Genomic DNA, 57,671 nt, shown 5'->3' on the forward strand with positions numbered 1-57,671 from the left:
TCGAACAATGGCAAAATTTTGTACGCTTAATTGAGTGAGCATTTCAATACCTGTTTATTCATACAGTAACTGTGTAAATATATAGTGCAAGTTTTATTCAAGCAAGCGACATTTTTAAAGATTTTGCTAAATTATGAGAAAGCTATTGTTTTTTTTGCCTTAGTTTACTGAGCTAGTTCAGCATTTATTCAGCTACTAGATAGCTGCAGCTTTTTGTCTAGGTAAGGAACAAGAGGTAGAGCTTACTTAGTTGGTAAACTAGTTGAAGCCGCTGCTTATGCTGTCTATTTTGGCTGGTTTGTGCTTTTCATATACTTTCTAATAAAAAAATATTTCAACTCACTACACTCTCTCGGAATTAGCTACTACGCTTTTAGCTGTCACATTAGTGTCATTAAATTCGTGCATGTTTATCAAACAGTTGTTGTATCTGTGCCGCATAAGTCGGTAGACCAATTCACCTTGAACCACATGGAAGAGATTATGTTGAATAAACGTTTAACACTGAGTGCTTTGGTACTTAGTATGGGCGCAATGGTTAGTGCGCAAACGAGTGCTGAAACGCTTCGCTTATTAACGTGGGGTGGCTATGCGCCTCAGGAAGTGATTGATATGTTCGAAAAGGAAACGGGCATTGAAGTAAAAGTGACTAAATCAAATAACGAAGACATGATTTCAAAGCTTCGAGCCACTGGTGGTTCGGGGTTTGATTTAGCTCAACCTAGCCAAGATCGTATTACTGGCGTACAGCAACAGTTTGGCATCTATCAGCCGATTGATTTGAGCCGTATTGAGCATCAACAAATGATTACCTCTATGCTTGACGCTACCAAGAAAAATACTGCGGTAGGCGACCAGGTATTTGGAGTTCCTCATGTATGGGGTACCAGTGGTTTAGTGGTTAATGGTGAAATGGCCAAAGATGTGGCCGATTACACCGACCTTTGCCAAAAGCAATATGAAGGCAAAATTTCTTACCGCTTGAAGCGCCCAACCTTAATTGGTTTTGCTTTTGCATTGGGTGAAGACCCATTTGCTGCTTATGCTGACCCTGTTAAATACCAGCAAATACTTAATAAAGTTGAAACTGCTTTGGTTGACTGTAAGCCACTGGTAAAAACGTATTGGTCGGGTGGCGATGAATTAATGAACTTGATGCGTTCTCACGAAGTGGTAGCTGCTATGGCTTGGGATGCTGGCGGTTGGAAACTCAATCGTGAGCAGCAAAACATTCAGTTTGTAGCGCCTAAATCTGGAGCATTAGGTTGGATTGATACCTTTGCTATTCCTAAAAAGTCGAAAGCGATTGATGCAGCCTACAAGTGGATCAACTTTGTTATGCGCCCTGAAGTCGCCGCTAAAATTACTGAATCAGCAGGCAATTTTACTGCGTCTAAAGGCTCTGATGCTTACGTAAATGAGTTGGCTAAAGCCCAATTTAATACCAGCTTTAGCAGTGACGATATCGATAATATTAAGTGGTATCCAGCTGTTCCAGCCGGCCTAGAAGCCATGGAAGGCAAAGTACTCGACCGCGTTCAAGCGGCCAAATAGCTAAGATGGGGCCTTGTGCCCCAAATCTTGTTACCTCTTCGTAAAATCTTGGACCCTATATGGCGGCTAACGCTAACTTTGATCTTGAATGTGAACAACTCTCAAAGCACTTTGCAGACTTTACTGCGGTAGACCAACTTAACTTTTCGGTAGAAGCTGGCTCGTTTTTCTCTATTCTTGGCCCATCTGGCTGTGGCAAAACCACGTTGTTGCGCATGTTGGCTGGCTTTGAATCGCCCTCAGAGGGAGAAATAAGAATTCATCAAAAGCGAGTGAATGAATTAGCGCCGAATAAACGCCCGGTGAACATGGTGTTTCAGCACCTAGCCTTATTCCCTAATATGAATGTGGCTGAAAACATTGCTTATGGCTTAAAGCGCCGTGGTATAAAAGGGCCAGAGCGTGCCAGTAAAATTAAAGATGTATTAGAGCGGGTAGGGTTAGATGGCAGCCAAACTAAGCAAATTGCTCAGCTTTCTGGTGGGCAAAAACAACGAATTGCGATTGCCCGCAGTTTAGTATTAGAACCTAGATTATTGTTGTTAGATGAACCATTGGGCGCATTAGACTTAAAGCTTCGCGAGAAAATGAAAGTGGAGCTAAAACACCTGCAGCGGGAGTTTGGCACCACATTTATTTACATCACTCACGATCAATCTGAAGCCTTGGTAATGTCAGATAAAGTGGCGGTGATGAATCATGGTCGCTTTGAACAACTTGCCAGCCCCCAGCAACTTTACTACCAGCCAAGTAGTGCTTTTGTGGCTAAGTTTGTTGGCCAAACAAATGCTTTATCGGCAGTGGTATGCGAACAACGCCAAGATGTAGCCTTGGTAAAAACGGCCCATGGTAGGCATTTGATTGTGGCAACAAGTATTAATCAGTCGGCCAAGTCTACAGTAGATGTATTTGTTCGACCGGAGGCTATTGGTATTGCCGAGGTCGGCCAAGAGCTAAAAGCCGACAACCAATTTGACGTAAAAGTAGAGGAGTGTTTGTTTGACGGCGCAAGCTCTACCTTAGTCGTTCGTGATATTCACCATAATGACCTATACCGAGTAGCCCCGGGAGCGAGCTTCTCGCTGCACAATGTTCTGGTAGGAAGCACCTTAAGGATTTTTTGGGACGCTAAGCAAGCTATGTGCATACACAGCGAGGTAAGTAGTGAAAGCTAAAGGCTTAGGTTTCTATCTGTTATTGCTACCATTTGTTTTGTGGTTTGTATTGCTGATTGTATTACCTCATTTGCAAATGTTTGAGCTGTCGCTGATTAAGCGTGATTACGCCGCTGGCGACAGTATTGGAATGTATCAATATCAGCAGTTTTTTGAAGAACCGTTGTACTGGCGAACCTTGGTGCGAACGGTGTGGATGTCGTTATTGGCGACCTTTATTACCCTGTTGGTGAGTTTTCCTGTTGCGTTCTTTATTGCCAAAGTCGCTAAAGGTAAAAGTAAACGCTTGCTACTGCTCAGTTGTTTATTGCCATTTTGGGTCAGTGAGTTAGTACGTACTTACGGTTGGATGATATTGCTACGCGAATCGGGAGTGATTAGCCAAGGCTTATTAGCCTTAGGCCTTACCGACCAGCCGATAGAGTTTTTGTATAACGATGTCAGTATGCTAATTGGACTGGTGTATACCTCAATGCTGTTTATGGTTGTACCTCTGGTGAGCACATTAGAAGGGCTTGATCAAAGTTTAATTGAGGCGGGTTATGATCTTGGTGGCAATGGTTGGAATGTGACTCATTCTATTATTGTGCCTTATGCCATGCCAGGCATTGTTTCCGGTTGCATCATGGTATTTATGCTGTGCTTGGGCAACTACCTTACGCCGCGATTGTTAGGTGGTAAAGACAGCTTATGGTTTACCGAACAAATCTTTACCCAGTTTATTACCCGTTTTAATTGGGAGCTTGGTGCAGCGTTTGGGGGGGTGTTACTGGTGGTGTCTTCACTGGTCGTGTCATTAGGCTTAAAACTCAGCGGGCAGTCTTTTAGCCGCACGCTTGGTCGTTAACGGAGCCGAATAATGTTGCATCAACTACGTGGACCGGCCAAATCACTGTATCAATTTTATATGGTGGGCTTTTTAGTCTTTTTAGCTCTGCCGCTAAGTATTGTTGCGGTGTTTGCCTTTAACGATAGCTTATTTGCGGCCTTGCCTTGGCAGGGGTTCACTTTGGATTGGTTTGTTGGCCAAACCGAGCCAAAGCTAGGTATTTTTTATGATGAAGGGCTGCTTTCGAGTATTGGAGTGAGCGCCTCAATTGCTTGCTTGGTCACACTACTTTCTTTGGTATTAGCAACTGCCAACGCATGGCTGTTTATTCGTTTTGATTTCCCCGGGAAAAACTGGTTATACATTGGTTTGTTATTACCTTTAGTCATCCCCGGCGTCATTTTGGGTGTGGCAATTTTGGTCGCAAGCAGCAGCTTAGCTAATAGTGTTGAGGATGTGTGGGGCTGGGAGTTGGAGTGGTTACGTCCTGGCTTTATTTTGGTGGTTATTGGTCAAGTTGCATTTATTACAACGATATCTACCTTGGTGGTATTAGCTCGCTTAAGAAAGTTTGATTTTAGTTTAGAAGAAGCCGCGCTAAATTTAGGTGCCGGGCCATGGGTGGCCTTTGTTACTGTAGTGTTGCCTTTTCTCATGCCAGCTTTGATTGGCGCAGCAGTAGTGAGTTTTCTAATGTCTTTTGAGAACTTCAATACCACCTTAATGTTAGTGGGTTCTGATGCCCCCTTAACCATTGCCATGTACGACCGCTTACGTGAAGGCTCCACGCCAGTGCTAAATGCTGTTTCATTATTATTGATGCTTGGTTCTGCAGTGATTGCTCTCACCTCCATGTTATTTAGTGGTGATAAAGATGTTTCCAGTAAATAGTATCTTCTAAGTACAAGCGTTTACTTAGTGTTAACCGCTATCTAAGTTACTGTTATTAGGTGCTATGTAGGATACATGGGCAGAACTTAGTTACTTATCGCTATTGCTGGGAACGCGTGTTATAAGGCTTTGTTGTCTGTAGAATTAAGGAGTAACAGGTGAACAAAGTGAACACGGAAACTAAAGCTTTTATTCTGCTGTTGGCTGGCATGATGTCTTTAGTTGCTCTCTCAGTAGATGCTATGTTGCCAGCACTAGTTACCATTGCTAACGACTTCGACCTAGCGCAAACCGCGCAAGCTCAATGGACAATCACCTCTTTGTTTATCGGCCTATCTATTGGCCAGCTTATTTATGGCCCGTGGTCAGACGCTGTAGGGCGTAAACCTCCTATCTACTGGGGCTATTCGCTGTTTATAGTTGGCACCTTAATATGCGTGTTTTCTGAATCATTTAGTTGGTTAATTGCTGGCCGTGTTTTACAAGGAATGGGAGCAGCGGCACCACGAATCATTACCATGGCGTTAGTACGCGACAAGCTAAAGGGTGCAGAAATGGCGCGCATTATGTCGGTGGTTTTTTCGGTGTTTATTGTGGTGCCGATTTTAGCGCCAGCCATTGGTCAGTTGATTATTAGTGTTGCTCACTGGCGGTGGATCTTTGGCATGTTGCTGATTATGGCGGTATCAACTGGGTTTTGGTTTTGGCGTTACCAAGAAGAAACCTTACAAGAAGAACAGCGTCGCCCACTAACAGTGAAAAGCTTTATTGAAGGCTTAAGGTTTTTATTGGCAGAAAAAGCAGCACTGGTTTATACGGTTATTTCCGGGCTAGTGTTTGGCAGTTTTCTGGGCTATTTGAACAGTGCGCCTTTGGTGTTTATTCAGCTTTATGACCAACAAGATAACTTTGCATTATTGTTTGCCGCTGCAGCCTGTGCAGTGGGTGTAGCGTCCTTAGTGAATGGACGAATGGTGTTAAAAATGGGAATGCGTAAAATGATTATTTACGCTCTGCTGGGGCTCGTTGTTTTAACTAGCTTGTTTTGTGTGGTTTTGCTCGCTAGTAATGGTGTGCCCCATCTATTGATGTTGATGTTGTATTTGGTACCAGCGTTTTTTTGTATCGGTATTTTATTTGGCAACCTCAACTCACTCGCCATGGAGCCTCTTGGTGCTATTGCAGGTATGGGTTCAGCTTTTGTCGCCTGCCTTTCTACCTTAATTGCCATTCCGATTGGTAGCCTAATTGGCTTAAGTTTTAACGATACTTGTTATCCCATTGTGTTGGGCTTTTTGTTTGTTGGCTTAAGTAGCTTAACGCTGATTAAAGTATTCGATCCTTTAGCACAGACCAAGGCTTAAGTGCTAGCACCTCACTGAGTGAGATAAGTACCGACATTTTTGCTTACAGTATAAAATATCGAAATTAATTTTTATTAAATCAACAGCTTATAGATAAGTTGGTTGAGCTTACTTAAAATGGTCTTTAGCTTGTTAATTTTTGGTACTAACGATCTTCTTTGATTATATAAATTGGTATTTAACTCTTAATTTTTAGTTAGGGTTGAATCATCCGGCTGTTTTTCTTGGTTTTTATAGTGCTTCAGTATTAAGGTTGTTGTTATCACTTTGTTAACTAGGCCTTAGTTATGAATACCCACGCTGATTGTTTACTACAACTTAATCATCTTAGCGGCTCTGCCGTGCATGATTTGTCCTCTTCTTTTGATAACTTGCCGCATACTCAACATGCTGATGGCCAGTATCGCCTGCGTCGTTACTCCGTGGTTAGGCTTGCCAAAGGAGGCGTGCAGCGTTTAGCGGGAAGGGCCTTTGTACAAAGTGAGCAAGTGAACCATTTTCAAGGGGATGTTGTTCGCCAATTTGAAGATATTGAAGATGCGATTATTGCGTCAAAAGGCATGCATGAAATGTGTTCCTTATTCCTTGAGGCTAACGCCCTAGATGAGCAACAAGATATCGAGATCCACCAAATTCGTATAGCTGCTCAGCAGAATGACACTCCCGTTGCGCCTGAAGGTGTCCATCAAGATGGTTTTAATCACATTGCGGTGGTGGGGATCCGCCGGCATAACATTGATGGTGGTGACTTTATGGTGTTTAAAGATAAACATCAGGCTCCGATTATGACGTTAGCCTTAGACAGTGGTGAAGTAGCTTTGTTAGATGACAGTAAACTTTGGCATTACGCGCGGCCTATTCGCGCCCATCGCCCCAGTGAGCCCGGCTTTATGGATGTATTTGTATTAACCGCGAAGGATCAGTAATGAGTTTTTCTGTTGAACAAGCGCGCCAACTCTTCCCTGTTTTAGCAGCTAATAGGGTAGGGAACACACCGGTATTTCTAGACGGCCCTGGTGGCTCACAAGTCCCTAGTTCTGTGATTCAAGCTATGGCTAACTATTTATTGGGTGGCAACTCCAATTTAGGCGGCGCATTTAGTGCGAGTAAACGCACAGAGCAAGTTTTGCAAACTGGCAGAGAATCAGCTCAAGCCTTGTTAAATGCTCCTAGTGCAAACAATATTGTGTTTGACGCCAATATGACTTCACTGACTTTCAAACTGAGTCGCGTTATTAGCCGCGATTGGAAAAGTGATGACGAAGTGATTGTTAGCCGTCTCGATCATTATTCAAATGTATCTAGCTGGCAACATGCAGCCGCAGATAAGGGCGTTCGGGTTCATAATGTGAATATTGATCCGCAAAACTGTAACCTTGATTACCAGCATTTTGAATCACTGATTAACCCAAATACCCGACTCGTTGCCATCACTTACGCCTCAAATACCAGTGGCAGTATTGTTGATTTACAACGGGTTATAGAAAAGGCCAAATCTGTAGGCGCAATGGTGTATGTTGATGCTGTGCATTATGTGCCCCATGGCTTAGTAGATGTACAAGCGCTTGGTTGTGATTTTCTAGTGTGTTCGGCTTACAAGTTTTTTGGCCCGCACCTAGGCATCGCTTATGTAGCGGATCTTTGGTTAGAGCATCTAGCGCCCTATAAAGTCGAGCCTGCCACCAATATTGGCCCAGGGCGTTTTGAAACTGGCACTCAAAGTTTTGAAGCTATTGCCGGAATGACTGCTGCCGTTGAGTACTTAGCCCATTGGAATAGCGATACTGGCGATTTACGCAGCGCCTTGGTGAAAAGCTATCAACAGTTTAATGCTCATGAGCAAGCACTTAGTCACCACTTTTTAGAGCGTTTATCAAAACACTCGCATGCACAGCTTTATGGGGAAAGCAGTATTCAGCATTTAGCTAATCGTACCGCTACGTTTTCGTTGCGTTGGCCAAATCATGCTCCAGAGCAAATTGCGGGCATGCTAGCCGATCATAATATCGCGACTTGGCACGGTCACTTTTATGCCCAAGGTATGATGCAGCAGCTAGATATATTGGATAAGGGCGGGGTATTGCGTATTGGTTTTATGCACTACAACACCCATCAAGAAATTGACCAATTGTGGGATTTATTAGATCAATATTGTTTGTAGCTAGGTGCTATTTATTTAAACGTCGAGAGCTAGATGGGCCAGTAGCTGGTCTAGCTCGCTTTGGCCATCAAACTTAATGCCAATCGCTAGCTGATCGTGGCCGTCTTTGCTTTGGCTTTTTACTGTGCCTTCTATAATGGTGTCGCTTTCTGGTTTACCAGCAACACGAATATGTACAAATACATCGTTAAGTAAAAATTTACCGTAACTCTCGGGCCAGGCTAATTTAAAGCGACAGCCGCCGGCTGATAAATCAAGAATGACCCCGTCGAAGCTTAAGTCATTCTCTATTTGTTGGTCGCTAACCGATGAACGGTGAGTCACTGTTGCAGGAATACGGGTGGTTGCTCGCTGTTGTTTACGTAAGCTAAACCGTTCTATTTCAGTAGGGTATTTTACAAACAATAAGTGTTTAGGGCTTTTGAATATGTCGGTGATGATGCTACGAAAGGCGATGCATTGACCGGCTTCACCTTCAATAATTGAGCGTACAATACAGGCCATACCTTCAATTAATACATCGTGATGACCTTGCTGAGCAGATTTAGGCACTGCAAAAATAAGGAAGTTTGCGTCATCTACACCAATTAGTTTGCACTTAATCCGTACATTACCTTCTTTGATAAATTGTACGTCTAGTACATCGCCAAAGCGCATTTGGCGCATAATATCTACCACTTCTTTACGCTGTTTTACGAGTGGGCTTGGCGTTGTTGTCAATGTAGGCGTCCTTGTTATTGTTTGCTTGAGACTTAAAACAAACGGCTTCCCCAGCCTAACTTTGTTCGTAAAATCTTAAAGTAATCATAGCTCTTTGGATGAACTAAGCGCAATGGATGTTGTTGCTTACGAATAATCACTTCGTCACCTGGCAATACAGGCAGTGATACATGGCTGTCGCAACTAATGTGCATGTGGTCGCTGTTTTCATGAGATAGCTTAAGCTTAATCTCACTTTGGCTATCAACCACTATCGGCCGAGAGCTCAAGGTATGTGGAAACATTGGGACTAAAGCTATCGCATCTAAATTTGGGGTTAAAATAGGGCCGCCAGCAGATAAAGAATAGGCGGTAGAGCCTGTGGGAGTGGTAACGATCAGGCCATCGGCGCGTTGGCTTAGCATGAAGTGATCATCTATATACACTTCAAACTCAAGCATGGTAGCGACTTTATCGAGGTGAAGTACAACTTCATTCACCGCGCTGTTATGGCTTTTTACCGCGTTATGACGCATCACCTTGGCTTCTAGTAGACCGCGTTTCTCAGTCACGTAGTGGCCTTGTAATACTTCTTTTAGTGGGTGCTCAAAGTTAAACGGGTCTAAGTCGGTCAAAAAACCCAAATTACCACGGTTGACTCCCAGCACCGCAATGTCGTAACGCGACAATACTCGCGCTGCGCCCAACATATTGCCATCACCACCCACAACAATAGCTAAATCAGCCTGCTCACCTAAATCGTTAATGCTCACCAAGTTGAGATTATCAATCTGCAGTTGTTGGCCGGTGAGTTCTTCTACCAATACGGTATAAGATTGATCCGCCAGCCAATGAAATAGGGCAGTAAGTGTGTTGTTGGCACCTTCATGATGAGGTTTGCCAATTAAACCAATGGTAGAGAAAACTTGAGTCATAATGTGTTGATTTAACATTGTGTTACCGATGATTATAACGTGTGCTTTTAGTACTCAGCCAGTTTTATCGTGAGTATCACTTGAAAGCGGCTGTTTGATCCCCATAATATGCAACAGATTAGAGTTATTTGTGAAGAATTACGGAGACCCTGCATGAGCAGTGAGCAAAATAAAGCGCAGCCTGAAGAAGTTGTAGTAGAAAATGAAGTAGAACAGCAAGTTGACGCGATTGAAGCTGAGTTAGAGGCGGCCGCTGAGCAAGCTGAACCTGCAGCTGAAGAAATTAGCGTGGCGGAGCTATTAGAGCGCCTAGCCACTGCAGAGCAAACAGTTGCAGACCAAAAAGACAGTGTAGTACGCGCTAAAGCTGAAATGGAAAATATTCGTCGTCGTTCAGCACAAGAAGTAGAAAAAGCGCGCAAGTTCGCTTTAGAGAAGTTTGCAAACGAGTTGCTACCGGTTATCGACAACATGGAAATGGCTTTGCAACATGCTAACCGTGAAGATGAAGCACTAGCATCAATGATTGAAGGTGTTGAGTTAACCCTCAAAACACTGATCGATGCAGTGAAAAAGTTCGGCATCGAGGTTGTTGCACCACAAGACCAAGCCTTTGACCCAGAAAAGCATCAAGCAATGGGCATGCAAGAAGTTGAAGGTGTTGCGCCAAATACGGTAGTTGCAGTGTTACAAAAAGGCTACGAATTAAATGGTCGCTTATTGCGTCCAGCAATGGTGATGATTTCTAAAGCGGCATCAATAGATACCAGCGCTTAGTTAACACATTATTCTTAAAGGGCCAATTGGCCCTTTTTTTTGTGCCTCAAATTTGGTTTGCAATGTACAGCTTGCCAGACAGGCTTAAGGCGCAGAATTGTTGCTGTTTTGTTTGAAATCTTTGACCTAGTTAGTTTGCTTATGCCATTGTTAAGTTATGGATAAAAATTATTCGTATTGACCAAAGGGTGAGCAAAGCGGGCAAATGGAACAGTTAGAGATTTTCGATATTCCCAATCCGTGTCGCGGAATTTGCCAAACCAATAGCCGCGGTTTGTGCATGGGATGTTTTCGAAATCGCGACGAACGCTTTGCTTGGCAAACGCTTCAGCCTGCCCAACAACAAAACATATTACGCTTAACGAAACAGCGTCGAATGCGTTTTATTAGGTTACAACGTAAGAAACTGGCCGAGCAACAACAGCAAACTCCCCCGCAAACCGAACTGCCTTTTTAGTAAGTTATTACTGCGTTAAACAGTGGCAGATGCCTTTCACATCGGGCAATATATGCATCCAGAGATATGGATGTGTTGTTATTTAGAGGTCCTATGAGTGATTTAAATCAGCTAATCAGCAATAACCGTAGCTGGGCGAAAAATATAAAAGAGCAAAACCCTACCTTTTTCTGTGATTTGTCTGAACAGCAAAATCCTGAATTCTTGTGGATTGGCTGCAGCGATAGCCGAGTACCCGCTAATCAGATCGCTGGCCTACCACCCGGTGAAGTATTTGTTCATCGTAATATTGCCAATGTTGTTGTACATACCGATTTAAACTGTTTGTCGGTCATTCAATACGCGGTAGACGTACTTAAAGTTAAGCACATTATTGTTACCGGCCATTACGGTTGTGGGGGCGTGCTAGCGTCTATGGAAGATAAACAGTTTGGCCTTATTGATAACTGGTTACGCCATCTTAAAGATGTTTATCGCTATCACGAGCAAGAACTGGAGGCCATAGCAGACAAACAGCAGCGTGCTGATCGTTTGTGTGAGCTTAATGTGATGGAGCAGGTTAAAAACGTATCGCAAACCTCTATCGTGCAAAATGCGTGGCGTAATGGCCAAGAGCTATCGGTACATGGTTGCATCTACTCGATTCAAAACGGCATTCTTAACACTCTGGACATTTCACGAACCGGACTAGAATAAATGCTGTAATGACATATTGCAGACATAAAAAACGCGGCCAATGCCGCGTTTTTTATTGCGAGTTAACTTAAGCTTTTTCGGCCTTAGTTAACGGCGTTTCTACTTCGAACGGTAAGTGAACTTCTTCTTCCGACAAACCTGCTTTAGGGTTGTTGTAAGTCTCTAAGTTCAAATCGCCTTCAGATTTAGCCACAGCCACTGTCACCATACTGTCGCCAGTAATGTTTACTGCAGTACGCACCATATCTAATAAACGATCCACACCAATGATTAAGGCAATACCTTCAACTGGCAGGCCTACTTGCTGCAATACCATGGCGAGGGTAATTAAACCTACGCCAGGTACACCGGCTGTGCCTACAGAGGCTAAGGTGGCAGTTACAATCACCATTAAGAAGTTTCCGGCAGTTAAATCGATGCCGTAAACCGTTGCAATGAAGATAGTCGCCACACCTTGCATAATAGAGGTGCCGTCCATATTAATGGTAGCGCCTAATGGCACGGTGAAAGAAGCGGTAGAGTTACGTACACCTAATTTATGGGTCGCTGTTTCCATGGTCACAGGAATAGTGGCATTTGAAGAGGCTGTACTAAATGCAAAAACAATGGCTTCACGCATTTTCTTGATGAACAAGATAGGGTTTAAACCAGTTAATGCTTTTAACAAGGTTGGATAAACCACTAGGGCATGTAGCAACAGTACCACTAACACCACCATAAAGTAGCTCAGCAAGCTCGCAATCGCGTCAAAGCCAATCTCAAAGAACAGTTTTGCCAAAAGCGCAAATACGCCGTAAGGGGCAAGGTTCATTAAAATGGTCACTAACTTCATGATGACGACATTAAAGTCTTCAAAGTGTTTACCAATGCGTTTTCCTGGCTCACCAGAAATAGCGATGGCGATACCAAATAGCAATGCAAATACAATAATTTGTAGCATGTTGCCCTGCGCCATTGAGGCAATAGGGTTATCTGGGAACATGTCGATAATTACTTGGCTAATGCTTGGTGCTTCTTTAGCAACAAAAGCCGCTTCTGTGGTTAACTCAATGCCTGTTCCTGGGCGAACCAGCAGCGCAACTGCCATAGCTAAAGAAATTGCAATGGCAGTCGTCGCCAAATACAACAATACGGTTTTACCACCAAGGCGGCCTAAGCGAGCAGTATCTTTCATCGACGATACGCCGCACACTAAAGATACAAATACCAGTGGAACCACTAGCATTTTTAAGCTGGCTACAAAGATAGAGCCTGTGATGTTTAGGATACCATCAACGATGTAATCTTTGACTAAGATAGACTCAGCAAAAAAGGTTTGTAAGAAAACCCCTAAGCCAATACCGGCAACCATGCCGATAAGTATTTTGTGAGTAAGACTCAGTTTTGAATCGTTTTTCATTTCCCTTCTCTCTATTTTTTACACAGAGTATTCATCTGCATATAACTTAAAGTTGGGCGCATAGTATCACAGGTTATAAAAATAGCCATTTATAGCACTGCCAGCTTGGTTGTTGGTGAATTTGTGTGCTGAATCTGTGATCTTCTGCTCAGTCAGTAATCAAATGTAATTTTATTTTCCTTGTTCATCTTTAGTCATTTTTTTTTAGCTTTTCCCTTGAAAAGTTTTTTGCTGCCCCCACTTACTTTCTCAACAACGAAATATTAGTTACAACAGAATTTGGAGAACACCATCATGGGTAGAATTATTGGTATCGATTTAGGAACCACTAACTCTTGTGTTGCAGTACTAGACGGCGATACCCCTAAAGTAATTGAGAACGCAGAAGGCGATCGTACAACACCGTCGATCATTGCGTTCACAGACGACGGCGAAACATTAGTAGGCCAGCCTGCTAAGCGCCAAGCAGTGACTAACCCTAAAAACACCGTTTTTGCTATTAAGCGTTTAATCGGTCGTCGTTTTACTGATGACGAAGTTCAACGTGATATCGAAATCATGCCATTCAACATTGTTAATGCTGACAATGGTGACGCATGGGTTGAAGCAAAAGGTGAGAAGAAAGCACCGCCACAAATCTCTGCAGAAGTTTTGAAAAAAATGAAGAAAACTGCAGAAGACTATTTAGGTGAAGCGGTAACTGAAGCAGTAATTACTGTTCCTGCTTATTTCAACGATTCACAGCGTCAAGCAACTAAAGATGCTGGTCGTATTGCGGGCTTAGACGTTAAACGTATTATTAACGAGCCAACTGCTGCAGCATTTGCTTACGGCGTTAACTCAGTTAAAGGCGACAACGTTGTTGCTGTATACGACTTAGGTGGTGGTACATTTGATATCTCTATCATTGAGATTGACGAAGTAGATGGCGAGAAAACCTTCGAAGTATTAGCAACCAACGGTGATACTCACCTAGGTGGTGAAGACTTTGATAACCGCTTAATCAACTACTTAGTAGAAGAGTTTAAGAAAGACCAAGGTTTTGATCTTAAGCAAGATCCATTAGCGATGCAGCGCCTAAAAGAAGCGGCTGAGAAAGCAAAATGTGAACTTTCTTCTGCACAGCAAACAGATGTAAACCTACCTTACATTACTGCTGATGCTTCTGGTCCTAAGCACCTTAACATCAAAGTAACTCGCGCTAAGCTTGAGTCTTTGGTTGAAGAACTAGTACAACGTTCTTTAGAGCCGTTACGCATTGCTCTACAAGATGCTGATCTTTCAGTTGGTGACATCAACGATGTAATTCTTGTTGGTGGTCAGACTCGTATGCCTCTAGTACAGAGCGCAGTAACAGAGTTCTTCGGTAAAGAGCCACGTAAAGACGTTAACCCTGATGAAGCAGTAGCCATGGGCGCAGCTATTCAAGGTGCGGTACTTTCTGGTGACAAAACTGACGTACTACTACTAGACGTTACTCCACTGTCTCTAGGTATTGAAACCATGGGCGGCGTGATGACTCGCGTTGTTGATAAGAATACTACCATCCCAACTAAGGGTTCACAGGTATTCTCTACCGCTGACGACAACCAAAGTGCTGTAACAGTTCATGTTATTCAAGGTGAGCGTAAGCGTGCTGCAGACAACAAATCTTTAGGTCAATTTAACCTAGAAGGTATTCGTCCTGCACAACGTGGCGTGCCACAAATTGAAGTAACCTTCGATTTGGATGCCGACGGTATCTTACACGTATCTGCTAAAGACAAAGATACGGCTAAAGAGCAGAAAATTACCATTCAAGCGTCTTCTGGTTTGTCTGACGACGAAATCAACAAGATGGTAAATGAAGCTGAAGCCAACGCTGAAGAAGACAAGAAGTTTGAAGAATTAGTTCAAGCTAAAAACCAAGCTGATGCACTTGTACACGGTACCCGTAAGCAAGTTGAAGAAGCTGGTGAAGCCCTTCCTGCTGAAGACAAAGAGAAAATTGACGCTGCAGTAACCGAGTTAGAAGCAGCGAGCAAAGGTGAAGATAAAGCTGAGATTGAAGCGAAAACTCAAGCCCTTATCGAAGCTTCTCAAAAGCTGATGGAAGTGGCTCAACAACAAGCCCAAGCTAATGCAGGCGAAGCTGATGCTGAGCAAGCTGCACCAGCTCAAGATGACGTTGTTGATGCTGAGTTCGAAGAAGTGAAAGACGACAAAAAATAATTTGTCTTAAACACTTTTAGTAAGTTAATAACGGGCGTTGTGAGAACAACGCCCGTACGTCTATCAAAGCCAATACTTTCAACGAGTTTCGTTGTAAGAAAGTAGAACACCCATTATGTCAAAACGCGATTATTATGAAGTTCTTGGTCTAGGCAAAGATGCCGGCGAGCGAGAAATTAAAAAAGCCTACAAACGTTTGGCGATGAAATTTCACCCCGATAGAACCAAGGGTGATAAAGCTTCTGAAGAAAAATTTAAAGAAGTAAAAGAAGCCTACGAGGTTCTGAATAACCCTCAGAAGAAAGAAGCTTACGATCATTACGGCCACGCAGGGGTTGATCCTAACCGCGGAGCCGGTGGTTTTGGTGGCGGACAGGGCGACTTTGGTGATGCGTTTGGCGACATCTTTGGTGATATCTTCGGCGGTGGACGTGGAGGCGGCGGTCGACGCCAACCTCAACGTGGTTCTGATCTTCGTTACAACCTAGAGTTGAGCTTAGAGCAAGCCGTTAAAGGCGTTAAAAAAGAAATTCGCGTTCCTACTTTAGTGCACTGTGAGCAGTGTAATGGTAGTGGCGCTAAAAAAGGCTCAACGCCAAAAACTTGTGGAACTTGTCATGGCCAAGGCCAAGTACAAATGCGCCAAGGGTTCTTTGCGGTTCAGCAAGCTTGTCCTACCTGTAAAGGTAAAGGTTCAATCATTTCAGACCCTTGTCATAAATGTCATGGCGAAGGTCGTTACGAGCGCGCTAAAACCTTATCGGTTAGCATTCCAGCTGGCGTAGATACTGGTGATCGTGTTCGCTTATCGGGTGAAGGTGAAGCTGGCGAGAGCGGGGCTCCTGCCGGTGATTTATATGTACAAGTACATGTAAAAGAACACCCAATCTTCAAACGTGAAGAAAACAATCTTTACTGTGAAGTGCCAATTAGCTTTACCTTAGCAGCATTAGGTGGCGAGATTGAAGTGCCTACCTTAGATGGTCGAGTGAGCTTAAAAGTGCCGAACGAAACCCAAACTGGCCGCATGTTTAGAATGCGCGGCAAAGGCGTTAAGTCAGTACGTGGCGGTCCAATTGGTGACTTAATCTGTAAAGTGATTGTTGAAACACCGATTAAGCTCAACGAAACTCAGAAGCAATTGCTTAAAGATTTCGAAGAAAGCTGTGGTGGTTCTGCTGGTAGCAAACATAAACCTAAAGCCGAAGGATTCTTCGACGGGGTTAAAAAGTTTTTTGATGACTTAACCAGTTAATCGATTAACTAAAGAAAAAGCGGCATTAGCCGCTTTTTTTATGCCTATTGGTTGGCGTATTGCACTGAGCGTAACCATATCAAAACCCAGTTTAGCTATGTTATTATTCGGTAAAACAATAGGGTAGCTAAATGATAAGCCTAGTATTGGGTGGTATTAGAAGCGGCAAAAGTTCGTGGGCCGAAAAGCAGTTTAGTTCGCTCAATAATAGCAAGCCGGTGTACATCGCTACAGCGATGGCCAGTGATACCGAAATGGCTCAGCGCATTCAGCACCATCAATCCTTAAGAAAAGCGGCTTTTGATACTCATGAGCTTGATTTTTCATCCGAGAACTTAAGTGATGTACTGAGCCAGTACGCCATGCAGAATAAACCTGTGCTGTTGGAATGCATGTCGACTTGGCTGGGTTGGTGGTTATGCACAGATAAAAGTCCGAATGATCAATTACAGGACATAAAGCTGCAAACCTCGATGTTGCTGGCTTGTCTTGAGCAGTTTTCTAGTGACTTAGTGATTGTGAGTAACGAAGTCGGCCTAGGTTTAGTTTCTGATAACCCCATGGCGAGAATGTTTGCTGATGAATTAGGGCGTTTAAATCAAGCTTTAGCTGCAAAAGCCCACAAGGTTGTATTAATTAGCGCTGGATTGCCGCTAATATTAAAGGATACGCAGGCCTAAAGGTTTGCTTAGAATGGAAGTCATACATGAATAAAACGCTAAAAACAGCAGTAGTCACCGTTTCGCTAGCAGCTTTACTGAGTTGCTCTGCTTCTCCAACGGGGCGTAAGCGAGTATTACTTTATGATGATTCGAAGATGAGTGCGTTAGGCGCTCAGTCTTTTGATGAAATTAAAAAGCAAGAAAAGATCTATAACGACAAAGCAACCAACGACTACGTAGCGTGTGTATCTAATGCAGTAACCGCAGAAATTCCTGGTCACTATGGTGATGAAGACTGGGAAGTGGTGGTATTTGATTCAGAACAAGTGAACGCATTTGCTTTGCCAGGAGCTCATATTGGTGTATATACCGGGTTGATCCAAGTGGCAGAAACACCGGATCAGCTGGCCACAGTAATTGGTCACGAAATTGCCCACGTATTGGCTGAACACAGCAATGAGCGATTATCACAAAACCAAATTGCCGGTATTGGCACCGCCGTGGCTGCTGTAGCCATTGGGGTGAGCGATGACGTTAAACACAAAGGCGCAGCCATGGCAGCTTTGGGCCTAGGTGTTCAATATGGCGTATTATTGCCTTATGGCCGAACTCAAGAAAGTGAAGCCGACGTAATGGGTTTAGACTTAATGGCTAGTGCAGGATTTGATCCGCAAGCCAGTGTGACCTTATGGCAGAACATGGCGAAAGCCGGTGGTGGTTCGATTCCCGAGTTTTTGTCTACCCACCCTTCAAATAAAACCCGTATCGCCGACTTAGAAGCACGAATGTCGCGTGCCACGCAATTAGAAAAGCAAGCTATCGCCCAGGGGAAAGTGCCCCAATGTAAACGCCCGGCAAGTTTTGATATAGACAGCGAAAAGTCAGATGCCGATAAAACTAGCAACGCAGAGTGATATTGAAAACATCTGCCTGGTTCAGCGGAAAAGCTGGCAGCATGTTTACTCACCGTACTTAGTAAAAAAAATGTTCAAGGTGTTGCCCTCCAGTTTGCACCAAAAGCTTTGGCAGCAACGAGTAAGCAATGACAATAACCAAGTGTGGGTGCTAAAAAACCCCCAACTAGAAGGGCTGTTAATGCTAGAGAAACAAGCTGACGAGATAGAGCTAGCCGCGCTATATCTTTTGCCTAAAACCATTGGTAAGGGGTGGGGGCGCGCAATGCTTAAACACGCTTGTCAGCAGGCGAATGTGAAGCAGTTACATTGTTGGGTGATGCAAGATAACGAGCATGCCGAGGGCTTTTACCGCCATTTAGGTTTTACCTTTGACGGAGAGCTTCGTAAAGTGGCGTTTTCTGGTAGTGACTTTGTGCAAAAAAAGGCGCATTTAGCCACTGATTCGCGGTTTTTCTAGCCACTTTATGTTAACCTTTTGGCTCTTTTTATTGATTAGATTTAAGAGTTGAAATGAGCGATAAATATCAAGGCGCAGCAGCGCAAGCAAGTTACGGTTACGGCCTTCAAATTGGCGAGCAAATTGAGCGCGCAGCATTCGACGGATTAGAGCTAAATGCCATGTTAGATGGTATTCGTGATGTGATGAGTGGTGCTCAACCACAACTTGACGAAGCAGTAATTGGTGCGGCTTTCCAAGAAATCACTAAAGATATCGAAGCTAAAAAAGCTGAGCAGCATAAAGAAGCAATGGCTGAAGGCGAAACTTTTCTAGCTGAAAACGGTTCACGTCCTGAAATCAACAAAACTGAAACGGGTCTTCAGTACGAAGTACTTGTTGAAGGCGAAGGCGAAACTCCAAGCGCTAGCAGCAAAGTACAAGTTCATTATGAAGGTACTTTAATTTCTGGTGAAGTATTTGATAGCTCAGTTCAGCGCGGCCAACCTGCAGAGTTCCCTGTGAACGGCGTAATTAAAGGCTGGACCGAAGCACTACAACGCATGAAAGTGGGTGACAAGTGGAAACTTTACATCCCTCAAGAGCTAGCATATGGCTCTCAAGGTGCTGGCGCGGCAATTCCTCCGTTTGCAGCATTGGTATTTGAAGTTGAGTTATTAGCTATTCTTGGCTAATAGCTAAAAACCTTCTTAAAGAACCGGCTATTGGCCGGTTTTTTTGTATAGAATGATCCACCTGAATTACTCTACATTTTTCAATACACTCTCAATGATTGATTGAGCGCTGCCATCTTTAAGCATTTGTTTAAATGCCTCATCGAGTTTTACTGCTAGTTCGGCATGATCTTTATGTACATAATGATAGAGCTTTAATTGGTCAACAGGTGGTTCAACTAAGCTAACACTGTTGAGCTTAAGCGCCTTTATACGCTTTAGGCCTAACTAACGCTCTTCTACTACTAGGTCTGCTCTATCTATACTCATAAATTTGAAGGCTGAATCTAAGTCTTAAAGTTGGTTAGTCTTGGGGAAATTTAAGGTGGCTATTTCAGCTGCCTTTAAGCTGCTGCGATAAGCAATGCTATAGGGTTTTAAGCTCTCATACCCTTCCACTATTAGTTCACTTAAACGAGTAAAAACCACATTCTCTGAGCTTAAGTAGCTGGTAGGAATTTGAATTAAATTGGCGTATTTAGTCTATAAATTGTCGATACGAAACATCTCCGCATCGTACACGCCGCTATTGGTTGCGTCCAAGGCGTTTGCGCTGGGTAATAACTCAAATACAACGCGTTCTCCCGCGCGGTAATATGCTTCAATTAATAAAGCTTGCCCCATTTCTGCGAGCGGCCCGCTAATCACTTGGGTTGTACGGTACGTTTTAGCGGATAGGGTGGGTGATAATATCAAGCAAAACAACAAATAGAATACAAGCTTCTTCATGTTTCTTAACTTGTTTTAATACAATTCGTAGATTGTAGAGACGAAAAACTAAATAGTCGAACACCTAAATAGCGGGTTATTTCCTTATGAATCGTTATGACTTGGGTCTTGTTCCTCAATCGAAAACACTGATAACTAGCGGTATAGCTTTATGTACTTTCACTATTCTTGTGCGCCAAAGTTGTGCGACGGTGGTCTAAGTTAGTGAATTCATTGAAAAAATCCAAGTACTACTTAAGGGGTATAAATAATTTTAAGTTGATGATTTATAGCGTTAAAAAAATGTGATCTAGATCTTGGCACGTGATTGGCTACCTACTAAGTATTAACACCTTATGATTACTTCAAACTAGGTACTTAGGAGCAGGGATGCAAAAATTAATCACCGTTAACTTACAACAAATTATTAAAACAACCATTGCTACAGCTGTGCTCTCGGCCAGTGTTATTGGCTTTACTCATGCTGAAGTGGGAGAGCCTGAAAAAGAAGATTTAAAATTTGGTTTTATTAAGTTAACCGACATGGCGCCGTTGGCGGTAGCTTATGAGAAAGGCTATTTCGAAGATGAAGGCCTTTATGTTCAGCTAGAAGCACAAGCGAACTGGAAGGTTTTGTTAGATAGGGTGATTACCGGTGAGCTAGATGGTGCTCATATGCTAGCGGGTCAACCACTAGGTGCAACCATTGGTTTTGGTACTAAAGCCGACATTATTACAGCCTTCAGCATGGATTTAAACGGTAACGCGATTACCGTATCAAACGATATCTGGGCGCAAATGAAACCACATGTGCCTCATGAAGGCGGCAAGCCCGTTCACCCGATTAAAGCCGATGCGCTAAAGCCGGTTGTTGATAGTTACATTGAGCAAGGTAAACCGTTCAATATGGGAATGGTATTTCCAGTGTCTACCCACAACTACGAATTACGTTATTGGTTAGCGGCTGGCGGTATTCACCCCGGTTACTATGCGCCACATAAAGGTGATACCTCAGGCAAAATTGACGCAGATGCCCTATTGTCGGTGACACCGCCACCGCAAATGCCATCTACTATGGAAGCCGGAACTATTTACGGTTACTGCGTGGGCGAACCTTGGAACCAACAAGCAGTATTTAAAGGCATTGGTGTACCGGTTGTTACCGATTACGAGATTTGGAAAAATAACCCAGAAAAAGTATTTGGGGTGAGCCAAGGCTGGGCTGATGAATACCCAAATACTCACATTCGGGTCGTTAAAGCGATGATTCGTGCCGCTAAGTGGTTAGACGAAGAGAATAATAAGAACCGCCCAGAAGCTGTGAAAATTTTGTCTAAAAGCCAATACGTGGGTGCCGATTACGACGTTATTGCTAACAGCATGACTGGTACTTTTGAGTACGAAAAAGGCGACAAACGTGAAGTGCCAGACTTTAACGTATTCTTCCGCTACAACGCGACTTACCCTTACTACAGCGATGCAATTTGGTATTTAACGCAAATGCGTCGTTGGGGACAAATTTCAGATAACAAACCAGATTCTTGGTACATGGATATTGCCAAAAAGGTTTACCGTCCAGACATTTACGCGACAGCGGCAAAAGAGCTGATTGCTGATGGTGTGATTGATGCCTCAGAATTTCCTAACTTCAAAACTGAGACCGGTTTTAAACCACCGCAAACACACTTCATTGACAATATTATATATGACGGTTCAAAACCAAATGCCTACTTAGATAAGTTCGACATTGGTTTGAAAAAAGACGACAAGATCTAAGCCATATCATTATTGAGAGCGGCCGGGCTTAGTGCCCGGCATCGAGATTCGCAAAAGGAGTTGTAGTGATGAAAGATAAATTAATTCACTCTCTAGAAACAGTAGGTTTGAGCCCTGTAGTACCCATGGTGCGTTTGGCCAGCGGTGAAAACCCAAAGCAGCAATTAAGTGAAATTTTTGAGCGTATTGGATTACCTATTCTGGCGATTGCTTTGTTCTTATTGCTTTGGAGTGTATCGGCAGCTAAGGTTCAAACCAGTCTAGGGACCTTACCTGGACCTTCGCAGGTGTGGCAGCAGTATCAGGGTTTGGTGGTTGAACACCAAGAAGAGCGGCTAAAAGAAGAGGCTTTTTATCAACGCCAAGAAGTGCGTAATGAAAAAAAATTAGCCAAGACCCCCGATGCTAAAATAAAGGTTCGTCCTTATACCGGAAAAGAAACCTTTTTTGACCAAATTCTTACCAGCTTATTTACCGTGTTTACCGGCTTTATATTAGCGAGCCTTATCGCCATTCCTATTGGTGTAGCATGCGGTTTAAACAAAAAGCTTTACGGGGCAATTAGCCCGATTATTCAAATATTAAAACCAGTATCACCGCTCGCTTGGTTGCCTATTGTGACCATGGTGGTGAGCGCGGTATATGTGAGTAACGACCCGATGTTTTCTAAGTCATTTGTTACCTCAGCTATCACCGTAACGCTATGTTCGTTATGGCCTACTTTAATCAATACGGCCACAGGTGTTGCCTCTATTGATAAAGATTGGTTAAACGTGGGCCGCGTAATTCAACTGCACTGGAGCAAGCAAGTCTTCAAAATTGCGATTCCAGCTTCGTTGCCAATGATATTCACTGGATTACGTATCTCCTTGGGTATTGGTTGGATGGTATTGATTGCCGCCGAAATGCTGGCACAAAACCCCGGTTTGGGTAAGTTTGTTTGGGATGAATTCCAAAATGGTAGCTCCAACTCTTTAGGCCGCATTATGGTGGCTGTAGTAGTGATTGGATTAATTGGTTATGTACTTGATTGGTTGATGGTAAGCCTGCAAAAAATAATCTCTCATTCAAGCCCAGAAAGTGCACGTTAGGATAAGGAAATAATTATGTCACAGTATTTACAAATCGATCATGTAAGCATTGATTTCCCCACCAAAAACGGGCCTTTTAGAGCACTAGATGGTGTAGATCTAAAAATAGCCAAGGGTGAGTTTGTATCGCTGATTGGCCACTCTGGTTGTGGTAAGTCGACGGTACTTAACATTGTGGCAGGGTTGTATAACGCCACTGAAGGCGGCGTTGTTTTGGAGGGGAAAGAAGTTTACCAACCTGGCCCCGACCGCGCGGTAGTGTTTCAAAACCACTCTTTATTACCTTGGTTAACCGCTTATCAAAATGTTGAGTTGGCGGTAAAAGAAGTCTTTAAAGGGCAAAAGTCTAAAGCTGAAATGAAAGAGTGGATTGACCACAATCTAGAGCTTGTGCATATGACTCATGCGAAAGACAAAAGACCAGATGAGATCTCTGGCGGTATGAAGCAGCGGGTTGGTATTGCACGGGCTTTAGCAATGCAACCTAAAGTGCTGTTAATGGATGAACCTTTTGGTGCCTTAGACGCCTTAACTCGGGCTCACCTGCAAGATTCTTTAATGGAGATCCAGCAAGAGCTTAACAACACCGTTATTATGATTACTCACGATGTAGATGAAGCCGTTTTGCTATCAGATAAAATCGTTATGATGACCAATGGACCCGCTGCCACCATTGGTGAAGTATTAGATGTAAAACTAGCACGTCCGCGCGATAGGGTGGCCTTAGCCGATGATGCTGAATATAACCATTACCGTTCACAAGTGCTTAAATTCTTGTATGAGCGCCAGCGTAATCCCGCTCAGGCGAGTGAAAAAGTTAAACCTAAATTGGTTAAATCAGGCGAGGCAGCGTAAGCATTGCTCGCATTTTAGATAATAAAAAGGCCACGTTAACAGTGGCCTTTTTGTTAATGGGGAGTCAAAGCTGGCAAGACTGCCTATAGCGTAATTCACTAGAAGATTATGTGTTTCTAGCCACTCTTCGCCTAACTCTTGGCTAAGCCTCGTTTTATATAGCTTGCTTTGTTATAGTCGAGCACAATCTCGGTATGAGTAGCGGTTTAAAAGGAGAATAGTTATGTCGCCAGTAAGAGTAGCGATTGTTGGATGTAATGGACGAATGGGCAAAAATTTACTGGAAGCAGTAAATGAAAGTTCAGCCACCACTTTAGGCGCCGCCACAGAGCGCCCAGGCTCTAGTTTAATTGGTGTTGATGCTGGTGAGTTGGCTGGTTTAGGTAAACTCGACATCGCTATTGTGGACAGTATTGAACAAGCTAAAGACAACATTGACGTTATCATCGATTTTACCGCACCCGTCGTGACACTCGCACACCTTGCTTGGGCCCGAGAAAATGGTAAGAAAATGGTTATTGGCACGACCGGTTTTAGTGATGAACAAAAACAAGAATTAGCTGAAGCCGCAGAAGATATCGCGATTATGTTTGCGCCTAACATGAGTGTTGGAGTGAATTTAGTATTTAAGCTGCTAGAAGTTGCTGCCAAAGTGATGGGTGATTACACCGATATTGAGATTATTGAAGGTCATCATCGCCATAAAGTTGATGCTCCTTCAGGGACAGCTCTAGGCATGGGCGAAGCGATTGCAGATACACTTGGCCGAGATTTAAAGAAAGTTGCAGTATATGGCCGAGAAGGTATTACCGGCGAGCGCGACAGAGAGACAATTGGGTTTGCGACTATTCGCGCTGGTGATTTAGTGGGTGAGCATACTGCCATGTTTGCCGATATTGGCGAACGTGTAGAAATAACCCATAAAGCCTCTAGCAGAATGACTTTTGCTAATGGTGCCGTAAGAGCGGCCGTTTGGTTACAAGATAAACCTAAGGGTTTGTTTAACATGCGAGACGTATTGGATTTAAACGACTAATTGATACTCGTTCTTCCGCTTATTAAATAACGCCGCTATGCGGCGTTTTTTATTTCTAACTTAATTTCACATAGTATTTTATTCGGCTAAACATCTTGAAAGCGTTATCAAGGGTTTTCATGAAATCGTTTTCAAGAATTATGTTCTTTGAGCAGTCTCACAAAGCCTATAAAAAACACTGCTATGTAACATTGTGTTACCCAAAGTTACGTTGTCGTCACAGTCCTTTTTTGCCCGAAATCCTACCTTATGTGCATCTCGTCCAATGGAAGGCGAGAGCAAAAAAATTTACACATAAAAACATTAATTTGCTGAATATCGGTTCAGTAATAGGAAAGGAAAGGCTGACATGGATATAAAAATTAGTAAGCTAGCAAGGCTTACCATGCCCGTTCTAGCAACAGCATTACTTGCAGCATGTGGAAGTGATGACGACACCACACCTGGTGGCGGTGGCGTTATTGATGGCTTGCACCCAGCAGGGGAAAACGAAGTTGTCATTTATTACAAGCGCGACGAAGCTCATGCCAAGGTTGATGAGTCTGCATATGAAGGTTGGGGCTTACACTTATGGAATGGTGAAGGCTGTACCAGCACAGATTTAGCAGGTATGGGAATTGCTGACGGTGGTACTGACTGGGCTTCGCCAATGATGGCTACCGGTATCAGTGAAACCTACGGTGCGTATTATGTACTAAAAGTAGACGCTGGCGCATCTGACCCACATGAGTGTATGAACTTCATTTTACATAGTGGTGATGATCGCGGCTTTGGCAGTAGCAACTTGAAGGTTGAGCTGACTAAATTAGACGCAGATAAAGGCATATTTGGTTTCCATGGAAGCAGCGAGCTATTCTATGCTCCAATCGCGGAACGTCCAGTTGCTATTGATGGTGCTAAAGCTCACTGGGTAGATGCTGGCACTATCGCTTGGGAATCTGCTGGTAGTGCAACTCAATTAGAGCTTCGCTATGACCCTGCAAATGGCATAGAGATGGATCCTGATACTAAAGAGGTAACAGGCGGTACTGCGGTTGCTTTATCAGCTGGAACCCTAACAGACGATGCTAAAGCACGTTTTCCTCACTTATCTGGTTTATCAGCAGCAGCCATTGAAGTAGATGATGTAACCCTTAAAGCTATTCTGAAAAGCCAAATCGTAGTAGTAGCTATGGACGCAGAAGGCGTTGCAACGGCAGCTACACAAGTTCAAAAACCAGGTGTAATTGACGAAGTATTCGTGAAAGGTGATGGTGGTGCATTAGCTGCTGAGCTTGGCGCGGTAGTTAGCGGTGATGACGTAAGCTTTAAAGTTTGGGCGCCTACGGCTCAAAGCGTTAAATTGTACATGTACAATGAAGACATGACTTCAGCTGGTGAAGCTGTGACGATGACTGAAGCTGCAAACGGTGTTTGGTCTGCGGACCAATCTGGTGTTGTGGGTAAATACTATCGTTACGAAGTAACCGTGTATCACCCAACGACGAAGAAAATTGAAACACGTATGGTTACAGACCCATACTCATTAGCACTTTCAACCAACTCATTGTATTCATTAGTTGTTGACTTAGATGCTACTGAGTTAAAACCTGCTGATTGGGACAATTATACTCGCCCAGAAATGGCTGAAGATGTTGACCATGTATTGTACGAGTCTCATTTACGCGACTTTAGTGTAAGCGATACCCAAGGTACTGCCGCTAATAACGGCAAATACTTAGCGTTAACCGAATCTGAACGTGAATCAGTGACTCACCTACAAGCGCTTAAAGATGCCGGATTAACAACCTTACATATTCTTCCTGCTTTCGATATAGCAACTGTTGATGAAGAAAATGCCATCGACATCGATGCGCCATTAGCTGATCTATGTGCAGCGATTGAGAAAACAGATGACTACTGCGCAAGCGCTTCCGGCACTATTGAAGCCAAGTTAGAAAGCTTTGACCCTGCTACTGGTGACGCGCAATCGTTAATGAACGACCTACGTGGCCTTGATAGCTTTAACTGGGGCTACGACCCGTTCCATTACACCGTTCCTGAAGGAAGTTACGCTTCTGATGCTGAAGGCACTACCCGTATCTTAGAGTTCCGTGAAATGGTTAGAGCCACTCATGGCATGGGTCTTAAAATTGTTATGGATGTTGTATATAACCATACCAATGCTTCTGGCGTTAATGACAAGTCTGTTTTAGATAAAATTGTCCCAGGATACTACCACCGTCGTGACGCAAACACCGGTGGAGTGGAGCAGTCAACTTGTTGTGATAACACCGCTACTGAAAACCTAATGATGGGTAAACTGATGACCGATTCATTAGTTACTTGGTCAGAGGCTTACAAAGTAGATGGTTTCCGCTTTGATTTAATGGGGCACCAACCAAAAGATTTGATGGTTGATTCTCTAGAAGCTGTTCGCGCAGTAGACCCAGATACATTGTTCTACGGCGAAGGTTGGGATTTTGGTGAAGTAGCCAATAACGCTCGTTTTGAACAAGCTACACAGTGGAACATGGCTGGTACTGAGATTGGTACTTTCTCTGACCGTTTACGTGATGCTGTTCGTGGTGGTAGCCCATTTGATAGCGGTGAAGGTATTCGTAAAACTCAAGGTTTTGGTAATGCTGATACGCTAAACGAGCTTATTACAGATGAGGATAGCTACCGTACAGAAGCGCTTCATAACCAAGACTTAATTCGTGTTGGTATGGCCGGTAACTTACAGAACTTTGTAATTCTTGACTCTGAAGGTAAAACCAAACGAGGCCAAGATGTTAACTACAATGGCGCGAAAGCGGGTTACACCTTAAATCCATCTGAAAATATTTCTTATGTATCTAAGCACGATAACCAGACTTTGTGGGATAACAACGCTTATAAAGCTACAACAGGCACAACTGCTGCTGACCGTTCACGTATGCAAACAGTGAGCTTGTCTACAGTAATGTTTGGTCAAGGTATTCCGTTTGTTCACATGGGTTCTGAATTGTTACGTTCTAAGTCTATGCAACGAGATAGCTATGATTCAGGTGATTGGTTTAACCGCGTAAGATTCGATGGTTCAGACAATAACTGGAACGTTGGTTTACCTCGAGCGGATAAAGACGGCGATAACTGGGACCTTATCAAAACCATCATTGCTGATGAATCAACAATGCCTGCTACTGCAGATATTGAGTTAGCTAAACAGCAGTTCCTAGAGATGCTTACCATTCGCTCTAGCAGTGACTTGTTCCGCCTAACTACTGCTGAGGAAGTACAAGCTCGTGTTGACTTCCGCAACGTAGGTGAAGAACAGGTTCAGAGCTTGATTGTTATGTCTATCGACAACGGCACTGGTGCTGGCGCTGATTTAGACGAAAACAATGACGCTATTGTTGTTGTTCTAAATGCTACTGATGCAGAGCAAGACTTTGTTATCGAAGGAGCTGCAGGGTTTGAACTTCACGACGTTCAGCAATCTTCTGCTGACTCTGTAGTGCAAACAGCCAGCTTTGCTGGTGCTACGTTTACAGTACCTGCTCGTACTACAGCGGTATTTGTGCAGCCAAGAGATGGAGCTCGTGGTACAGGTCTTCCAGTCGATACGTCGAACAAAGACCTAAGTGCTATCCCACCACTTGGTGATACACAAATCTTTATTCGAGGCGTTAATACTTGGAACCCTGAAGACGAATTAGTTTTCACTAAAGATGGCCAGTATGAGTTTACAACTACTTTAGAAGCTGGAACGTATAGCTTTAAAGTAGGCGATGCTGACTGGGCCGATGTTAACTATGGTGCTTCTGAAGGTGAGCTTGTATTAGGCACAGCGAAAGCGCTTGAGTACAATGCTGGCGATTTAAGCTTCGCGATTGATGCAAAATCAGTTGTTAAGTTTGTTACTGACTTCTCAACGGTTGATGCGCCTACTATTGCTGTTACTGCTGAAGAGGTGGCAAGCTGTGGTTTGTTAGATGACAGCGCTGATGCAGGTCCTTTAGCTAATCAACTTGCTGTTCGTGGTAGCCACTCTGATTGGGCTTGGAATGCAAGTTATGCTTTAAGTTATAAAGGCAACAATACTTACCAAGTATCTTTAGGTGCTGGTAGCTATGAGTTTAAGCTTGCTGCGGATAGTGAAAGTTGGGATCCTCAGATGATTGCTTATGCTGATGATGCTCGTGTCGAAAATCTTGTAATGAACGTAGATTACCAAGCGTGGGCTCGAGTTGGCGATAGCGCAATTGGTGACCCAGGTAATAACAAGATTACATTAGCTGGCGATAGCGTTCTTACACTGACTGTAAACGGTGAGTTAAGCGACAACGTAGATAACGGTACTATTAGCATTTGTGAAGTTGAATAACTAGTCGGTATTTGCTAATAATAAAAGCCAAGGCGCTCTGCCTTGGCTTTTTTATTTAGAGGTTATGAGTACGGATAGGCTTTGTAGTTAATTTAAACCTCTAGCAGTTACCTATATGTCAAAACATTCTATTTTGCGGCTTATTGTATTAATTTCTTCTTAACAGCTTGTTTTTATATGTTTGTATAAAAAATGATAGACCTTTCTGAGTATCTCTTCTATAATCCGCGGAATTTGCCAAATTTTTATCGTATTGGACTAAATTTTAACCTTAGTTCAACTTTGTCGTGTCGACAGTTCTTTGTTAGGAGGTTGCCTTGAGCAAATCAGCGCTGCTGGTATTAGAAGACGGTACCGTGTTCCGTGGAACCGCAATCGGAGCCAATGGTTCCGCCGTTGGAGAAGTCGTTTTTAATACTTCGATGACTGGATACCAAGAAATTTTAACTGACCCCTCATATGCTCGCCAAATAGTCACCCTCACTTACCCACATATTGGTAACTATGGTACGACCCCCGAAGATGAAGAATCGAATGCTATCCACGCTTGTGGTTTAGTGATTCGAGATTTGCCTTTGGTTGCGAGTAACTTCCGTAGTCAACAAAGCTTAAGTGAATACCTAGAGTCGCGTAACGTAGTTGGTATTGCTGACATCGATACCCGCAAGCTAACCCGCATACTTCGAGAGAAGGGAGCGCAAGCTGGTTGTGTAGTAGCGGGTGATGACTTAGATGAGGCTCTAGCCTTGGCTTCTGCTAAAGGATTCCCTGGCCTTAAAGGCATGGATTTAGCTAAAGAAGTTACCACTAAAGAAACCTATACATGGAAGCAAGGTAGCTGGGACTTGGTTGACGGCTTACCGGCCGACAGTGAAGACAGTAAGTTTCACGTGGTTGCTTACGATTTCGGTGTTAAACGTAATATTTTGCGTATGTTAGTGGACCGAGGTTGTAAACTCACGGTGGTTCCTGCACAAACACCCGCTGAAGAAGTACTAGCACTTAAGCCAGATGGTATCTTCTTATCAAATGGACCTGGTGATCCAGAACCATGTGATTATGCCATTGCTGCAGTGAAAACTTTCTTAGAAACTGATATTCCAGTATTCGGTATTTGTTTAGGCCATCAAATTCTTGCTTTAGCCAGTGGCGCTAAAACAGTGAAAATGAAATTTGGTCATCATGGTGGTAACCACCCGGTTAAGGATATTGAACACAACCGGGTAATGATTACTGCGCAAAACCATGGTTTTGCTGTTGATGAAAAGACCTTGCCTGAAAACCTTACAATGACTCACTTCTCATTGTTCGACCAGAGCTTACAGGGTATTCATCGCACCGATAAGCCTGCGTTTAGCTTCCAGGGTCACCCTGAAGCGAGCCCTGGTCCGCACGATGCAGCACCATTGTTTGACCATTTCATTGAATTAATCGAGCAGCGCCTTAACGGCCAAGCGTAGGTAGAGAGCAGCAGAACTTATGCCAAAACGTAATGATATAAAAAGCATTTTAATATTGGGCGCAGGCCCAATTGTCATCGGCCAAGCTTGTGAGTTTGATTACTCCGGCGCTCAGGCTTGTAAGGCGCTACGCGAAGAGGGTTACCGAGTTATTTTGGTTAACTCTAACCCCGCTACCATCATGACAGATCCTGAAATGGCCGATGCGACATACATCGAACCTATTCATTGGGAAGTGGTTGAGCGCATTATTGAAAAAGAACGCCCAGACGCCGTATTACCCACTATGGGCGGTCAAACAGCATTAAACTGTGCACTTGAGCTAGAAACCAAAGGCGTACTAGAAAAATACAATGTTGAAATGATTGGCGCTACCGCTGACGCGATTGATAAAGCCGAAGACCGTAGCCGTTTCGACAAAGCCATGAAAAGTATCGGTTTGGCTTGTCCAAATGCTGGTATTGCACACACAATGGAAGAAGCTTACAGCGTATTAGACGAAGTTGGCTTCCCCTGTATTATTCGTCCTTCTTTCACTATGGGTGGCACCGGTGGCGGTATTGCTTATAACAAAGAAGAATTCGATGAAATTTGTACTCGCGGTTTAGACCTTTCGCCAACCAGTGAATTGCTGATTGATGAAAGCTTAATTGGCTGGAAAGAATACGAGATGGAAGTGGTTCGTGATAAAAACGACAACTGCATCATTGTATGTGCCATTGAAAACTTCGACCCAATGGGCGTGCACACCGGTGACTCAATCACAGTAGCACCAGCTCAAACTTTGTCAGATAAAGAATACCAGTTAATGCGTAACGCCTCTTTGGCTGTTTTGCGTGAGATTGGTGTAGAAACTGGCGGTTCAAACGTACAGTTTGGTATTTGTCCAAATACTGGCCGTATGGTGATCATTGAGATGAACCCGCGTGTATCGCGTTCATCTGCACTTGCTTCTAAAGCTACCGGTTTCCCAATCGCTAAAATTGCTGCGAAGCTGGCTGTTGGTTTCACCCTTGATGAACTGCAAAACGATATTACGGGCGGCCAAACACCTGCATCGTTTGAGCCTTCAATCGACTATGTTGTAACAAAAATCCCTCGCTTTAACTTCGAAAAATTTGCTGGTGCTAACGACCGCTTAACCACGCAAATGAAGTCTGTAGGCGAAGTGATGGCGATTGGTCGTAACCAACAAGAGTCACTGCAAAAAGCCTTACGTGGCTTAGAAGTTGGCGTTGATGGATTTGATCCTATCGTTGACTTAAATGCCCCTGACGCCATGGAAACCATCCGTCACGAACTACAAAACGTTGGTTGTGATCGTATTTGGTATATTGCTGACGCATTCCGTGCCGGCATGAGCGTAGAAGACATTTTTGGCTTAACGAATATCGATCGTTGGTTCTTGGTACAAATCGAAGACATCATCTTGCTTGAACAGCAAGTTGCTAAAGATGGCGTTGCTAGTTTAGACGCAGTAATGATGCGTAAACTTAAGCGTAAAGGTTTTGCTGACGCGCGTTTAGCTAAGTTAACGGGGGTGTCTGAAAAAGAGTTGCGTAAACTGCGCCATCGTTTAGAGGTGTTACCTGTTTACAAGCGCGTAGATACCTGTGCTGCAGAATTTGCTACCGATACTGCTTACATGTACTCAACTTACGATGAAGAGTGTGAAGCGAAGCCATCGAATAACAAAAAAATCATGGTACTAGGCGGCGGTCCTAACCGTATTGGCCAAGGTATTGAGTTTGATTATTGTTGTGTTCATGCGGCACTCGCTATGCGTGAAGACGGTTACGAAACCATTATGGTTAACTGTAACCCTGAGACAGTCTCTACCGATTACGATACCTCAGACCGTTTGTACTTTGAGCCAGTCACACTGGAAGACGTATTAGAAATTGTACGTGTTGAACAGCCAACCGGTGTAATTGTTCAATACGGTGGTCAAACGCCACTTAAGCTAGCGCGCGAACTAGAAGCGGCTGGTGTGCCAATTATTGGTACCTCTCCAGATGCAATTGACCGCGCCGAAGACCGTGAGCGTTTCCAGCTAGCTGTAGACCGCTTGAAGCTTAAACAGCCAGAAAATGACACGGTTACCACTACCGAAGAAGCGGTTATTTCTGCCGAGCGCATCGGTTACCCATTAGTTGTTCGTCCATCTTATGTATTGGGCGGCCGAGCGATGGAAATCGTCTACGACGAAATTGACCTACGCCGTTACTTTAAAGAAGCGGTAAGCGTATCTAATGATTCGCCAGTACTACTTGATAGTTTCTTAAACGATGCTGTTGAAATTGACATTGATGCCATCTGTGATGGCAAAGATGTAGTGATTGGCGGCATTATGGAGCATATCGAGCAAGCAGGTGTTCACTCGGGTGATTCTGCGTGTTCATTACCAGCATATACCTTGAGCCCACAAATTCAAGACTGCATGCGTGAACAAGTTCGCGCGCTGGCTCTTGAACTTGGTGTAATTGGCTTAATGAACACTCAGTTCGCGGTTAAAGACGATGAGATTTACCTTATCGAAGTTAACCCTCGTGCTGCACGTACTGTACCGTTTGTATCTAAAGCCACTGGCGTACCCATCGCAAAAGTAGCCGCGCGGGTAATGGCGGGTGTTTCTTTGGCTGAGCAGGGAGTTACTAAAGAAGTCATCCCACCGTTCTACTCAGTGAAAGAAGTGGTACTGCCATTCAACAAGTTCCACGGAGTAGACCCTATCTTAGGTCCAGAAATGCGCTCTACGGGCGAAGCGATGGGCGTAGGTGATACTTTTGCAGAAGCTTATGCAAAAGCTGAATTAGGTATTGGTAACGATGGCCCTAAGAGTGGTCGTGTACTGTTATCAGTGCGTAACTCAGACAAGAAACGTGTAGCAGAGCTTGCTGGTAAATTACTAGAGCTTGGCTATGAGCTAGATGCTACACACGGCACAGCAGTTGCTCTTGGCGAAGCGGGAATTAACCCTCGCTTGGTAAACAAGGTGCATGAAGGGCGTCCACATATTCTCGACCGTTTGAAAAATGGCGAGTATAGCTACGTGATTAACACTACCGAAGGGCGCAAATCTATTGAAGATTCTCGTCAGTTACGTCGTGCAGCCTTAGCGCAAAAAGTGAACTACACCACTACCTTAAATGGTGCATTTGCAACTTGCCAAGCACACACCGCTGATGACCGCGGTACTGTGACGTCTGTTCAAGAATTGCATAAACGTATCATCTAATCGGTGACTATTGTTGCGCCTAAAGCGGTGAAGATCTTCACCGCAGCGTGAAATAGCGTTACACTGCAATTATTAGTACAAGGAAATTTGGCTGTCTTCGACAGCCAAATTTTTTTCTGTTTTTTCAGTTTGATTGAGTTAGTAGATATGAAACCAGTTCCTATGACGGTGCGCGGCGAAACGCTATTACGCGAAGAGCTAGAACACTTAAAGACAGTTGTTAGACCTAAAATTATTGAAGATATTGCGATAGCGCGTGAGCATGGAGATTTAAAAGAAAACGCTGAATATCATGCAGCTCGTGAGCAGCAAGGCTTTTGTGAAGGTCGAATTCAAGACATCGAAGGCAAGCTGAGTAACGTGCAGGTTATCGACGTAACCAAAATTAACAATGTGGGCAAAGTGATTTTTGGCGCCACTGTGAATTTGCTGAATTTGGACACCGATAAAGAAGTCACCTACGCCATCGTGGGCGATGACGAAGCCGATATTAAGCAAAACCGCATCTCGGTGAATTCTCCAATTGCTCGCGGACTTATAGGCAAAAGTGTTGAAGATGAAGTAACTGTATCTACACCGGGTGGCGAAGTAGAATACGAAATTACTGGCGTTGAATACATCTAGTATTTAAGTCATTCAAAAAACGCAGCTATAAGGCTGCGTTTTTTATGGGAGAAAGTTTGTGTTAACCATTGATTACGCTAAATACGATGCCTTAATTTTCGATATGGATGGCACCCTAGTAGACTCCATGCCTGCGCATTTGTCCGCTTGGGAGCAAGCCTTGCTTAAGCAGCAGCTGCCAGTGCATATTGATTTTGTTGCCCAGCGTGGTGGAATGCCGACCTTAAAAATTGCTGATCAGTATCAACAGCACTTTAAGGTGAATATTGATGGAGAACGTCTGCTTCAAGATAAGCGTGCAGGGTTTGATGCTTTGTGGCAGAAAGTGTCCCGCATCGATGCGAGCTGTCAATTGCTAGCAGAGTTTCAACAAACTAAAAAGCTTGGCTTAGGCACGGGTGCAGAGCGAGTAAACATGCAGAGAATTATTAGCAACTTAGATTTGGCTCAATACTTTGAAGCGATGGTTTGTGCTGAAGATGTGCAAGCCCATAAGCCCGAGCCTGATACCTTTCTTCAAGTGGCTAAACAACTAGGTGTTGCTCCGCAACGTTGCTTGGTATTTGAAGATACGCCATTTGGCCTACAAGCTGCGCATAACTCAGGTATGGACTGTGTACTGGTTAAAGATATGAAGTTAGATGCTTTTATGGCGGTAAATTCTTAATCTACCGGTGAGCTAGGAGTTATTTACTGCTTAATCGATGCTGACCTAAGTTATTCATTTGACTTATTGTAGATATCTAGCTTATTAATTGTACACGCGCTAAGCATTTGTTATAGTGCAGAAGTTCGCCAAGGATTGGTTGCTTTTTAACTGATTTAGAGGTGAATTAATGTCAATGCAAGTCAACTCAAGCTCGGTCTACCAATATCCGCAGCCTAGTACCTCGTTAACTAGTTCAGTTACTTCCTCTCAAAGTAGTCCCAATTATGGTGATATTGTCGATAAGATTTCTGACGAATATGACCAATTAAGCCCTGAAGAACAACGTAATGCTCGCTTGTATGTTGGCGGTGAAGTCGCCAGTTACCAGCAAAAACAGCAAGCAGAGATTGATGCTAAACGTAATGTTGTAGTGGGTGTGTCGGCGGTGAATCACCAGCAGAATTTACTCGATACTTACTACACTAGCGCTACCGGAAACGACACTAAAAATAGTGGGAGCAATCCCGTTAGCTACAAAGCCTTAGAAAGCATAAACAGTAACTTAGAGCAGCAAAAGCAAGTTAATCAACAATTAGCGATTGCCGAGTTTTATGCTAAGTATGGTGGGGGAAATGAAGAGCCTCAGCCAGAACCTTATCAAAGTGTTGCGTTAGCCGTTTAAGATTAATGAGTTAAAAAAAGCGGCTTAAGCCGCTTTTTTTATTTTCTTGGTAGTTCGATTTTCTTAGCGTCGCTAGGGCGGTAAATGACCAAGATATGTCCAATCACTTGAACTTTTGCTGCCTCTGCTTTACTTACAATAGTGTCTGCAATTAATTGCTTCATTTCTCTATCGTCAGTGGCAATTTTCACCTTGATTAATTCATGGTGCTCTAAGGCCAGCTCTATTTCTGCCAAAATCCCTTCGGTTAGCCCATTAGACCCAAGCATCACAACTGGCTTTAGGTTATGAGCCAAGGATTTCAGGTGTTGTTTTTGTTTGTTAGTCAGTTGCATGAAACTTTCTGCTTACTCGGGGTTGAAAAAAGCACATTCTAGCGCCATCTAAGTCTTAATACTATTTTATAATCAACATACCGTGTGGTTTTGTAACTATAGTGGAAACAATTTGTGACCAATAAAAAACATACAGCCAGTTCTAAACGCTGGTTAACTGAACATTTCGACGACCACTATGTACAAAAAGCGCAAAAGCTAGGTCTGCGTTCGCGCGCTGTATTTAAAATTGAAGAAATTCAAAATAAAGACAAATTACTTAAACCTGGCATGACAGTAGTGGACTTAGGCGCCGCCCCAGGTGGTTGGTCGCAATACTGTGTAGAACAGGTGGGTCTGGATGGACATGTTATTGCGTGTGACATTTTACCAATGGATCCGATTGCGGGCGTAGATTTTCTATGTGGCGATTTCCGTGAGGAAGATGTACTTAACGCTTTGCTTGAGCGAGTAGGCGAGAAGAAAGTTGATGTTGTGCTGTCTGATATGGCGCCAAACATGAGCGGCAACAATAATGTTGATCAATCACGTGCAATGTACTTGGTTGAACTAGCATTAGAGATGTGTCGAGAAGTACTTGCACCTAAAGGGTGTTTTGCCGTTAAGGTATTTCAAGGGGAAGGTTTTGATCAATACCTACAAGAAGTACGTTCTATGTTTACCAGCGTAAAAACACGCAAACCTGACTCTTCTAGAGCTCGCTCTAGAGAAGTCTATATAGTGGCTAGTGGCTTTAAACTATAGTAGGCTAGCTAATAATTCTTATTTAAATATAACCGGTGAGGTTTACGTCTTGAGTGACATGGCAAAAAATCTGATTCTATGGCTAGTAATAGCAGTGGTTTTGATGTCTGTATTCCAAAGCTTTAGCCCTGATTCAAACAGTGGTCGGCAAATGGATTATTCCACCTTTGTTAAGGAAGTGAATCAAGAACAGATCCGCGAAGTGAGAATCAGTGGGCAAGATGTTCGAGGCATCAAGCGTACTGGTGAACAGTTCAGCACAATTATTCCTCTGCATGATAAAGACTTGTTAAATGATCTTATCAATCACAACGTGAAGGTATTGGGTGAGCAGCCAGAAGAACAAGGCTTGTTAACTTCTATCTTTATTTCGTGGTTCCCAATGCTACTGCTGATTGGTGTTTGGATCTTCTTTATGCGTCAGATGCAAGGCGGTGGCGGTAAAGGCGCAATGTCATTTGGTAAAAGTAAAGCGCGCTTGATGAGCGAAGACCAAATTAAAACTACTTTTGCTGATGTTGCTGGTTGTGATGAAGCGAAAGAAGAAGTCAGTGAGCTGGTTGATTATCTGCGCGACCCTACTAAATTCCAAAAGTTAGGCGGTAAAATCCCTACTGGTATTTTGATGGTGGGTCCTCCAGGTACAGGTAAAACCCTTTTAGCTAAAGCTATTGCTGGTGAAGCTAAAGTACCGTTCTTCACTATCTCTGGTTCTGATTTTGTAGAAATGTTTGTGGGCGTGGGTGCATCTCGTGTGCGCGACATGTTTGAACAAGCTAAAAAGTCGGCACCTTGTATTATATTCATCGACGAAATTGATGCGGTAGGTCGCCAACGTGGTGCAGGTTTAGGTGGTGGTCACGACGAACGTGAGCAAACTCTTAACCAAATGCTCGTAGAAATGGACGGCTTTGAGGGTAACGAAGGTATTATTGTTATTGCTGCAACGAACCGCCCTGATGTATTAGATCCAGCTTTACTGCGTCCAGGTCGTTTTGACCGTCAAGTAACAGTAGGTCTGCCTGATATTCGTGGACGTGAGCAGATTCTTAAAGTGCATATGCGCAAAGTTCCTCTAGGCGATGGCGTAGATGCTGCAGTTATTGCACGTGGTACTCCAGGTTTCTCTGGTGCTGATTTAGCTAACCTAGTAAACGAAGCTGCGCTATTTGCTGCTCGTGGTAGCAAGCGCACAGTTTCAATGGAAGAGTTTGAAAAAGCTAAAGACAAAATCATGATGGGCGCTGAGCGTAAATCTATGGTGATGACTGAAGCCGAGAAAGAGATGACTGCTTACCATGAAGCGGGTCATGCTATTGTTGGGCGCTTAGTGCCTGAGCACGATCCTGTTTACAAAGTAAGTATCATTCCACGAGGTCGAGCTTTAGGTGTCACGATGTACTTACCTGAACAAGATCGAGTTAGTCATAGCAAGCAACACCTAGAGAGTATGATTTCTAGTCTCTACGGTGGGCGATTAGCTGAACGCATTATCTACGGCGATGAGAAAGTGTCTACAGGGGCGAGTAACGACATTGAACGCGCGACTGAAATTGCACGTAAAATGGTTACCCAGTGGGGCTTATCTGACTCTATGGGACCGTTACTGTACGCTGATGAAGAAGGCGAAGTGTTCTTAGGTCGTAGCGCTGCTAAAACTAAGCATATGTCTGACGATACAGCTAAGGCTATCGATTTAGAAATTCGAGCGGTGATTGATCGTAACTATAAGCGCTCAGAAGCATTACTCAACGAAAATATGGATGTGTTACATTCCATGAAAGATGCGTTGATGAAGTACGAAACTATTGATGCTAAGCAAATCGATGACTTGATGGAACGCAAAACACCGCGTCCGCCTGCTGATTGGGATGATTCAGATAAACCAAGTACTCCGCCAGAGTCTAACGACAAGGGCGATGAGCCTAAGGCCGAGAAACCTGAACAGCCAAAAACTGTAGGTGAAGATCCAGCACAGTAATTGGTAATAATTTATTAGCCCTGTAAGTTGCTTGCAGGGCTTTTTTGTAAGTAAAAAATATGACTCAAGCATTCAATATTGGCTCTCATCAGTTTTCTCGACCGGTGATCATGGGCATTCTTAATATCACCCCAGATTCTTTTTCAGATGGTGGCAGCTATTTTGCTCGTCAGCAGGCATTAGCGCGCGTAGAGCAAATGCTAGAGGAAGGGGCTGATATTATAGATGTTGGTGGCGAATCGACTCGCCCTGGCGCCGCTGAGGTAAGTCTTGAAGATGAGTTAGAGAGAACAGTGAGTCTCATCTCCGAGATCAAGCAACGCTTCGAGTGTTTAGTTTCTATTGATACCAACAAACCTGAAGTGATGCTGCAGGCCGTTACAGCCGGTGCCGATATCATTAATGATGTTTGTGCTTTAAGCAAACCCGGTGCTTTAGAGGTAGCTGCGCGCTTAAACGTACCCGTGTGTTTAATGCACATGCAGGGACAGCCGCGCACTATGCAAGCAAATCCTGAGTACCAAGATGTTATTAGCGAAGTAATCACTTACCTAAAGCAGCGAGTTGAGAGCTGTGTTGCGGCAGGTATTTGCCAATCGAATATAATAGTTGACCCTGGTTTTGGATTTGGTAAAACTCTTGACCATAATTTTCAGCTGTTAGCTCAACTTAATGAGTTTAAACAGTTAGGTTTGCCCATATTGGCAGGCATGTCGCGTAAAAGCATGTTCGGTAAATTATTGTCTACATCGACAGATAATCTATTAGCAGCAAGTATTACCGGCGCAGTGTTAGCGGCTCAACAAGGAGCCCACATATTTCGTGTGCATGACGTTAAAGAAACGGTAGATGCACTAACAATTTTTTCTAAAGTACAGATGAGTAAGTAATGACAAGACGATATTTTGGCACGGATGGTGTTCGTGGAAAAGTGGGTGAATACCCAATTACTCCCGAATTTGCATTAAAACTAGGATGGGCTGCAGGTAAGGTATTGTCGAGTACTGGAACGCGTAAAGTGTTGATTGGTAAAGACACCCGTATTTCTGGTTATATGTTGGAGTCGGCTTTAGAAGCTGGGCTTTCGGCAGCGGGTGTTCAAGCAAGTTTTGTTGGCCCTATGCCAACCCCTGCGGTAGCTTATTTGACACGCACTTTCCGCGCAGAAGCGGGCATTGTAATCAGCGCCTCACATAACCCTTACTACGACAACGGTATAAAGTTTTTCTCAGCTGGCGGCACTAAATTACCTGACGACGTAGAACTGGCCATTGAAGCTGAGCTTGATAACCCTATGACGTGTGTAGAGTCTGCGGCTTTAGGTAAAGCCCGCCGCATCGAAGACGCAGCAGGTCGTTACATTGAGTTCTGTAAGAGTACATTTCCTAACAAATTCAGCCTTGCTGGATTAAAAATAGTAGTCGATTGTGCTCATGGTGCCACCTACCATATCGCACCTAAAGTGTTTAGTGAGTTAGGCGCTGAAGTTATCGCGATTGGTAATCAGCCAGACGGGCTTAATATTAATGAGAAATGTGGTGCCACCGATACCGGCTTATTAGCTGAGCAAGTGTTAGAGCATAAAGCCGACTTAGGTATTGCTCTTGATGGTGATGGCGACCGCGTGATGATGATAGATCAACACGGCGTGCAAGTTGACGGTGACGAAATCCTCTACATTTTGGCTCGAGATGCGAAATTAAGCCATCATCTAAGTGGTGGGGTTGTTGGTACGTTAATGAGCAACTTAGCGCTGGAGCAGGCATTTGCTGATATGGATATTCCATTTAGCCGTGCAAAAGTAGGTGACCGTTACGTTATGGAGCAGCTTTCTGAAAAAGGCTGGAGCTACGGCGGCGAAAACTCAGGCCATATTATTTGCCTAGGTCATACCACCACTGGCGATGGTATTGTTGCTGCATTACAGGTGCTAGCCGCTATGTTGGCGCAAAAGCAAAGTTTGCGCGGTTTATTAAGCGAGCTGACTTTATACCCACAGTTGCTAGTGAACGTTCGTTTTAAAGGCGAATCAGATCCACTGAGTAGCGATTTGGTCAAAATGGCCCAGCAAAAAGCCGAAGCGCAGTTAGGTGATTCTGGTCGCGTTTTATTGCGCAAGTCCGGAACTGAGCCATTGCTACGTGTAATGGTAGAAGGTGCCGATTCCGCATTAGTTGAACAATGCGCAAACGATATTGCTGAAGCAGTACGTGTTGCTTGCGATTAAAGCGAACAATATTTAAACGGTTGAACACAGAGTAAAAGTTTTTTGAAGCTGGTGCTTGTATTAGTCGCAGAGGTTCGCTAATATCTCGCCCGCTTTGGTGACTTGTGTTTCACTAAATGACGGTCGGATTAAAGGCCGACCCAGACTTAGGTGAAAGAGAATGTACGAAATTTTATTAGTAGTTTATTTAGTAGTAGCGCTAACCTTAATTGGCTTAGTGTTAATTCAGCAAGGCAAAGGTGCCGACATGGGCGCATCTTTTGGTTCTGGCGCGTCAAACACTGTGTTTGGTTCTTCTGGTTCAGGTAACTTCCTAACTAGAGCAACGGCCATTTTTGCTACCTTGTTTATTGTTATCAGCTTAGTGTTAGGCAACCTCTCTGCCAAACAAACACAACAAGTTGATGAGTGGGGCGATTTATCGCAACCTGCAGCAGAACAAGTTATCCAAGATGGTGATGTACCGGTATCACCTGCTAGCCCAGGTAGCGACGTACCAAACTAATTTTAGCCGAGGTGGTGGAATTGGTAGACACGCTACCTTGAGGGGGTAGTGTCCTATGGACGTGCGGGTTCAAGTCCCGCTCTCGGCACCAATAGTTATTTTTGCATACTGTCAGAGTGATTGTTATAATCCTCGGCAATCGGACGCGGGATGGAGCAGTCTGGTAGCTCGTCGGGCTCATAACCCGAAGGTCGTCGGTTCAAATCCGGCTCCCGCAACCAACTATCAAATACTTCGGTATGGGTAGTGTAAAAGGCTCAGAAATTTTAAAGCCCCGCTTCATTCGGGGCTTTTTGTTATTTTCGCGCCGCACCTTAGGTGCTAGAACTGGGCTTTTACGCCCTTTTTTTGTTTCTGGAGGGGAACCTTGGCAACTGTAGAACAACGACTAACTGACATGCTTACTCCAGCGGTTGAAGCGCTGGGATTTGAGTTGGTAGGTATTGAATATGTCAGTGCTGGCAAGCACTCCATTGTACGTATCTTCATTGATCATGAAGACGGTATTAACGTGGATAACTGCGCCGACGTAAGTCGACAAGCTAGCGCTATTTTGGATGTTGAAGATCCAATTAGTACCGAATATAACCTTGAGGTGTCATCTCCTGGTTTAGAACGCCCCCTTTTTAAAGCGGAACACTACCAACGTTTTATTGGCGAGATTGCTTTTTTGCAAGTACGTATGCCGGTAAACAATCGCCGCAAATGGCAGGGTGAAATTATTGCTGTAGAAGACGACACTGTCGTACTTGCAGTAGACAAAGAACAACATCGGATCGCGCTGGGTAACGTACAAAAAGCGCATCTAGTTCCCCAGTTTGATTAAAGAGGGCCAGGAATGAACAAAGAAGTCTTGTTGGTTGTTGACGCGGTATCTAACGAAAAAGCGTTGCCGCGCGAAAAGATTTTCGAAGCTATGGAAGTCGCCTTAGCCACTGCAACCAAGAAAAAATATGAAGGTGATATCGAAGTTCGAGTAGATATCGATCGTAAGGACGGTAGTTTTGAAACGTTCCGTCGTTGGATGGTGGTAGAAAACCAAGAAGCGATTGAGAACCCCTATCGTGAAATTACGTTAGAAGCTGCCCAATACGAAGAACCAGATAAAGAACTTGGTGATTACGTAGAAGAACAAATTGAGTCAGTAGTATTTGACCGTATTACTACACAAACTGCTAAGCAAGTTATCGTACAAAAAGTACGTGAAGCTGAGCGCGCTCAAGTGGTTGAGCAGTACTTCGATCAAGTTAACGAATTAGTAACAGGTGTTGTTAAAAAGGTAAGCCGTGAAAATATCATTGTTGACCTAGGTAATAACGCAGAAGCAGTGATTCATCGTGAAGAATCTCTTCCTCGTGAAGCATTCCGACCAGGTGACCGCGTGCGTGGTTTACTTTATGAAGTTAAACCCGAAGCGCGTGGTGCCCAATTGTTTATGAGCCGTACTCGCCCTGAAATGCTGATTGAATTATTCCGCATTGAAGTGCCAGAAATTGCTGAAGAAATGATTGACCTTAAAGCGGCTGCCCGCGATCCAGGTTCTCGTGCAAAAATCGCAGTGAAAAGTAACGATCGCCGTATCGACCCTGTTGGTGCGTGTGTGGGCATGCGCGGCGCGCGTGTTCAGGCTGTATCGGGTGAGTTGGACAATGAGCGTGTAGATATTGTGTTATGGGACGATAACCCAGCACAGTTTGCGATTAACGCTATGGCGCCAGCTGAAGTTGCCTCAATCATCGTTGATGAAGATAGTCATTCAATGGACATTGCTGTTGAAGCTGACAACTTAGCGCAAGCGATTGGTCGCAATGGTCAAAATGTTCGTCTTGCTTCTCAACTTACGGGATGGGAACTTAACGTGATGACCGTTGAAGATGCTAATAGCAAGCATCAAGCTGAAGCACAAAAAGCGGTAGATACTTTTGTACAATATTTAGATATTGATGAAGAGTTCTCTGAAGTACTTGCGGAAGAAGGTTTTACCACTCTAGAAGAAATTGCTTATGTACCGGTTAACGAGTTACTGAGTATTGAAGGTCTAGATGAAGATATGGTAAATGCCTTGCGCGAACGTGCTAAAGCAGCACTCGTTACAGAAGCTTTAGCTAAAGAAGAGTCTTTAGACAATGCTGAACCAAGTGAAGAATTACTTGCTCTAGAAGGTATGGAACGCCACCTGGCATTTGTACTCGCTAGTAAAGGTGTAATCAGCTTGGAAGACCTTGCAGAGCAGGGCATTGACGAGTTAGAAGATATCGAAGAATTGTCGGAAGAAAAAGCCGGCGAACTGATTATGGCCGCCAGACAGATTTGTTGGTTCGGCGACGAAGAATAAGGTCGACGGAGGATTATAGCCCGATGACAGAAGTTTCAATTAAACAACTCGCGACCGACGTGGGAACAAACGAAGATAAACTAATTCAGCAATTTGCAGACGCTGGTATTAAAAAATCTTTAACCGATAGTGTTACTCAAGAAGAGAAAACTAAGCTTCTTGAGCACTTAAAATCACAGCATGGTGAAGAAAGCTCGCCAAGCCGTATGACCTTGAAGCGCACAACAAAAAGCACCTTGAATGTTGCTGGTACTGGTGGCGGTAAAGCACGCTCTGTACAAGTTGAAGTTCGCAAGAAACGCACATATGTGAAGCGTAGCGCTGTTGAAGAACAGGCTAAGCAAGAAGCAGAAGAAAAAGAACGCATTGAAGCTGAAGAAGCTGCTCGCGTTAACGCTGAAGCTGCTGCTAAGCAAGCTGCTGAAGCTGCTGCTAAGCAGGCTGCAGAAGACAAAGTTAAGCGTGAAGAGAAAGCTGCCGCCGCTGCCGCTGCCGCCGCTAAAGCGAAAGAAGCCTCTAAGCAAGCTGATGCAGAGAAATCTCCAGAGCAACTAGCTGCTGAGAAAGAAGCTGCTGATATTGCACGTAAGCAAGAAGAAGCTGCTATTGCTAAAGCTGAAGCCGACGCCGAGAAAAAGGCTGAAGAAGCTAAAAAACTGGCAGTTGAAAATGCTGCTCGTTGGGCCGAAGAAGAAAAGCTTCGTAAGAAACGTGAAGAGTCAGCAGACTACCACGTAACTACCTCTACTTATGCGCGAGCCGCAGAAGATGAGCAAGAGCAAAAAGCTGAAGCACCACGTCGTAAAAAGCGTAAGCCTAAGCAAAATGACGATAACAACAATCGCCGCGGTGGCCGTAAAGGTAACAAGCGTCAGGTTGCAACACCTTCTGCTATGCAGCATGGCTTCAATAAGCCAGCGCAGCCAGTAGAGCGTGACGTTCGCATTGGCGAGACCATTTCTGTTGGTGAACTAGCTAACAAAATGGCAGTTAAAGCGACCGAAGTGATTAAAGCGATGATGAAGATGGGCGCCATGGCGACCATTAACCAAGTGATTGACCAAGAAACTGCTACTTTAGTAGCTGAAGAACTTGGCCATAAAGTTGTTCTTGTAAAAGAAAATGCACTTGAAGAACAAGTTATGCAAGAAGCTGAATCAACTGGCGAGCAAACTACACGTGCTCCTGTTGTTACCATTATGGGTCACGTTGACCACGGTAAAACATCGCTACTTGATTACATTCGCCGCGCTAAAGTTGCCGATGGTGAAGCGGGTGGTATTACCCAGCACATTGGTGCTTACCACGTTGAAACTAACGGTAACATGGTTACCTTCTTAGATACTCCTGGACACGCTGCGTTTACTTCAATGCGTGCTCGTGGTGCTAAAGCAACCGATATCGTTGTGTTAGTCGTTGCTGCAGATGATGGTGTAATGCCTCAAACTGTTGAAGCGATTCAGCACGCTCGTGCGGCTGAAGTTCCATTGGTTGTTGCTGTAAACAAAATGGATAAAGAAGGCGCAGATCCTGATCGCGTTAAGAATGAATTGTCACAACATGAAGTTATTCCAGAAGACTGGGGTGGTGATGTTCAGTTTATTCACGTATCAGCGAAAAGCGGTGAAGGCATCGATGACTTATTAGAAGCCATTGTATTGCAATCAGACGTTCTTGAACTAACTGCTAGCCATATTGGTGCAGCCTCAGGTGTGGTTATTGAGTCTCGTCTTGATAAAGGCCGTGGTCCAGTCGCTTCTATCTTAGTTCAGCATGGTCAGTTGCAACGAGGTGACATCATTCTTTGTGGTTTAGAATACGGTCGTATTCGTGCTATGAGAGATGAGAACGGTAAAGATATTGAGACTGCTGGTCCGTCTATTCCAGTAGAGATTTTAGGTCTTTCTGGTGTGCCACAAGCTGGTGACGAAGCGACAGTAGTTCGTGATGAGAAGAAAGCCCGCGAAGTAGCCTTGTACCGTCAAGGTAAGTTCCGCGATGTTAAGCTTGCTCGCCAACAGAAATCTAAACTAGAAAACATGTTTGCCAACATGGAAGAAGGTGAGGTTCAAGAGCTGAACATTGTATTGAAATCTGATGTACAAGGTTCACTAGAAGCAATTGCAGATTCGTTAACTAAACTGTCTACAGAAGAAGTTAAAGTTAACATCATTGGTCGTGGTGTAGGTGGTATCACTGAAACCGACGCAACCCTTGCTGCAGCGTCTAACGCAATTGTTCTTGGCTTTAACGTTCGTGCCGACGCAACTGCGCGCCGCATCATCGAATCAGAAAGCGTAGATTTACACTACTACAGCGTAATTTATGACTTAATCGATGAAGTGAAAAGTGCGATGACGGGTCTATTAGCCCCTGAATTCAAACAGCAGATTATGGGCTTGGCAGAAGTTCGTGACGTATTTAAGTCACCTAAACTTGGCGCAATTGCTGGTTGTATGGTACTTGAAGGTCAAGTTAAGCGTTCTAACCCAATCCGCGTACTACGCGAAAACGTGGTTATTTATGAAGGTGAGCTAGAATCTCTACGCCGCTTTAAAGATGACGTAAACGAAGTTCGTAACGGTATGGAATGTGGTATCGGCGTTAAGAACTATAATGACGTGCGTGCTGGTGACCAAATCGAAGTATTTGAGATAGTAGAAGTTAAACGCACACTGTAAGTGTAAGTTTATACATTATCTCTAAGATGGGGGCTTGCGCCCCCATTTGTGTTTTTAATGCTCCCTTGGGAGTGGTATCAGGAGAAATGTGATGCCTAGAGAATTTAGCCGCCCTGATCGGGTAGCCCAACAAATTCAAAAAGAAGTTGCTGTTATTTTACAGCGTGAAGTACGTGACTCTCGCTTGAGCCTGGTAACAGTATCAGCGGTAGAAGTGACCCGAGATTTAGCTTATGCCAAAGTCTTTGTCACTTTTTTAGATGACAGCGAAGACGCGGTAAAAGCTAGCCTAGAAGCGTTAGAAGAACATGTTAGTTATGTTCGTCATCTACTAGCTAAAGCAATGCGTTTACGTGCGGTACCAGAGTTGCGTTTTCATTACGACGGCTCATTGCGTGAAGGTTTACGCATGACAGAGCTGGCGACTAAAGCGGTAAAAGACGATAAGCAAAAAGCGGAAGCTTCTGGTCGTACATTAGTCGACGACGTAGAGCAAGAGAAAGAGGGCGAGTAATGGGACAAGGACGCAGAAAAAAGGGGCGCGCGATTGATGGCATCCTTCTGCTGAATAAACCTACTGGCGTGTCGTCTAACGGCATTTTGCAGCGTATTAAGCGGATTTATTTTGCTCAAAAGGCAGGGCATACAGGCGCGTTAGATCCTTTAGCGACTGGTATGCTGCCTATTTGTTTGGGAGAAGCGACCAAGTTTTCACAGTTCTTGCTCGATTCAGATAAGCGTTACCAAGTAACTGCTCAGCTAGGTATTCGTACTAATACCTCTGATTCAGATGGTGAAGTGGTTGAGCAACGTGAAGTAAACGTTAATCAAACAGACGTAGAAGCGGCTTTAGATACTTTTCGAGGGCCTATCAATCAAGTGCCGTCGATGTTCTCGGCGTTAAAGCACAATGGTAAGCCTTTATACAGTTATGCTCGCGAAGGTATCACTATTGAGCGCGAAGCTCGGCCGATTACAGTGTATGAGAACAACTTCATTTCGCTTGAAGGCGATATGCTAACGCTTGACGTGCACTGCAGTAAGGGTACCTATATTCGTACCATTATTGATGATTTAGGTGAAATGCTTGGCTGTGGCGCACATGTGGTTAAATTGCATCGCTCGCAAGTAGCTAATTACCCAAGTGAGCGAATGGTTACGCCGGAGCAACTTGAAGCCTTATTGGAACAAGCCAATGAGCAGGAGATTGCACCTAAAGAGTTATTGGACCCTTTATTGTTGCCAATGGACTCCGCAGTTGAGCATTTACCTGAAGTAAATATCCCTGAAGGCTTGGGTGGATATTTAATGCAAGGGCAAGCTATGCAAGTGGCTGGCGCGCCGTTGAATGATGTGTTCAGGCTGACTATTGGCGAGCAACGTCGATTTGTTGGAATTGGCCAGCTAAATGATGATGGTTTAGTGGCACCCAAGCGTTTGATTCAAAGCAGCGATAGTTAAGCTAGTTGCTTGCAACTGTTCTGAACGCGCTATATAATGCGCGTCCTTCTTCGCTGAGTTAGTGATTGGCGGAGAGTAAATTTACATTTTTAGGAGTTAGTATGTCACTAAGTAGCACTGAAAAAGCAGCAATCGTTGCAGAATACGCACGTGAAGCAGGAGACACTGGTTCTTCTGAAGTTCAAGTTGCTTTGTTAACTGCACAAATCAACCACTTGCAAGGTCACTTCAAGAAGCACATTCACGATCACCACAGCCGTCGTGGTCTACTACGTATGGTTAGCCAGCGTCGTAAATTGCTTGATTACTTGAAGCGTAAAAACCAAGCGAGCTACGCTGAGTTGATCGCTAAATTGGGTCTACGTCGTTAATTTTAACGTCGCCAAGAAAGAATACCGAAAGGGAGCCTAATGGCTCCCTTTTTTGTTGCCTAAATAAAAATCACAAACTCGCGCAATAACAAGGCTTTTAATAAGGATAAAGTTATCTTTTGCAATAGCATTGTTTTATACTTTAGCGCGAATTAAAAGAGCACATAAATTAAAGGAAATTCACGTGAATCCTATCGTAAAAACGTTTAAATACGGTGAGAATACAGTCACCATCGAAACTGGCGCTATTGCTCGTCAAGCAACCGCTGCTGTAATGGTAACTATGGACGATACAACAGTATTTGTATCGGTAGTGGGCAAGAAAACCGCTACTCCTGGCCAAGATTTCTTCCCGTTGACTGTTAACTACCAAGAACGTACTTACGCAGCAGGTAAAATTCCTGGTGGTTTCTTCAAGCGCGAAGGTCGCCCTTCTGAAGACGAAACCTTAATTGCACGTTTGATTGACCGTCCTATTCGTCCGCTATTCCCAGATGGCTTTGTAAACGAAGTACAAGTTGTAGCCACTGTGGTATCTGTTAACCCACAAGTACAACCAGACATTGTTGCCCTAATTGGTACCTCTGCGGCATTAAGCCTTTCAGGTATTCCATTTAACGGTCCAATTGGTGCAGCACGTGTTGGTTACATTGATGGTAACTACATCCTTAACCCAACCACTGAAGAACTTCCAGAAAGCAAACTAGACTTAGTGGTTGCCGGTACTGAAAGTGCAGTACTAATGGTTGAATCTGAAGCTGAGTTGTTGTCTGAAGAAGTAATGTTAGGCGCAGTAGTATACGGTCACGAGCAATCTAATGCGGTAATTACTGCCATTAACGAGCTATGTGAAGAAGCGGCTAAACCAGCTTGGGATTGGCAAGCACCTGCAGTAGACGTTGTACTTAAAGATAAAGTAGCAGCGTTAGCAGAAGCTAAGTTAACTGAAGCTTACCAAATCACTGATAAAACTGAGCGTTACGCTAAAGTTGGCGAAATCAAAAAATCAGTTGTTGAAGCATTAACTGCTGAAGACGACGCACTAGACAGCCAAGACATCGGTGACGAGCTAGGAAAATTAGAGAAAAATGTAGTACGTTCACGCATTATTGCTGGTGAGCCACGTATCGATGGTCGCGAACCAGACATGATTCGTGCTCTAGACGTAATGACAGGCGTATTACCGCGTACTCACGGTAGCTCAGTATTTACCCGTGGCGAAACTCAAGCTCTAGTAACCTGTACTCTAGGTACTGAGCGTGATGCTCAGATGATTGACTCGCTAGCTGGCTTGCAAACATCTCGCTTTATGTTGCACTACAACTTCCCTCCATACTGTGTTGGTGAAACTGGCTTCATTGGCTCTCCTAAGCGTCGCGAAATCGGTCACGGCCGCTTAGCTAAACGTGGTGTTGCTGCGGTTATGCCTAGCTCAGAAGAATTCCCGTACACAGTACGTGTTGTTTCTGAAATCACCGAATCTAACGGTTCTAGCTCAATGGCTTCAGTTTGTGGTAGCTCATTGGCATTGATGGATGCAGGTGTTCCAATTAAAGCCTCTGTTGCGGGTATCGCAATGGGTCTAGTGAAAGAAGGTGACAACTTCGTTGTTCTTTCTGACATTCTGGGTGACGAAGATCACCTAGGCGACATGGACTTTAAAGTAGCCGGTTCTTCTGAAGGTATCTCTGCATTGCAGATGGACATTAAGATTGAAGGTATCACTAAAGAAATTATGGAAATCGCTCTTCGTCAAGCACAAGGCGCGCGTTTACATATTCTAGGTGTAATGGACCAAGCTATCGGTACTTCTCGCGAAGATATCTCTGAGTTTGCTCCACGTATCCATACGCTTAAGATTAACCCTGAGAAGATCAAAGACGTTATTGGTAAAGGTGGCGCTACGATTCGTGCACTTACTGACGAAACTGGTACTACTATTGAAATCGAAGATGACGGTACTGTAAAAGTTGCTGCTACTGACAATGCGCAAGCTCAAGAAGCGATTAAACGTATTGAGCAGTTAACTGCTGAAGTTGAAGCAGGGCAATTCTACGAAGGTAAAGTTGTTCGCTTAGCAGACTTTGGTGCATTCGTTGAAATCCTTCCTGGTAAAGATGGCCTAGTACACATCTCGCAAATCTCTCAAGAGCGTGTTGCGAATGTATCTGACCACCTAACTGTTGGCGACATCGTTAAAGTTAAAGTACTAGAAGTAGACCGCCAAGGTCGCGTACGTTTAAGTATTAAAGAAGCGGCTGCGCCTAGCGAAGCTCCAGCAGAAAAACCTGCTGAATAAGCGTTTATTTAATCTTTAAAAAAGCCGGCTATACGCCGGCTTTTTTGTGTTTGTTGTATTGTGAATGAGTTAAAGCCTAAGTTGCTGGCTTTTGTCTATCACTGTTCGGGTTTACAATACGCCCTCTAATTAAGCTTGAGAGACATCGTTTTGGAATACACTGATATTGACTGGATGAATTATGCACTAAACTTAGCTGCGAAAGCTGAGGCTCAGGGCGAAGTACCAGTGGGAGCAGTGGTGGTTTACCAAGGCGAGGTGGTGGGCGAGGGCTGGAATCAAACCATTACGCTAAATGATGCTACTGCTCACGCAGAAGTGCTTGCATTGCGCGAGGCAGGCAAAAATATAGGTAATTACCGACTATTAGACACCACGCTTTACGTTACCCTAGAGCCTTGCTCTATGTGTGCGGGTGCAATGGTGCACGCCCGTGTGAAGCGCTTAGTGTTTGGTGCCAGTGATTTAAAAACAGGTGCGGCCGGAAGTGTGTTTAATATTGTTAATTGTGAGCAGCTTAATCATAAAGTAGAGATTGAAGCTGGTGTGTTAGCTGAATCTTGCGCTGATACTATTAGTCGTTTTTTCCGCAAGCGTCGTGAACAACACAAGCTGCGAAAAAAACAACAGAGCAGTGATTTACCCAGCGACGCTGACTAAACCCATTTCAGACAAAACAAAAGAACGTTGTCTTAATAAAACCTTACGATGCTGACGAGCCAGTTGAATGCGGCGGCGTGGCGAGTGAAGGGTAACGCGTTTTTTTCTAATCATACTATCTATCCTCTCCATTATGTTAGGCAGGACGCTTACTGTTATTAATCTCCATTGTAGATTAAGCACAAAACATGACAGTATTGTGACAAATCGTCAAGATTATTCTCTAATTGTTGGGATTAATCTCTGTTTTATTCGGGGTGCTTACCGAATCTGTAGGGTTATTCACTGGGTAAGGCGCGCGATTCTTCATTAACTCCTGGCGTCGCTGAGACTCTTTTCTTTGAGCATCTAACCACAGTAAGCTTTGATAATATTGGCGAATATTGTTCACATAGTTATAGGCTTCTTGGCCGCGAGCATAGCCATAGCGAGTCTGTTGATACCACTTTTTACGCATCAATAGCGGTAAATTTTCCTTCACATCTACCCAAGCATCGGGATCACCACCACGCATTCTAGTAATTCGTCTGGCATCTAACATGTGGCCGAAACCAATGTTGTAGGACACTAAGGCAAACCAGATTTTGTCATCTTCGCGCACGCTGTCGGGCACGCGATTAATTAACTTTTGTAAGTACTCGGCTCCGCCACGAATGCTTTGCTCTGGATCAAGCCGATTGGTCACTCCCACAGACTTAGCCGTGGGAAGGGTTAACATCATCATGCCGCGTACACCGGTAAACGATTTAGCGTGCGGGCGCCAATGAGACTCTTGATATGACACGGCAGCAATTAGGCGCCAGTCTAGTTTACCCGCATATTGCTTAAACCAGTCTTCGTACTTCGGCAGGCGAGTGGTGGTTGAGCGCAAAAAGGCGCGAGTATCAACATAGTCAAAACGTTGAATATGGCCAAAATAACGCTCATATAAACGAGTAATACTACCGCTGTTGTGCTTCTCTCCAATAAATTCGATTAAGGCACTATACAAACTGTCATCACGAAGCCTGTTAACCATCCATACCACTGACGTAGATTTGTTAAGAGTAAATGCCTCGGCAAGATCTGGGTAAAAGCGCTGATGTAGCGCCAAGGTGGTATCGTCGACTAAGGCGAAGCGGATTTCCTCATCCACAATGCTTTTAAGTAGTTCGCTACTATCCAGTCGGTCAGTCACCTCTATGCTCAGCTCAGGATTTTCTTTATGGTAACTCTTTAATAAAGGCTGGTGATAACTGCCCGAGGTAATCCATAACGGTGAGTCAACTTGGCTAATATCGCGGGGGCGGCGGGTATTTTTCTTGTAAACAACTTTGGCATCAACGCGATAAATTTCAGGAGAGAAACGAAAATTCTCACGTAGTGCATTGGTGGGGGATAAAGCTGCACCTAATAAATCTACCTGCTTGTTGTGCAAGCCTCGGTAAAGTTCGGTTTGGTTATATAAAGGCACCATTTGCAGCTCAACACCAAGGTAAGCGGCAAAATCCTCTAGTAACTCATACTCCATGCCGGTAGGTTGCTCGTGCTGGTCGTAATAGAAAACTTGCTGACTATACAGCGTTCCCACGCGCAATTTTCCGCGTTGGCGAATTTGCTCTAGTTCAGAGACAAAAGGTTTGGGTTCGCAGCCTTGCAAAAGAAACAAAGCGAGCAACGCTAAGAGCAGGGTGAAGCGTTGCTGTTTAATCATCAAATTTGTTTTCCACACTAATATTTTTATTCGATTTTATGGATATCCGCCTAGCTGTCTAGCTTTAAGCGCGGTTTTCCTCGTTAAGCTAACGTTTTGTTTACCATTGTCGCAGTTTTTATCTATAATACGCGCAATTTTCCCCCTCCCACCTCCATCTGGAAAAGCGAGCCATAAATATGTTGGTACTACGTGGTGCACCTGCACTGTCTGATTTTCGAATTGCACAACTGTTAAAACGTTGCGCAGAGCAAGACCTTCCTGTTACTTCTATCTATGCTGAGTTCATGCATTTTGCTGATATATCTACAGATTTAAGTGATGCTGAACAACAAGTATTAGACAAGTTATTAACCTACGGGCCTACCATTGCAGAACACCAGCCAATTGGAAAACTGTTATTGGTTACTCCTCGCCCTGGCACAATTTCTCCTTGGTCTTCAAAAGCCAGCGACATTGCTCATAATTGTGGATTAACCAACGTACAACGTTTAGAGCGTGGTATTGCTTACTACGTAGAAATCAGCAGTGAGTTAAGCGAATCACAAGGCGCTCAATTAAACAGCTTGATTCATGACCGCATGATGGAAGCGGTATATGCAGAGGTGGAACAAGCAGCTGCGTTATTTGAACACGCTAGCCCAGCACCTTTTACATCGGTAGATATTCTTAGCGGTGGCAAACAAGCTTTAGAGCAAGCTAACCAAGAGTTGGGTTTAGCCTTAGCTGATGACGAAATTGACTACTTAGTAGAAAATTTTGAGAAAATGAAACGTAATCCTAATGATGTAGAGCTAATGATGTTCGCCCAAGCAAACTCTGAGCACTGTCGTCATAAAATCTTTAATGCCGATTGGACAATTGATGGGGTAAAACAACCTAAGTCTTTGTTCAAAATGATTAAGAATACCTATGAGCTAAACAGCGATTATGTATTGTCGGCGTATAAAGATAATGCCGCGGTAATGACTGGCTCTGTGGCGGGGCGTTTCTTCCCAAATTCAGACTCCAAGCAATACAACTACCATCAAGAAGATATTCATATTCTTATGAAGGTAGAAACGCATAACCACCCAACGGCTATTTCTCCATACCCTGGAGCCGCTACTGGCTCTGGTGGAGAGATTCGCGATGAAGGTGCTACTGGTCGTGGTTCTAAGCCTAAATCGGGCATGGTGGGCTTTACCGTCAGCAACTTGCGTATTCCGGGTTTTGAACAAACTTGGGAAAGTGATTTTGGTAAACCGAGCCGTATCGTTAATGCGCTAGAGATTATGCTAGAAGCTCCGCTAGGTGGCGCTGCTTTTAACAACGAATTTGGTCGACCTAATATTCTTGGTTACTTCCGTACTTACGAAGAGCAAGTAGAAAGCTTTAACGGCTTAGAAGTTCGTGGTTATCACAAACCGATTATGTTGGCCGGTGGTTTAGGCAACATTCGCGAAGACCACGTAGAAAAAGGCGAGATCCCGGTTGGTGCAAAAATCATTGTTCTGGGTGGCCCAGCAATGAATATTGGCCTAGGTGGCGGCGCGGCTTCTTCAATGGCTTCAGGCCAATCGAGCGAAGATTTAGATTTTGCCTCGGTACAGCGTGAAAACCCAGAAATGGAACGCCGTTGTCAGGAGGTTATCGACCGTTGTTGGCAGCTAGGTGACGCGAACCCTATTGCCTTTATTCACGATATTGGTGCAGGTGGTTTATCTAACGCTTGTCCTGAATTAGTAAACGATGGTGGCCGCGGTGGCATTTTTGATTTACGCGCGGTGCCAAATGACGAGCCTGGCATGTCGCCTTTAGAGATTTGGTGTAACGAGTCGCAAGAACGTTACATGCTTGCTGTAGCACCAGAGCACTTAGCTGTATTTGATGCCATTTGTGAGCGCGAGCGCGCGCTATATGCAGTGATTGGTGTAGCAACTGAAGAAATGGATTTAGTCCTGCACGATTCGCACTTTGGCAACGATCCTATTCGTATGCCGTTAGAGGTTCTGTTAGGCAAAGCCCCTAAAATGCATCGTGATGTTAAATCAGCTCGCTTTAACGGCCCTGGTTTCAACACTGAAAAAGTAGACTTAAGCGATGCGGCCGAGCGTTTGTTGCGTTTGCCGGCAATTGCCGAGAAGACCTTCTTAATTACCATTGGTGATCGCAGTGTTACCGGCTTAGTGGCTCGCGATCAAATGGTTGGCCCTTGGCAAGTACCCGTAGCGAACTGTGCTGTAACAGCAGCCAGCTATGATACTTACCATGGCGAAGCTATGTCAGTTGGTGAGCGCACCCCTGCGGCACTGATTGACCACGCTGCCTCAGCCCGTTTAGCGGTAGCAGAAGCACTAACCAACATTGCAGCGACTAATATTGGTTCGCTAAATAATATTAAGTTATCGGCTAACTGGATGTCTGCAGCGGGTCACCCTGGTGAAGATGCAGGTTTGTACGAAGCGGTTAAAGCGGTAGGTGAGGAATTATGTCCTGCACTAGGTTTAACCATTCCGGTTGGTAAAGATTCAATGTCGATGAAGACGGCTTGGCAAGATGAAGGCCAAGATAAGTCTGTGACTTCGCCGCTTTCATTGATTATCAGTGCTTTTGCCAAAGTTGAAGATATTCGCCTAACGGTGACTCCTCAGCTGCGTAATGACCTTGGTGATTCAGACTTAATCTTAATCGATTTAGGTCAGGGTAAAAACCGCATGGGCGCGTCGTGTTTAGCGCAGGTTTATAAACAGCTAGGCAATAAGGTGCCTGATGTTGATTCACCTGAGCTGCTTAAAGGTTTCTTTAATGCCATTCAAGCACTCACTGCTGATCAAAAACTATTGGCTTACCACGACCGTAGTGACGGTGGTTTATTTACTACTGTGGCAGAAATGGCCTTTGCAGGACATTGCGGCGTAAATGTAGCCTTAGATTTGCTCGCTGGAGACAGTGTAGAAGCACTATTCAATGAAGAATTAGGTGCGGTAATTCAGGTTAAAACTGAAGACAAAGAAGCAGTACTTAATGTGTTAGCAGGTCACGGCTTAGCCTCTTGCAGCCATGTGATTGGTTCACTGAACGATGATGACGCTATCCGCTTTACCCGCAACGGTGAAGTGGTATTGGCTAATACCCGCACTCATTACCGTGGTGTTTGGGCTGAAACCACTTACCAAATGCAAGCGCTGCGTGATAACCCAGAGTGTGCAAAACAAGAGTTTGACGCTAAGTTTGATGCGGCAGATCCTGGTTTGAACATTGGTTTAAGCTTTGACATTAATGAAGACGTTGCTGCGCCTTTCATTGTTAAAGGTTTGAAGCCTGAAATGGCGATTTTGCGTGAGCAAGGCGTTAACTCGCATCACGAAATGGCTGCCGCCTTTGACCGAGCTGGTTTTGCAGCAGTAGATGTTCATATGAGCGATATTTTGGCTGGCCGAGTGAGCCTAGATAAGTTCGCAGGTTTAGTAGCTTGTGGTGGCTTCTCTTACGGTGACGTACTTGGTGCTGGTGAAGGTTGGGCTAAGTCGATTCTGTTTAACAGCCGAGCGCGTGAACAGTTCAGTGCATTCTTCGAGCGCAACGATTCGTTTGCACTGGGTGTGTGTAATGGTTGTCAAATGTTGTCCAACCTCAGTGAACTGATTCCTGGTGCGGACTTGTGGCCGCGTTTTGTGCGCAATGAATCAGAACGTTTTGAAGCGCGTTTCAGCTTGGTAGAAGTACAGCAATCACCGTCGATTTTCTTAAACGGTATGGCAGGTTCACAAATGCCTATCGCGGTATCTCACGGAGAAGGCCGCGTAGAGGTGCGTGACCAAGCGCATTTAGACGCCTTAGCTAACAGTGGTACCGTGGCCTTACGCTACGTGGATAACTATGGCGAAGCTAGCACGCAATACCCAGCTAACCCGAATGGTTCGCCGTTAGGCATTACAGGTTTGTCATCAAAAGATGGTCGAGTGACTATTATGATGCCTCACCCTGAGCGCGTATTCCGCACCGTGGCGCACTCGTGGCATCCAGATGACTGGCGCGAAGATAGCCCGTGGATGCGTATGTTCCGTAACGCACGCGTTAACGCAGGTTAATCAAACGTTAGCGAGTAAAAAGCCACCCTAGGGTGGCTTTTTTATTGGGTGAACCAGTGATTGGGATTACAAAGTAAAGCGTTTAATGAGTTCTTCGAGTTGTTCGGCACGCTGTTTTAGGTTCAAACTGCCGCTCCGGTTTTCCTGGGCCAAGCCAGCTGATTGACTGGATTGGTCAGCAATATGTACGATGCGTTGAGAGATTTCTTGGCCTACGTGGCTTTGCTCCTCAGTGGCAGTCGCGATTAAGGCGTTCATATCCATAATGTGCTGAATTGAATCTTTAATCAATTGCAGGGCTTCACTAGCAGCATTGGCCCCTGTTACCGCTTCTCCACTGCGTTCTTGGCTGCTGTCCATGGCAGATACCGCTGCATCGGAACCGCTTTTTAAGCGCTCAATCATGCCATGAATTTCCCCAGTACTTTGTTGGGTGCGACTAGCCAGTTGACGTACTTCATCTGCAACAACCGCAAAGCCGCGACCTTGTTCGCCAGCCCGAGCGGCTTCAATGGCTGCGTTTAAGGCTAACAAGTTAGTTTGTTCGGCAATGCCTTGAATCACACTTAATGCAGACGAAATATTTTGCACATCACCTTCTAGCTTAGCGATAACCTCACTGGCTTGGGCAATTTCATTTGCTAACGATTGCACAGTCGCCGCAGCGCTATCTACGGTGGTCATGGC

General features: G+C 44.3%; 48 protein-coding genes and 2 tRNA genes (2 of these 50 only partly in view). 42 read left to right on the forward strand and 8 right to left on the reverse strand.

Annotated elements, in window-relative coordinates:
* Positions 1-42, reverse strand: the beginning of a protein-coding gene (recN, locus tag ACLD71_RS11815) for a DNA repair protein RecN (protein ID WP_411990836.1). Its footprint begins 1,626 nt before the window's first position; the window shows 42 of its 1,668 coding nt (coding positions 1-42); the start codon lies at positions 40-42; its stop codon lies beyond the left edge, outside the window.
* A 441-nt stretch (positions 43-483) separates the two neighbouring features.
* Here recN and ACLD71_RS11820 point away from each other — a divergent pair, with 441 nt between their 5' ends.
* From ACLD71_RS11820 to ACLD71_RS11850, 7 genes are all read left to right on the forward strand, one after another.
* Positions 484-1,554: an extracellular solute-binding protein gene (locus ACLD71_RS11820; RefSeq protein ID WP_411990837.1), complete on the forward strand. Its 1,071-nt coding sequence runs from the start codon at positions 484-486 to the stop codon at positions 1,552-1,554.
* A gap of 59 nt (positions 1,555-1,613) precedes the next feature.
* Complete coding sequence (locus ACLD71_RS11825) at positions 1,614-2,729, forward strand: ABC transporter ATP-binding protein (RefSeq protein ID WP_411990838.1); 1,116 nt, start codon at positions 1,614-1,616, stop codon at positions 2,727-2,729.
* Positions 2,719-3,576: an ABC transporter permease gene (locus tag ACLD71_RS11830; protein WP_137675261.1), complete on the forward strand. Its 858-nt coding sequence runs from the start codon at positions 2,719-2,721 to the stop codon at positions 3,574-3,576. The genes ACLD71_RS11825 and ACLD71_RS11830 overlap by 11 nt, the downstream gene beginning before the upstream one ends.
* A 12-nt stretch (positions 3,577-3,588) precedes the next feature.
* A complete protein-coding gene (locus ACLD71_RS11835; RefSeq protein WP_137675260.1) occupies positions 3,589-4,449 on the forward strand; it encodes an ABC transporter permease in 861 nt (286 codons plus the stop codon).
* A 158-nt stretch (positions 4,450-4,607) separates the two neighbouring features.
* Entirely contained in the window at positions 4,608-5,813 is a 1,206-nt protein-coding gene (locus ACLD71_RS11840; RefSeq protein WP_411990839.1) for a multidrug effflux MFS transporter, read from the forward strand.
* Between the two features lie 287 nt (positions 5,814-6,100).
* Positions 6,101-6,739 (forward strand): 2OG-Fe dioxygenase family protein, encoded by a 639-nt coding sequence (locus tag ACLD71_RS11845; protein WP_303510093.1) that lies wholly within the window; start codon positions 6,101-6,103, stop codon positions 6,737-6,739.
* The gene (locus ACLD71_RS11850) at positions 6,739-7,974 is read left to right on the forward strand and encodes a cysteine desulfurase-like protein (RefSeq protein ID WP_411990840.1); all 1,236 of its coding nucleotides are present in this window, start codon (positions 6,739-6,741) and stop codon (positions 7,972-7,974) included. The genes ACLD71_RS11845 and ACLD71_RS11850 overlap by 1 nt, the downstream gene beginning before the upstream one ends.
* Before the next feature lie 15 nt (positions 7,975-7,989).
* On the opposite strand, the gene ACLD71_RS11855 is transcribed toward ACLD71_RS11850, so the two are convergent.
* Together ACLD71_RS11855 and nadK are read right to left on the reverse strand one after the other, a co-directional pair.
* Positions 7,990-8,694, reverse strand: coding sequence for a flagellar brake protein (locus tag ACLD71_RS11855; RefSeq protein ID WP_137675256.1), 705 nt, complete (start codon positions 8,692-8,694; stop codon positions 7,990-7,992).
* A gap of 32 nt (positions 8,695-8,726) precedes the next feature.
* On the reverse strand, positions 8,727-9,608 hold the full coding sequence (gene nadK, locus ACLD71_RS11860; RefSeq protein WP_137675271.1) for an NAD(+) kinase: 882 nt from the start codon (positions 9,606-9,608) through the stop codon (positions 8,727-8,729).
* Between the two features lie 153 nt (positions 9,609-9,761).
* Between nadK and grpE the strand changes: the two genes are divergently transcribed.
* The 3 genes from grpE to can all read left to right on the forward strand — a co-directional run bounded on the left by grpE (position 9,762) and on the right by can (position 11,538).
* Positions 9,762-10,385 carry a nucleotide exchange factor GrpE gene (gene grpE / locus ACLD71_RS11865; protein WP_411990841.1) on the forward strand — a complete coding sequence of 208 codons (624 nt, stop codon included), beginning with the start codon at positions 9,762-9,764 and terminating at the stop codon, positions 10,383-10,385.
* 205 nt (positions 10,386-10,590) lie between these two features.
* Positions 10,591-10,842, forward strand: coding sequence for a DUF1289 domain-containing protein (locus ACLD71_RS11870; RefSeq protein WP_411990842.1), 252 nt, complete (start codon positions 10,591-10,593; stop codon positions 10,840-10,842).
* 93 nt (positions 10,843-10,935) lie between these two features.
* Positions 10,936-11,538 carry a carbonate dehydratase gene (gene can, locus ACLD71_RS11875; protein WP_137675253.1) on the forward strand — a complete coding sequence of 201 codons (603 nt, stop codon included), beginning with the start codon at positions 10,936-10,938 and terminating at the stop codon, positions 11,536-11,538.
* Between the two features lie 67 nt (positions 11,539-11,605).
* On the opposite strand, the gene ACLD71_RS11880 is transcribed toward can, so the two are convergent.
* The gene (locus ACLD71_RS11880) at positions 11,606-12,937 is read right to left on the reverse strand and encodes a dicarboxylate/amino acid:cation symporter (RefSeq protein WP_137675252.1); all 1,332 of its coding nucleotides are present in this window, start codon (positions 12,935-12,937) and stop codon (positions 11,606-11,608) included.
* Positions 12,938-13,231: 294 nt separating this feature from the next.
* Between ACLD71_RS11880 and dnaK the strand changes: the two genes are divergently transcribed.
* From dnaK to ACLD71_RS11910, 6 genes are all read left to right on the forward strand, one after another.
* Positions 13,232-15,148, forward strand: coding sequence for a molecular chaperone DnaK (dnaK, locus tag ACLD71_RS11885; RefSeq protein WP_137675251.1), 1,917 nt, complete (start codon positions 13,232-13,234; stop codon positions 15,146-15,148).
* Positions 15,149-15,263: 115 nt separating this feature from the next.
* Entirely contained in the window at positions 15,264-16,403 is a 1,140-nt protein-coding gene (dnaJ, locus tag ACLD71_RS11890) for a molecular chaperone DnaJ (RefSeq protein ID WP_137675250.1), read from the forward strand.
* Positions 16,404-16,534: 131 nt separating this feature from the next.
* A complete protein-coding gene (cobU, locus tag ACLD71_RS11895) occupies positions 16,535-17,083 on the forward strand; it encodes a bifunctional adenosylcobinamide kinase/adenosylcobinamide-phosphate guanylyltransferase (protein ID WP_411990843.1) in 549 nt (182 codons plus the stop codon).
* 26 nt (positions 17,084-17,109) lie between these two features.
* Positions 17,110-17,979 carry a M48 family metallopeptidase gene (locus tag ACLD71_RS11900; RefSeq protein WP_411990844.1) on the forward strand — a complete coding sequence of 290 codons (870 nt, stop codon included), beginning with the start codon at positions 17,110-17,112 and terminating at the stop codon, positions 17,977-17,979.
* 70 nt (positions 17,980-18,049) lie between these two features.
* Positions 18,050-18,439, forward strand: coding sequence for a GNAT family N-acetyltransferase (locus ACLD71_RS11905; protein WP_411990845.1), 390 nt, complete (start codon positions 18,050-18,052; stop codon positions 18,437-18,439).
* A 53-nt stretch (positions 18,440-18,492) separates the two neighbouring features.
* On the forward strand, positions 18,493-19,113 hold the full coding sequence (locus tag ACLD71_RS11910) for an FKBP-type peptidyl-prolyl cis-trans isomerase (RefSeq protein WP_137675246.1): 621 nt from the start codon (positions 18,493-18,495) through the stop codon (positions 19,111-19,113).
* A gap of 522 nt (positions 19,114-19,635) precedes the next feature.
* Here ACLD71_RS11910 and ACLD71_RS11915 read toward each other — a convergent pair.
* On the reverse strand, positions 19,636-19,881 hold the full coding sequence (locus tag ACLD71_RS11915) for a hypothetical protein (RefSeq protein ID WP_411990846.1): 246 nt from the start codon (positions 19,879-19,881) through the stop codon (positions 19,636-19,638).
* A 369-nt stretch (positions 19,882-20,250) separates the two neighbouring features.
* Here ACLD71_RS11915 and ACLD71_RS11920 point away from each other — a divergent pair, with 369 nt between their 5' ends.
* From ACLD71_RS11920 to ACLD71_RS11965, 10 genes are all read left to right on the forward strand, one after another.
* On the forward strand, positions 20,251-21,636 hold the full coding sequence (locus tag ACLD71_RS11920) for a CmpA/NrtA family ABC transporter substrate-binding protein (RefSeq protein WP_411990847.1): 1,386 nt from the start codon (positions 20,251-20,253) through the stop codon (positions 21,634-21,636).
* A 68-nt stretch (positions 21,637-21,704) separates the two neighbouring features.
* Positions 21,705-22,727 (forward strand): ABC transporter permease, encoded by a 1,023-nt coding sequence (locus ACLD71_RS11925; RefSeq protein ID WP_411990848.1) that lies wholly within the window; start codon positions 21,705-21,707, stop codon positions 22,725-22,727.
* A 15-nt stretch (positions 22,728-22,742) separates the two neighbouring features.
* Positions 22,743-23,582 (forward strand): ABC transporter ATP-binding protein, encoded by an 840-nt coding sequence (locus tag ACLD71_RS11930; protein WP_411990849.1) that lies wholly within the window; start codon positions 22,743-22,745, stop codon positions 23,580-23,582.
* 223 nt (positions 23,583-23,805) lie between these two features.
* Entirely contained in the window at positions 23,806-24,618 is an 813-nt protein-coding gene (gene dapB, locus ACLD71_RS11935) for a 4-hydroxy-tetrahydrodipicolinate reductase (protein ID WP_411990850.1), read from the forward strand.
* A gap of 349 nt (positions 24,619-24,967) precedes the next feature.
* A complete protein-coding gene (gene pulA, locus ACLD71_RS11940; protein ID WP_411990851.1) occupies positions 24,968-28,966 on the forward strand; it encodes a pullulanase-type alpha-1,6-glucosidase in 3,999 nt (1,332 codons plus the stop codon).
* A 317-nt stretch (positions 28,967-29,283) separates the two neighbouring features.
* Positions 29,284-30,426, forward strand: a complete 1,143-nt coding sequence (gene carA / locus ACLD71_RS11945) for a glutamine-hydrolyzing carbamoyl-phosphate synthase small subunit (protein ID WP_137675240.1) — start codon at positions 29,284-29,286, stop codon at positions 30,424-30,426.
* Positions 30,427-30,445: 19 nt separating this feature from the next.
* Positions 30,446-33,664, forward strand: coding sequence for a carbamoyl-phosphate synthase large subunit (carB, locus tag ACLD71_RS11950; protein ID WP_411990852.1), 3,219 nt, complete (start codon positions 30,446-30,448; stop codon positions 33,662-33,664).
* A gap of 147 nt (positions 33,665-33,811) precedes the next feature.
* On the forward strand, positions 33,812-34,288 hold the full coding sequence (greA, locus tag ACLD71_RS11955; RefSeq protein WP_137675238.1) for a transcription elongation factor GreA: 477 nt from the start codon (positions 33,812-33,814) through the stop codon (positions 34,286-34,288).
* A gap of 58 nt (positions 34,289-34,346) precedes the next feature.
* Positions 34,347-34,955, forward strand: coding sequence for an HAD family hydrolase (locus ACLD71_RS11960; protein ID WP_411990853.1), 609 nt, complete (start codon positions 34,347-34,349; stop codon positions 34,953-34,955).
* Positions 34,956-35,124: 169 nt separating this feature from the next.
* Entirely contained in the window at positions 35,125-35,619 is a 495-nt protein-coding gene (locus ACLD71_RS11965) for a hypothetical protein (protein WP_411990854.1), read from the forward strand.
* A gap of 38 nt (positions 35,620-35,657) precedes the next feature.
* On the opposite strand, the gene yhbY is transcribed toward ACLD71_RS11965, so the two are convergent.
* Complete coding sequence (gene yhbY / locus ACLD71_RS11970; protein ID WP_137675443.1) at positions 35,658-35,954, reverse strand: ribosome assembly RNA-binding protein YhbY; 297 nt, start codon at positions 35,952-35,954, stop codon at positions 35,658-35,660.
* Between the two features lie 114 nt (positions 35,955-36,068).
* On the opposite strand from yhbY, the gene rlmE reads away from it, so the two are divergent.
* The 15 genes from rlmE (at position 36,069) to tadA (ending at position 51,218) form a co-directional block, all read left to right on the forward strand.
* Positions 36,069-36,698 (forward strand): 23S rRNA (uridine(2552)-2'-O)-methyltransferase RlmE, encoded by a 630-nt coding sequence (gene rlmE / locus ACLD71_RS11975; protein ID WP_137675442.1) that lies wholly within the window; start codon positions 36,069-36,071, stop codon positions 36,696-36,698.
* A gap of 49 nt (positions 36,699-36,747) precedes the next feature.
* Complete coding sequence (ftsH, locus tag ACLD71_RS11980; protein WP_411990855.1) at positions 36,748-38,679, forward strand: ATP-dependent zinc metalloprotease FtsH; 1,932 nt, start codon at positions 36,748-36,750, stop codon at positions 38,677-38,679.
* Positions 38,680-38,738: 59 nt separating this feature from the next.
* Positions 38,739-39,569 (forward strand): dihydropteroate synthase, encoded by an 831-nt coding sequence (gene folP / locus ACLD71_RS11985; protein WP_411990856.1) that lies wholly within the window; start codon positions 38,739-38,741, stop codon positions 39,567-39,569.
* Entirely contained in the window at positions 39,569-40,906 is a 1,338-nt protein-coding gene (gene glmM, locus ACLD71_RS11990; RefSeq protein WP_137675439.1) for a phosphoglucosamine mutase, read from the forward strand. Before folP ends, glmM begins: the two co-directional genes overlap by 1 nt.
* A 160-nt stretch (positions 40,907-41,066) precedes the next feature.
* Positions 41,067-41,411 carry a preprotein translocase subunit SecG gene (gene secG, locus ACLD71_RS11995; protein ID WP_137675438.1) on the forward strand — a complete coding sequence of 115 codons (345 nt, stop codon included), beginning with the start codon at positions 41,067-41,069 and terminating at the stop codon, positions 41,409-41,411.
* Between the two features lie 5 nt (positions 41,412-41,416).
* Positions 41,417-41,502, forward strand: a tRNA-Leu gene (locus tag ACLD71_RS12000).
* A 53-nt stretch (positions 41,503-41,555) separates the two neighbouring features.
* A tRNA-Met gene (locus tag ACLD71_RS12005) sits at positions 41,556-41,632 on the forward strand.
* Between the two features lie 176 nt (positions 41,633-41,808).
* On the forward strand, positions 41,809-42,237 hold the full coding sequence (gene rimP, locus ACLD71_RS12010; protein WP_373681423.1) for a ribosome maturation factor RimP: 429 nt from the start codon (positions 41,809-41,811) through the stop codon (positions 42,235-42,237).
* A 12-nt stretch (positions 42,238-42,249) separates the two neighbouring features.
* Entirely contained in the window at positions 42,250-43,746 is a 1,497-nt protein-coding gene (gene nusA / locus ACLD71_RS12015) for a transcription termination factor NusA (RefSeq protein WP_137675436.1), read from the forward strand.
* 23 nt (positions 43,747-43,769) lie between these two features.
* Positions 43,770-46,427, forward strand: coding sequence for a translation initiation factor IF-2 (gene infB, locus ACLD71_RS12020; protein WP_137675435.1), 2,658 nt, complete (start codon positions 43,770-43,772; stop codon positions 46,425-46,427).
* 91 nt (positions 46,428-46,518) lie between these two features.
* The gene (rbfA, locus tag ACLD71_RS12025; protein ID WP_411990857.1) at positions 46,519-46,941 is read left to right on the forward strand and encodes a 30S ribosome-binding factor RbfA; all 423 of its coding nucleotides are present in this window, start codon (positions 46,519-46,521) and stop codon (positions 46,939-46,941) included.
* Positions 46,941-47,888: a tRNA pseudouridine(55) synthase TruB gene (gene truB / locus ACLD71_RS12030; RefSeq protein WP_411990858.1), complete on the forward strand. Its 948-nt coding sequence runs from the start codon at positions 46,941-46,943 to the stop codon at positions 47,886-47,888. Before rbfA ends, truB begins: the two co-directional genes overlap by 1 nt.
* Before the next feature lie 101 nt (positions 47,889-47,989).
* Positions 47,990-48,259, forward strand: coding sequence for a 30S ribosomal protein S15 (gene rpsO, locus ACLD71_RS12035; protein ID WP_016402372.1), 270 nt, complete (start codon positions 47,990-47,992; stop codon positions 48,257-48,259).
* Positions 48,260-48,443: 184 nt separating this feature from the next.
* A complete protein-coding gene (pnp, locus tag ACLD71_RS12040) occupies positions 48,444-50,558 on the forward strand; it encodes a polyribonucleotide nucleotidyltransferase (RefSeq protein ID WP_411990859.1) in 2,115 nt (704 codons plus the stop codon).
* Positions 50,559-50,708: 150 nt separating this feature from the next.
* Entirely contained in the window at positions 50,709-51,218 is a 510-nt protein-coding gene (tadA, locus tag ACLD71_RS12045) for a tRNA adenosine(34) deaminase TadA (RefSeq protein WP_411990860.1), read from the forward strand.
* Positions 51,219-51,441: 223 nt separating this feature from the next.
* Here tadA and mltF read toward each other — a convergent pair whose 3' ends face one another.
* Positions 51,442-52,911: a membrane-bound lytic murein transglycosylase MltF gene (gene mltF / locus ACLD71_RS12050; protein WP_411990861.1), complete on the reverse strand. Its 1,470-nt coding sequence runs from the start codon at positions 52,909-52,911 to the stop codon at positions 51,442-51,444.
* A gap of 179 nt (positions 52,912-53,090) precedes the next feature.
* Here mltF and purL point away from each other — a divergent pair, with 179 nt between their 5' ends.
* Positions 53,091-56,984, forward strand: a complete 3,894-nt coding sequence (gene purL / locus ACLD71_RS12055) for a phosphoribosylformylglycinamidine synthase (RefSeq protein WP_411990862.1) — start codon at positions 53,091-53,093, stop codon at positions 56,982-56,984.
* Between the two features lie 66 nt (positions 56,985-57,050).
* Here the strand turns inward: purL and ACLD71_RS12060 are convergent, their stop codons facing one another.
* Positions 57,051-57,671: the 3' portion of a methyl-accepting chemotaxis protein gene (locus ACLD71_RS12060; protein ID WP_411990863.1), read on the reverse strand. 1,041 nt of this gene lie beyond the right edge of the window; only the last 621 of its 1,662 coding nucleotides appear in the window; its start codon lies beyond the right edge, outside the window — the gene reads right to left on this strand; the stop codon is at positions 57,051-57,053.

Origin of the sequence: Agarivorans sp. DSG3-1 (assembly GCF_046774965.1) — a bacterium.
Classification (GTDB): Bacteria; Pseudomonadota; Gammaproteobacteria; order Enterobacterales; family Celerinatantimonadaceae; genus Agarivorans.

What these genes read in the sequence shown, in the direction of transcription:
- ACLD71_RS11915 (WP_411990846.1), bottom strand. Translation starts at nt 19,881, where the DNA reads ATGAAGAAGCTTGTATTCTATTTGTTGTTTTGCTTGATATTATCACCC.
- ACLD71_RS11850 (WP_411990840.1), top strand. Translation starts at nt 6,739, where the DNA reads ATGAGTTTTTCTGTTGAACAAGCGCGCCAACTCTTCCCTGTTTTAGCA.
- glmM (WP_137675439.1), top strand. Translation starts at nt 39,569, where the DNA reads ATGACAAGACGATATTTTGGCACGGATGGTGTTCGTGGAAAAGTGGGT.
- ACLD71_RS11930 (WP_411990849.1), top strand. Translation starts at nt 22,743, where the DNA reads ATGTCACAGTATTTACAAATCGATCATGTAAGCATTGATTTCCCCACC.
- yhbY (WP_137675443.1), bottom strand. Translation starts at nt 35,954, where the DNA reads ATGCAACTGACTAACAAACAAAAACAACACCTGAAATCCTTGGCTCAT.
- rimP (WP_373681423.1), top strand. Translation starts at nt 41,809, where the DNA reads ATGCTTACTCCAGCGGTTGAAGCGCTGGGATTTGAGTTGGTAGGTATT.
- dapB (WP_411990850.1), top strand. Translation starts at nt 23,806, where the DNA reads ATGTCGCCAGTAAGAGTAGCGATTGTTGGATGTAATGGACGAATGGGC.
- ACLD71_RS11925 (WP_411990848.1), top strand. Translation starts at nt 21,705, where the DNA reads ATGAAAGATAAATTAATTCACTCTCTAGAAACAGTAGGTTTGAGCCCT.
- dnaK (WP_137675251.1), top strand. Translation starts at nt 13,232, where the DNA reads ATGGGTAGAATTATTGGTATCGATTTAGGAACCACTAACTCTTGTGTT.
- nusA (WP_137675436.1), top strand. Translation starts at nt 42,250, where the DNA reads ATGAACAAAGAAGTCTTGTTGGTTGTTGACGCGGTATCTAACGAAAAA.
- ACLD71_RS11905 (WP_411990845.1), top strand. Translation starts at nt 18,050, where the DNA reads ATGTTCAAGGTGTTGCCCTCCAGTTTGCACCAAAAGCTTTGGCAGCAA.
- pulA (WP_411990851.1), top strand. Translation starts at nt 24,968, where the DNA reads ATGGATATAAAAATTAGTAAGCTAGCAAGGCTTACCATGCCCGTTCTA.
- nadK (WP_137675271.1), bottom strand. Translation starts at nt 9,608, where the DNA reads ATGACTCAAGTTTTCTCTACCATTGGTTTAATTGGCAAACCTCATCAT.
- dnaJ (WP_137675250.1), top strand. Translation starts at nt 15,264, where the DNA reads ATGTCAAAACGCGATTATTATGAAGTTCTTGGTCTAGGCAAAGATGCC.
- purL (WP_411990862.1), top strand. Translation starts at nt 53,091, where the DNA reads ATGTTGGTACTACGTGGTGCACCTGCACTGTCTGATTTTCGAATTGCA.
- can (WP_137675253.1), top strand. Translation starts at nt 10,936, where the DNA reads ATGAGTGATTTAAATCAGCTAATCAGCAATAACCGTAGCTGGGCGAAA.
- infB (WP_137675435.1), top strand. Translation starts at nt 43,770, where the DNA reads ATGACAGAAGTTTCAATTAAACAACTCGCGACCGACGTGGGAACAAAC.
- ACLD71_RS11880 (WP_137675252.1), bottom strand. Translation starts at nt 12,937, where the DNA reads ATGAAAAACGATTCAAAACTGAGTCTTACTCACAAAATACTTATCGGC.
- ACLD71_RS11965 (WP_411990854.1), top strand. Translation starts at nt 35,125, where the DNA reads ATGTCAATGCAAGTCAACTCAAGCTCGGTCTACCAATATCCGCAGCCT.
- ACLD71_RS11870 (WP_411990842.1), top strand. Translation starts at nt 10,591, where the DNA reads ATGGAACAGTTAGAGATTTTCGATATTCCCAATCCGTGTCGCGGAATT.
- rpsO (WP_016402372.1), top strand. Translation starts at nt 47,990, where the DNA reads ATGTCACTAAGTAGCACTGAAAAAGCAGCAATCGTTGCAGAATACGCA.
- ACLD71_RS11920 (WP_411990847.1), top strand. Translation starts at nt 20,251, where the DNA reads ATGCAAAAATTAATCACCGTTAACTTACAACAAATTATTAAAACAACC.
- truB (WP_411990858.1), top strand. Translation starts at nt 46,941, where the DNA reads ATGGGACAAGGACGCAGAAAAAAGGGGCGCGCGATTGATGGCATCCTT.
- cobU (WP_411990843.1), top strand. Translation starts at nt 16,535, where the DNA reads ATGATAAGCCTAGTATTGGGTGGTATTAGAAGCGGCAAAAGTTCGTGG.
- ACLD71_RS11835 (WP_137675260.1), top strand. Translation starts at nt 3,589, where the DNA reads ATGTTGCATCAACTACGTGGACCGGCCAAATCACTGTATCAATTTTAT.
- ACLD71_RS11825 (WP_411990838.1), top strand. Translation starts at nt 1,614, where the DNA reads ATGGCGGCTAACGCTAACTTTGATCTTGAATGTGAACAACTCTCAAAG.
- rbfA (WP_411990857.1), top strand. Translation starts at nt 46,519, where the DNA reads ATGCCTAGAGAATTTAGCCGCCCTGATCGGGTAGCCCAACAAATTCAA.
- ACLD71_RS11820 (WP_411990837.1), top strand. Translation starts at nt 484, where the DNA reads ATGTTGAATAAACGTTTAACACTGAGTGCTTTGGTACTTAGTATGGGC.
- ACLD71_RS11900 (WP_411990844.1), top strand. Translation starts at nt 17,110, where the DNA reads ATGAATAAAACGCTAAAAACAGCAGTAGTCACCGTTTCGCTAGCAGCT.
- greA (WP_137675238.1), top strand. Translation starts at nt 33,812, where the DNA reads ATGAAACCAGTTCCTATGACGGTGCGCGGCGAAACGCTATTACGCGAA.
- carB (WP_411990852.1), top strand. Translation starts at nt 30,446, where the DNA reads ATGCCAAAACGTAATGATATAAAAAGCATTTTAATATTGGGCGCAGGC.
- grpE (WP_411990841.1), top strand. Translation starts at nt 9,762, where the DNA reads ATGAGCAGTGAGCAAAATAAAGCGCAGCCTGAAGAAGTTGTAGTAGAA.
- secG (WP_137675438.1), top strand. Translation starts at nt 41,067, where the DNA reads ATGTACGAAATTTTATTAGTAGTTTATTTAGTAGTAGCGCTAACCTTA.
- ACLD71_RS11845 (WP_303510093.1), top strand. Translation starts at nt 6,101, where the DNA reads ATGAATACCCACGCTGATTGTTTACTACAACTTAATCATCTTAGCGGC.
- mltF (WP_411990861.1), bottom strand. Translation starts at nt 52,911, where the DNA reads ATGATTAAACAGCAACGCTTCACCCTGCTCTTAGCGTTGCTCGCTTTG.
- folP (WP_411990856.1), top strand. Translation starts at nt 38,739, where the DNA reads ATGACTCAAGCATTCAATATTGGCTCTCATCAGTTTTCTCGACCGGTG.
- ACLD71_RS11910 (WP_137675246.1), top strand. Translation starts at nt 18,493, where the DNA reads ATGAGCGATAAATATCAAGGCGCAGCAGCGCAAGCAAGTTACGGTTAC.